General features: G+C 33.9%; 53 protein-coding genes, 2 tRNA genes and 1 other annotated feature (1 of these 56 running past the window's edge). Of the genes, 14 read left to right on the top strand and 41 right to left on the bottom strand.

Annotation, left to right across the window (positions count from 1 at the left end):
• The 26 genes from B5D12_RS01400 to B5D12_RS01275 all read right to left on the bottom strand — a co-directional run.
• Positions 1 to 2,435: the 5' portion of an ATP-dependent Clp protease ATP-binding subunit gene (locus B5D12_RS01400; RefSeq protein ID WP_078755146.1), read on the bottom strand. The gene continues 67 nt to the left of window position 1, outside the view; 2,435 of the gene's 2,502 nt are visible here — the first part of the coding sequence; its start codon is at positions 2,433 to 2,435; the stop codon falls past the left edge of the window.
• Between the two features lie 13 nt (positions 2,436 to 2,448).
• Complete coding sequence (locus B5D12_RS01395) at positions 2,449 to 2,916, bottom strand: CtsR family transcriptional regulator (RefSeq protein WP_078755145.1); 468 nt, start codon at positions 2,914 to 2,916, stop codon at positions 2,449 to 2,451.
• 104 nt (positions 2,917 to 3,020) lie between these two features.
• The gene (locus B5D12_RS01390) at positions 3,021 to 3,569 is read right to left on the bottom strand and encodes an ECF transporter S component (protein ID WP_234982887.1); all 549 of its coding nucleotides are present in this window, start codon (positions 3,567 to 3,569) and stop codon (positions 3,021 to 3,023) included.
• A 524-nt stretch (positions 3,570 to 4,093) separates the two neighbouring features.
• A tRNA-Leu gene (locus B5D12_RS01385) sits at positions 4,094 to 4,179 on the bottom strand.
• 37 nt (positions 4,180 to 4,216) lie between these two features.
• Positions 4,217 to 4,289: transfer RNA gene (locus B5D12_RS01380), tRNA-Thr, on the bottom strand.
• Positions 4,290 to 4,370: 81 nt separating this feature from the next.
• On the bottom strand, positions 4,371 to 4,892 hold the full coding sequence (gene msrA / locus B5D12_RS01375; RefSeq protein WP_078755143.1) for a peptide-methionine (S)-S-oxide reductase MsrA: 522 nt from the start codon (positions 4,890 to 4,892) through the stop codon (positions 4,371 to 4,373).
• 11 nt (positions 4,893 to 4,903) lie between these two features.
• Entirely contained in the window at positions 4,904 to 6,217 is a 1,314-nt protein-coding gene (locus tag B5D12_RS01370) for a D-alanyl-D-alanine carboxypeptidase family protein (RefSeq protein ID WP_078755142.1), read from the bottom strand.
• Positions 6,218 to 7,195 (bottom strand): sensor histidine kinase, encoded by a 978-nt coding sequence (locus B5D12_RS01365; protein ID WP_159443820.1) that lies wholly within the window; start codon positions 7,193 to 7,195, stop codon positions 6,218 to 6,220.
• A gap of 163 nt (positions 7,196 to 7,358) precedes the next feature.
• Positions 7,359 to 8,054: a response regulator transcription factor gene (locus B5D12_RS01360; RefSeq protein WP_078755140.1), complete on the bottom strand. Its 696-nt coding sequence runs from the start codon at positions 8,052 to 8,054 to the stop codon at positions 7,359 to 7,361.
• 175 nt (positions 8,055 to 8,229) lie between these two features.
• A complete protein-coding gene (gene rplL / locus B5D12_RS01355) occupies positions 8,230 to 8,595 on the bottom strand; it encodes a 50S ribosomal protein L7/L12 (RefSeq protein WP_078755139.1) in 366 nt (121 codons plus the stop codon).
• A 40-nt stretch (positions 8,596 to 8,635) separates the two neighbouring features.
• Positions 8,636 to 9,142: a 50S ribosomal protein L10 gene (gene rplJ / locus B5D12_RS01350; RefSeq protein WP_078755138.1), complete on the bottom strand. Its 507-nt coding sequence runs from the start codon at positions 9,140 to 9,142 to the stop codon at positions 8,636 to 8,638.
• A gap of 30 nt (positions 9,143 to 9,172) precedes the next feature.
• Positions 9,173 to 9,297 (bottom strand) — a sequence feature (ribosomal protein L10 leader region).
• Positions 9,298 to 9,354: 57 nt separating this feature from the next.
• On the bottom strand, positions 9,355 to 10,044 hold the full coding sequence (gene rplA, locus B5D12_RS01345) for a 50S ribosomal protein L1 (protein ID WP_078755137.1): 690 nt from the start codon (positions 10,042 to 10,044) through the stop codon (positions 9,355 to 9,357).
• 84 nt (positions 10,045 to 10,128) lie between these two features.
• Positions 10,129 to 10,554 carry a 50S ribosomal protein L11 gene (rplK, locus tag B5D12_RS01340; RefSeq protein ID WP_066125045.1) on the bottom strand — a complete coding sequence of 142 codons (426 nt, stop codon included), beginning with the start codon at positions 10,552 to 10,554 and terminating at the stop codon, positions 10,129 to 10,131.
• A gap of 127 nt (positions 10,555 to 10,681) precedes the next feature.
• On the bottom strand, positions 10,682 to 11,386 hold the full coding sequence (locus B5D12_RS01335; RefSeq protein WP_143412014.1) for a hypothetical protein: 705 nt from the start codon (positions 11,384 to 11,386) through the stop codon (positions 10,682 to 10,684).
• Between the two features lie 111 nt (positions 11,387 to 11,497).
• Positions 11,498 to 12,043: a transcription termination/antitermination protein NusG gene (gene nusG, locus B5D12_RS01330; RefSeq protein ID WP_078755135.1), complete on the bottom strand. Its 546-nt coding sequence runs from the start codon at positions 12,041 to 12,043 to the stop codon at positions 11,498 to 11,500.
• A gap of 100 nt (positions 12,044 to 12,143) precedes the next feature.
• On the bottom strand, positions 12,144 to 12,317 hold the full coding sequence (gene secE / locus B5D12_RS01325; RefSeq protein WP_078755134.1) for a preprotein translocase subunit SecE: 174 nt from the start codon (positions 12,315 to 12,317) through the stop codon (positions 12,144 to 12,146).
• A 19-nt stretch (positions 12,318 to 12,336) separates the two neighbouring features.
• Positions 12,337 to 12,492 carry a 50S ribosomal protein L33 gene (gene rpmG / locus B5D12_RS01320; RefSeq protein ID WP_071407821.1) on the bottom strand — a complete coding sequence of 52 codons (156 nt, stop codon included), beginning with the start codon at positions 12,490 to 12,492 and terminating at the stop codon, positions 12,337 to 12,339.
• A gap of 135 nt (positions 12,493 to 12,627) precedes the next feature.
• Complete coding sequence (locus B5D12_RS01315; RefSeq protein ID WP_078755133.1) at positions 12,628 to 13,233, bottom strand: sigma-70 family RNA polymerase sigma factor; 606 nt, start codon at positions 13,231 to 13,233, stop codon at positions 12,628 to 12,630.
• A gap of 37 nt (positions 13,234 to 13,270) precedes the next feature.
• Positions 13,271 to 13,813 (bottom strand): NYN domain-containing protein, encoded by a 543-nt coding sequence (locus B5D12_RS01310; RefSeq protein WP_078755132.1) that lies wholly within the window; start codon positions 13,811 to 13,813, stop codon positions 13,271 to 13,273.
• 19 nt (positions 13,814 to 13,832) lie between these two features.
• Positions 13,833 to 14,621, bottom strand: a complete 789-nt coding sequence (gene rlmB, locus B5D12_RS01305) for a 23S rRNA (guanosine(2251)-2'-O)-methyltransferase RlmB (protein WP_078755131.1) — start codon at positions 14,619 to 14,621, stop codon at positions 13,833 to 13,835.
• Positions 14,618 to 15,028, bottom strand: coding sequence for a Mini-ribonuclease 3 (locus B5D12_RS01300; RefSeq protein ID WP_078755130.1), 411 nt, complete (start codon positions 15,026 to 15,028; stop codon positions 14,618 to 14,620). Before B5D12_RS01300 ends, rlmB begins: the two co-directional genes overlap by 4 nt.
• Positions 15,028 to 16,455: a cysteine--tRNA ligase gene (gene cysS, locus B5D12_RS01295; protein ID WP_078755129.1), complete on the bottom strand. Its 1,428-nt coding sequence runs from the start codon at positions 16,453 to 16,455 to the stop codon at positions 15,028 to 15,030. Before cysS ends, B5D12_RS01300 begins: the two co-directional genes overlap by 1 nt.
• Before the next feature lie 60 nt (positions 16,456 to 16,515).
• A complete protein-coding gene (gene gltX / locus B5D12_RS01290; protein ID WP_078755128.1) occupies positions 16,516 to 17,991 on the bottom strand; it encodes a glutamate--tRNA ligase in 1,476 nt (491 codons plus the stop codon).
• Between the two features lies 1 nt (position 17,992).
• Positions 17,993 to 19,126: a PIN/TRAM domain-containing protein gene (locus B5D12_RS01285; protein WP_078755127.1), complete on the bottom strand. Its 1,134-nt coding sequence runs from the start codon at positions 19,124 to 19,126 to the stop codon at positions 17,993 to 17,995.
• Between the two features lie 14 nt (positions 19,127 to 19,140).
• Positions 19,141 to 20,517, bottom strand: a complete 1,377-nt coding sequence (gene radA / locus B5D12_RS01280; protein WP_078755126.1) for a DNA repair protein RadA — start codon at positions 20,515 to 20,517, stop codon at positions 19,141 to 19,143.
• 9 nt (positions 20,518 to 20,526) lie between these two features.
• Positions 20,527 to 21,105 carry a dCTP deaminase/dUTPase family protein gene (locus B5D12_RS01275; protein ID WP_078755125.1) on the bottom strand — a complete coding sequence of 193 codons (579 nt, stop codon included), beginning with the start codon at positions 21,103 to 21,105 and terminating at the stop codon, positions 20,527 to 20,529.
• Between the two features lie 224 nt (positions 21,106 to 21,329).
• Between B5D12_RS01275 and B5D12_RS01270 the strand changes: the two genes are divergently transcribed.
• Positions 21,330 to 22,436, top strand: coding sequence for an ABC transporter ATP-binding protein (locus B5D12_RS01270; protein WP_078755124.1), 1,107 nt, complete (start codon positions 21,330 to 21,332; stop codon positions 22,434 to 22,436).
• 266 nt (positions 22,437 to 22,702) lie between these two features.
• Here the strand turns inward: B5D12_RS01270 and B5D12_RS01265 are convergent, their stop codons facing one another.
• The 3 genes from B5D12_RS01265 to B5D12_RS01255 form a co-directional block, all read right to left on the bottom strand.
• A complete protein-coding gene (locus tag B5D12_RS01265; protein WP_078755123.1) occupies positions 22,703 to 24,157 on the bottom strand; it encodes an alpha-amylase in 1,455 nt (484 codons plus the stop codon).
• Between the two features lie 239 nt (positions 24,158 to 24,396).
• Positions 24,397 to 25,734, bottom strand: coding sequence for a type I glutamate--ammonia ligase (gene glnA / locus B5D12_RS01260; RefSeq protein ID WP_066126428.1), 1,338 nt, complete (start codon positions 25,732 to 25,734; stop codon positions 24,397 to 24,399).
• Positions 25,735 to 25,754: 20 nt separating this feature from the next.
• Positions 25,755 to 26,096 carry a MerR family transcriptional regulator gene (locus B5D12_RS01255; protein ID WP_143412013.1) on the bottom strand — a complete coding sequence of 114 codons (342 nt, stop codon included), beginning with the start codon at positions 26,094 to 26,096 and terminating at the stop codon, positions 25,755 to 25,757.
• 189 nt (positions 26,097 to 26,285) lie between these two features.
• On the opposite strand from B5D12_RS01255, the gene B5D12_RS01250 reads away from it, so the two are divergent.
• On the top strand, positions 26,286 to 27,194 hold the full coding sequence (locus tag B5D12_RS01250; RefSeq protein WP_078755122.1) for a C39 family peptidase: 909 nt from the start codon (positions 26,286 to 26,288) through the stop codon (positions 27,192 to 27,194).
• A gap of 11 nt (positions 27,195 to 27,205) precedes the next feature.
• A complete protein-coding gene (locus B5D12_RS01245; RefSeq protein WP_078755121.1) occupies positions 27,206 to 28,090 on the top strand; it encodes a cation diffusion facilitator family transporter in 885 nt (294 codons plus the stop codon).
• Positions 28,091 to 28,173: 83 nt separating this feature from the next.
• Here the strand turns inward: B5D12_RS01245 and dnaB are convergent, their stop codons facing one another.
• From dnaB to yaaA, 10 genes are all read right to left on the bottom strand, one after another.
• The gene (gene dnaB / locus B5D12_RS01240; RefSeq protein WP_078755120.1) at positions 28,174 to 29,550 is read right to left on the bottom strand and encodes a replicative DNA helicase; all 1,377 of its coding nucleotides are present in this window, start codon (positions 29,548 to 29,550) and stop codon (positions 28,174 to 28,176) included.
• A gap of 192 nt (positions 29,551 to 29,742) precedes the next feature.
• Positions 29,743 to 30,192: a 50S ribosomal protein L9 gene (gene rplI, locus B5D12_RS01235; RefSeq protein WP_078755119.1), complete on the bottom strand. Its 450-nt coding sequence runs from the start codon at positions 30,190 to 30,192 to the stop codon at positions 29,743 to 29,745.
• A gap of 13 nt (positions 30,193 to 30,205) precedes the next feature.
• A complete protein-coding gene (locus B5D12_RS01230) occupies positions 30,206 to 32,209 on the bottom strand; it encodes a DHH family phosphoesterase (protein WP_159443819.1) in 2,004 nt (667 codons plus the stop codon).
• A gap of 1,629 nt (positions 32,210 to 33,838) precedes the next feature.
• The gene (gene rpsR, locus B5D12_RS01225; RefSeq protein WP_066126588.1) at positions 33,839 to 34,072 is read right to left on the bottom strand and encodes a 30S ribosomal protein S18; all 234 of its coding nucleotides are present in this window, start codon (positions 34,070 to 34,072) and stop codon (positions 33,839 to 33,841) included.
• 23 nt (positions 34,073 to 34,095) lie between these two features.
• Complete coding sequence (ssb, locus tag B5D12_RS01220) at positions 34,096 to 34,587, bottom strand: single-stranded DNA-binding protein (RefSeq protein ID WP_078755117.1); 492 nt, start codon at positions 34,585 to 34,587, stop codon at positions 34,096 to 34,098.
• A gap of 38 nt (positions 34,588 to 34,625) precedes the next feature.
• The gene (rpsF, locus tag B5D12_RS01215) at positions 34,626 to 34,925 is read right to left on the bottom strand and encodes a 30S ribosomal protein S6 (RefSeq protein ID WP_066126585.1); all 300 of its coding nucleotides are present in this window, start codon (positions 34,923 to 34,925) and stop codon (positions 34,626 to 34,628) included.
• A gap of 145 nt (positions 34,926 to 35,070) precedes the next feature.
• Positions 35,071 to 37,620, bottom strand: coding sequence for a DNA gyrase subunit A (gene gyrA / locus B5D12_RS01210; RefSeq protein WP_078755116.1), 2,550 nt, complete (start codon positions 37,618 to 37,620; stop codon positions 35,071 to 35,073).
• Positions 37,621 to 37,647: 27 nt separating this feature from the next.
• Entirely contained in the window at positions 37,648 to 39,558 is a 1,911-nt protein-coding gene (gene gyrB, locus B5D12_RS01205; RefSeq protein WP_078755115.1) for a DNA topoisomerase (ATP-hydrolyzing) subunit B, read from the bottom strand.
• A 4-nt stretch (positions 39,559 to 39,562) separates the two neighbouring features.
• Positions 39,563 to 40,705: a DNA replication/repair protein RecF gene (recF, locus tag B5D12_RS01200; RefSeq protein ID WP_078755114.1), complete on the bottom strand. Its 1,143-nt coding sequence runs from the start codon at positions 40,703 to 40,705 to the stop codon at positions 39,563 to 39,565.
• A complete protein-coding gene (yaaA, locus tag B5D12_RS01195) occupies positions 40,695 to 40,937 on the bottom strand; it encodes a S4 domain-containing protein YaaA (protein ID WP_078755113.1) in 243 nt (80 codons plus the stop codon). Before yaaA ends, recF begins: the two co-directional genes overlap by 11 nt.
• Before the next feature lie 315 nt (positions 40,938 to 41,252).
• On the opposite strand from yaaA, the gene B5D12_RS01190 reads away from it, so the two are divergent.
• Positions 41,253 to 42,029: a M15 family metallopeptidase gene (locus B5D12_RS01190; protein ID WP_078755112.1), complete on the top strand. Its 777-nt coding sequence runs from the start codon at positions 41,253 to 41,255 to the stop codon at positions 42,027 to 42,029.
• 309 nt (positions 42,030 to 42,338) lie between these two features.
• Here B5D12_RS01190 and dnaN read toward each other — a convergent pair whose 3' ends face one another.
• Positions 42,339 to 43,487, bottom strand: coding sequence for a DNA polymerase III subunit beta (dnaN, locus tag B5D12_RS01185; protein WP_078755111.1), 1,149 nt, complete (start codon positions 43,485 to 43,487; stop codon positions 42,339 to 42,341).
• A 164-nt stretch (positions 43,488 to 43,651) separates the two neighbouring features.
• The gene (gene dnaA / locus B5D12_RS01180; protein ID WP_078755110.1) at positions 43,652 to 44,989 is read right to left on the bottom strand and encodes a chromosomal replication initiator protein DnaA; all 1,338 of its coding nucleotides are present in this window, start codon (positions 44,987 to 44,989) and stop codon (positions 43,652 to 43,654) included.
• Positions 44,990 to 45,461: 472 nt separating this feature from the next.
• Here dnaA and rpmH point away from each other — a divergent pair, with 472 nt between their 5' ends.
• The 10 genes from rpmH (at position 45,462) to mnmG (ending at position 57,100) form a co-directional block, all read left to right on the top strand.
• On the top strand, positions 45,462 to 45,596 hold the full coding sequence (gene rpmH, locus B5D12_RS01175; RefSeq protein WP_066126812.1) for a 50S ribosomal protein L34: 135 nt from the start codon (positions 45,462 to 45,464) through the stop codon (positions 45,594 to 45,596).
• Positions 45,597 to 45,718: 122 nt separating this feature from the next.
• Positions 45,719 to 46,081: a ribonuclease P protein component gene (rnpA, locus tag B5D12_RS01170; protein WP_066126814.1), complete on the top strand. Its 363-nt coding sequence runs from the start codon at positions 45,719 to 45,721 to the stop codon at positions 46,079 to 46,081.
• Between the two features lie 6 nt (positions 46,082 to 46,087).
• The gene (gene yidC, locus B5D12_RS01165) at positions 46,088 to 46,918 is read left to right on the top strand and encodes a membrane protein insertase YidC (RefSeq protein WP_078755109.1); all 831 of its coding nucleotides are present in this window, start codon (positions 46,088 to 46,090) and stop codon (positions 46,916 to 46,918) included.
• A 16-nt stretch (positions 46,919 to 46,934) separates the two neighbouring features.
• Positions 46,935 to 47,810 (top strand): RNA-binding cell elongation regulator Jag/EloR, encoded by an 876-nt coding sequence (jag, locus tag B5D12_RS01160; protein ID WP_078755108.1) that lies wholly within the window; start codon positions 46,935 to 46,937, stop codon positions 47,808 to 47,810.
• Between the two features lie 124 nt (positions 47,811 to 47,934).
• On the top strand, positions 47,935 to 49,425 hold the full coding sequence (gene treP, locus B5D12_RS01155) for a PTS system trehalose-specific EIIBC component (protein ID WP_078755107.1): 1,491 nt from the start codon (positions 47,935 to 47,937) through the stop codon (positions 49,423 to 49,425).
• A gap of 24 nt (positions 49,426 to 49,449) precedes the next feature.
• Entirely contained in the window at positions 49,450 to 51,111 is a 1,662-nt protein-coding gene (gene treC, locus B5D12_RS01150) for an alpha,alpha-phosphotrehalase (RefSeq protein WP_078755106.1), read from the top strand.
• A gap of 720 nt (positions 51,112 to 51,831) precedes the next feature.
• Positions 51,832 to 52,959, top strand: a complete 1,128-nt coding sequence (locus B5D12_RS01145) for a hypothetical protein (protein ID WP_078755105.1) — start codon at positions 51,832 to 51,834, stop codon at positions 52,957 to 52,959.
• A gap of 361 nt (positions 52,960 to 53,320) precedes the next feature.
• On the top strand, positions 53,321 to 54,700 hold the full coding sequence (mnmE, locus tag B5D12_RS01140; RefSeq protein WP_066126857.1) for a tRNA uridine-5-carboxymethylaminomethyl(34) synthesis GTPase MnmE: 1,380 nt from the start codon (positions 53,321 to 53,323) through the stop codon (positions 54,698 to 54,700).
• A gap of 8 nt (positions 54,701 to 54,708) precedes the next feature.
• A complete protein-coding gene (locus B5D12_RS01135; protein WP_078755104.1) occupies positions 54,709 to 55,176 on the top strand; it encodes an NUDIX hydrolase in 468 nt (155 codons plus the stop codon).
• Positions 55,177 to 55,189: 13 nt separating this feature from the next.
• On the top strand, positions 55,190 to 57,100 hold the full coding sequence (mnmG, locus tag B5D12_RS01130; protein WP_078755103.1) for a tRNA uridine-5-carboxymethylaminomethyl(34) synthesis enzyme MnmG: 1,911 nt from the start codon (positions 55,190 to 55,192) through the stop codon (positions 57,098 to 57,100).
• Positions 57,101 to 57,671 lie beyond the last annotated feature (571 nt).

The following is a 57,671-nucleotide window of genomic DNA, read 5'->3' as shown; positions in this document are numbered from 1 at the left end:
TTGTCACCTAAGGCAATTGTACCACTTAATAGTAGTTCACTTAATTCATCTTCAATTTGTTTTTGAATAGCGCGGCGAATTGGTCTTGCACCGTAATCTGGATCAAACCCTGCTTCAGCAATAATATCGACTGCTGTATCTGTTACGCGGGCTTCAATTTCTAATTCTTCTAAACGTTTCACAATTTCAGCAGTATGTAATTTTACAATCTCACGAATGTTTTCCTTACTTAATGAGTGGAAAACAACTGTCTCATCAATACGATTTAAGAATTCTGGACGGAATGCACGTTTTAATTCTTCACGTATTCTAGATTCCATCGCTTCATGGTTTTGTGTTACTGATACTGCACCAAACCCAACTGATTTTTCATCTCTTAAGGCTGTTGCTCCTAAATTGGACGTCATGATAATAATAGTGTTTCTAAAGTCTACTTTTCGACCTTTACCATCTGTTAAATGGCCATCATCAAATACTTGTAATAAAATATTAAAGACATCTGGATGAGCTTTTTCAACCTCATCTAATAAAATTACACTATACGGTTTTTGACGTATTTTTTCAGTCAATTGCCCTGCTTCTTCATACCCCACATATCCTGGAGGAGATCCTACTAAACGAGAGACACTATGTTTTTCCATGTATTCCGACATATCAACTCGAATCATACTATCTTCGCTACCAAAAATTGCTGTTGCTAAAGTTTTGGCTAATTCTGTTTTTCCAACACCGGTAGGTCCTAAAAATAGGAATGATCCAATTGGACGTTTCGGTGATTTCAAACCACTACGAGCTCTACGAATCGCTCTGGCAACTGCTTTGACGGCTTCATCTTGCCCAATTACACGTTCATGTAATTCAGCTTCTAGATTAATCAATCGTTTGCTTTCGCTTGATTCCATTTGTTGCACGGGCACTCCTGTCGCTAAAGCAACTACTTGCGCCACATCTTGTGCTGTTACTTTCAATTGCGATACTGTTGAATCATCATTTGCTTTTTCCTTAGCTTTATCAAGTTCCGCTAATTGCTCCTCTAGAGCAACTTCTTTTTCTCTTAAATTAGCGGCTTCTTCAAAATCACGATTGAGAATTGCTGCTTCTTTTTTATTGCCAATTTCAGCTAACTGATGTTCAATTGTTTCAGTCGTGACTTTATTTGGCATAATCGCAGAATCAATACGAACACGTGCAGAAGCTTCATCAATTAAATCTACCGCTTTATCTGGCAATCGTCTTGCTGTCATGTAGCGAGAACTTAATTTTACAGCGGCATCGACTGCTTCGTCAGTAATTTCGACTTTATGGTGATCTTCATATTTTTCTTTTAGCCCGTTAATAATTAAGATGGATTCTTCTTGACTAGGCTCATCAATTTGTACTTTAGAGAAACGTCTTTCTAATGCTGCATCTTTTTCAATATACTTTTGGTATTCATCTAAAGTAGTGGCACCTACTACTTGTATTTCTCCACGAGCTAAAGCAGGTTTTAATATATTGGAAGCATCAATCGCTCCTTCAGCTCCCCCAGCACCAATTAATGTATGTAATTCATCAATAAACAGAATAATATTACCGTCTTCAGAAATTTCTTCGATAATTTTTTTCATGCGCTCTTCAAATTCACCGCGATATTTCGTTCCCGCTACTAATGCTCCCATATCTAACATAATTAAACTTTTCTTAGCGATATCTTGAGGAACATCTCCTTGAATCATTCTTTGAGCTAATCCTTCTGCTATAGCTGTTTTACCGACACCTGGTTCCCCAACTAAGACCGGATTGTTTTTGGTTCTACGACTGATAATTTGCACAATTCGGTGAACTTCTTTTTCACGTCCAATCACCGGATCCAATTCATTTTGTCTAGCTAGCTCAGTTAGATCTCTAGAAACTGAATCAAGTGTTGGTGTTTTAGACGTCTTTTGTGCCTCTTTATTGTTACGAGGATTTCTTCTACGTCGATTGTTACCACCACTGGTTGGGTCTTGACTAGCTAAGCCAATTAATTCATAAATTGTTTTGCGTAATTCATCAAAATCAACACCAACGTTTCTTAGTAAAACTGTTGCTAAAATTTCTTCTTTTAAAATACCTAATAATAAATGCTCGGTTCCAACTTTTGGAGCGCCTAAGCGTTTCGCATCATTGGAAGCATTCATAATAACTTTTTTGGCACGTGGAGAATAAGGTATGACTCTTTCGGCATTGAGTCGTGGTTGGCTAAATTTTCCATGAATGGCTTCTAATTCTAAAATTAATTCATTGAAAGTAGCGCCATGTTCTCTTAATGCTTTTCCAGCAATTCCAGTTTCTTCACGAGATAAACCTAATAATATATGTTCTGTGCCGACTGCTTGATGTTGCATATAATAGGATTGTTCTGCAGCATAAATCATCGCTTGTCGTGCACTTTCTGTAAATAGTTCTTCAAACATTTTTATTCACCTCTTATTCGTATGTATAACGGAGTTGGTATAGAAAAGTTTTAAGTAATTGAGCTCTCGCAATTTGTTCTTCCTCCGTTATTGTTTGTAAAACAGCTTTTTCAATTACAGATAAAATCAAAGCAGCTTCCCTTTGAGTTATAATCTTTCTTTCTGTTAAAGTTTCGATGATATTGATCCCGTTTCGTTGACTTATCTGATTGCCAATTAAATCAATCATTTGATCGATTTCGTCTACTTCATCCACCAGATGGACTTTCAGTATTCGGATATAGCCTCCTCCACCTCTTTTACTTTCCACTAGGTATCCATGTTCTTGTGTAAAACGAGTATTAATAACATAGTTTATTTGCGAAGGCACACAATCAAATCGATTGGCAATGTCACTTCGCTTGATTTCAAGATGTTCTTGATTTTCCAAATACGCTTTTAAATACGCTTCAATAATATCCGTCATATTTCGTTGAGTCACAGTCTCGCCTCCTTTAACATTGACTTTCTTTGACCATTATACAATAATAATTCCTCTTTGAAAAGAGGAAAGACTTAAAATCTTATATTTCGGTCCTTATTTGGCTAATTTTGATTTATTTCTTGATAATTGACAGCATATCGTTGGAATAATTTATTCAATAATGGGAATAATAAGATAAAAAATACCACATTACCAGCTGAATGAGCCAAATCAAAAGGTAAACCATTTAAATAATAAACCCAAAAGTTTTCTACTTGTATTAAAAAAGTCCACAACCACGAAATACTAAAACCAAACAATATACCTGCGATACCGGTAACTACTGCTCGACTACCAAATAATATATAATCACTTTTTACCATTTTCTCTAATAATCTATTGCTGAAGTAAACAAAAATAACCACGATAAGATAGCTTATGATTTGTAACACGACCCATGGCCCCATTCCCAAAATGAGATTTGAAACTAGCATCGTCAAAGATGATACGATAGCGCCATCTTTAAAACCTAATAAAATGGTCACAATTGCGATAATAGCTGTAACGGGTTGTACATTCGGTATGAATGCAAAGAAAATTCTCCCCACCACACATAATGTTGTTAATAGTGCAACTTGCGTAATCCATAATGTAAAACCTTTTTGTCTCACCAATTTATTCCCACTCCCTACGAAATTCGAAAATGCTTTTATCTATTTATATTCACTCACTATTATACCTGGAAATAAAGTCATTGTGTTCAAAATATTAAATAGATACACAATTTTTTGGTGATTATAACGGGAGTGGAGCAGAAGTAGAAAATCAAATGATTTTCGCTTCGTCTGTCAACCCCCGCACAGTTGGGAGGAGACCAGAAGTAGAAAATCGAATGATTTTCGCTTCGTCGGCCTACCCCCGCACAGTTGAGTAGGCCTCAAACAAGTCGAAAGACGCAGTTTGAGGCCACTCAACCACTGCGCTTTTAATTACCGAACAATAATCTTGACTAAAATTTATTAAGTTTAAGCCCAGCCTCTTGAGCAGTCACATAAGAACTACTTTACATAATGACTACTAATAATTGACAAACTGACCAGAGAAAGAGTTGTTTTATTAGTACCTAACCAAAAAAGACCCCAGTTGCTACTACAACTGAAGTCTAAGAAACACTGACAGATCAATGTTTAAATTATGCCGAGGACCGGAATCGAACCGGTACGGGTATCACTACCCGCAGGATTTTAAGTCCTGTGCGTCTGCCAGTTCCGCCACCCCGGCAAAGGATATTTTGGAACCTTTGATTATTATTAATCAATGCCGGCTAAAGGACTTGAACCCTCGACCCTCTGATTACAAATCAGATGCTCTACCAACTGAGCTAAGCCGGCCTGTGAATGTGATTCACAACATGATTAATAATACCTTATTTACATCTATATTGTCAATACAAATTATGACATTCTTACGAATTATTGCTGAAATCTTTCAATAAATTGGTCTCTTCCGGAACCTTGTCGATACCGTTGATAATGAGTCGGATTTTTCTTATAAAAATCCTGATGATAATCTTCAGCAACAAAAAATTCGGTTGCCTCAGTAATCGGTACTACAATTGGTTTTGAAAATCGTTGACTCAAATCTAAATGTTCTTTGGATTGTTCAGCTAATTTTTTTTGTTCAGGAGTAGTATAAAATATTTCTGGTCGATACGAAGATCCGCGATCCACAAATTGTCCTGCTAAATCCGTAGGATCAATGACAGACCAGTATACTTCTAATAGCTTTTGATAAGAAATTATCGCTGGATCATAGGTAATTTTTACCGCTTCAGTATGGCCAGTCATTCCTGTTTTTACTTGTTCATAACTTGGATTCATAACATGACCACCTGTATAACCTGATTCAACTGAAATAACCCCTGGCCACTGATCAAATGGATGGACCATGCACCAGAAACAACCTCCTGCAAAAATAGCAACTTCTTGACTCATCTATATCACCTCTAATTAAATATGTTAGTAAAAAATTTTCGAATTGCTTCGATTATCGTTATAATAAATCTCATTATTGATTGTAAAAATTTTCCAAAAATAGATTTTTCAGGTATCGATTCATTCGCCACTACCTGTACTTCACTGTTTTGAGCCGTTGGTAGGTACTCAATGGCATAATGTTGAAAATCCATTTTTAATGTTCCTAAAAAATCTCCTTTATCTATTGGAGCGGTTATATAATTTTGGTATCCAGTTTTCTCTTCATTGGGTATAAATTGATAATCAATGTTTAATTGATTATCGCCTTTTGGTACACTGAGTACGAAATCATCTGTATAAACAGAATGTATGACATCTCTTGTACCTCCATCTACATTTATAACAGGGATTTCATCGGTCAAACTCTCTTTTTTTACAATAATCTTCGTATCAAAACTGCTCTTAGCATATTGAATCAATTGTTCAACAGGATAATAGGGGTCTTCTTGATTCTCTAACACACCGATTACTACCGCTAAATAGGTCGTCTCTTGATCACTGCTACTTATCACTTGATTATAGCCATTTTGGGGAGCATAGCCAATAAACATTCCATTGACTGACAGTTTGGTGTCTTTTAATAATGGATTATTGCTTGTTGTTTGAAAAGCATCATCTGTATCTGCTTTAAAATTTAATTCCTTAGTCGAGGCATATTCTAAATATTGTGGATAATCTTTGTATAATCTGAAAGCCACTGTTGTAATAGCCTCCGCACTCATTTTATTAGTTTGACCTTGATACTCTTCTACACCTGTCTCATAATCATTAGGTAACCCCAAACTATCGACAAATTGATAATTTGAAAGTTGCCATTCACTTAACTTTTGCTCCATTAATTTTATAAAATCTGCTTCATTGGATGCAATTTTTTCAACTAGAGCCAACGCTGCACCATTCGCATTTTTTACTGCGATGGCCGTTATTAACTCTTCTACCGTATATGAAAAATCCTGTCTTAAAGGAACGTTCGGTATATCATAATCTTGACTGAGCTCATAAGCAGAATTAGAAATAGGGACTATATCCTCTAAATTAATTTTTTCTGTTTCAATTTGTTCAAAAACTATATATAGCAGTAATACTTTTGACAAGGATCCAATTTCTAAAAGATCTTCAGAATTTTTATTAAAGAGAACCTGCCCATTATCACCATTGATTAACATCATAGACTGAGCAGGTAAATTTTCAATATTTAATTCTTGAGCACTGACTAAACTATGCTTTGGTAGCACCAGTAATACAGATAATAATAAAATCAATATTTTATTAATCATCTTCATTTATAATCTACTCATCTCGATTCTAAATATCATTTCGTTATTCTCAATCATAGCATAAATGATACCATTATGTAACTCTACAATATTTCTAGCGATTCCTAAACCAAGACCCGTTCCAGGAATAGCAGAATTTCTTGAGGTATCTGCCCGATAACTTCTTCGGAAAACTTTTTCCAATTCTTCTAATTTTAGAAGCTCACCATCATTGATTACATCCATAATGATCTGGTCATCATCTTTTATTAGGTTAGCATTCATTTTTATTTTAGTGGCACCATGTCCATATTTTAGCGCATTTGATAATAAGTTATTAAATACTCGTGCCATTTTTTCTGGGTCAAAATAAACAATTAAGTTTTTAGGCATCACATTGATTTCAATTTCAATATTTTTTTCAGCTGCTTCTAATTCAAATTCTGCTGCCAGTTGTTCAAAGAAAAAATCTAGATGAACTTCTTCAGGGGTAACTTCATATGAAACTAATCTCGAAGCGGCGTAATCAAACAAATCATTGACCATCACTTGCATACTCATTGCTTTTTGATAAGCAATATGAGTATATTCTAGTAATTGTTCTTCTGAATGATACCGTTTGTTTTCAATTAAACCTAGGTAGCCGATGATAGAGGTTAAAGGGGTTCTTAAATCATGCCCCACATTGGCGATTAACTCATCTTTAGTCTTTTCTATTCGACGTTCTTCCTCCATCGCATGAACCGTACTATCAACCAAAGAATTAACACTCCGTACAATTTCTGATAATTCATCAACCTGCATATCTGGAATTCTTAATTGATAATTCCCTCTCGCAATATAAGTTAAGTATTCCAAAAGATGATTCAAGTGGATAGTAGAAATTTTACGCTTCATCTGCCAATATGCCAGTCCTATTCCTAAAAAAATCATCACAACAGCAAAAGATTGTTTTGCTAATTCTAACTTTGCAGGAGTCCACTTAAAATATTCATAAGCAGTCATTTCTTCTTCGCCATACATACCTATAGGCAGGCTTAAGAACTCGATAAACTGGAGTGTGACACTCAAGTATAAAAAGTAAAATACCCCCATGGTAAGTAAAATTTCTAACACTAATTCAACTATTTCGTGTCGTCGAAATTTTACTGTAGGTAGTTTGTCTTGACTAAGCTTCAATTTTATACCCAACACCCCATACTGTACGGATTACTTTTTCACCACCAGTCGCTTCCTCAATCTTATCTCTTAAGTGACTAACGTGAACCATAACCGTTTTGGCACTGACAACACTTTCTTGATTCCAAACAGCTTCAAAAATTTCATTCGCACTAAATACGCGATTAGGATGACTCGCTAATAAAAATAAAATTCCAAATTCTATTGCGGTAAGTTGAATTTGAACACCAGAAAGAGTTATAACTTCATGAGATTCCTTCTTAATTTCCAGTGGACCGACCATGAGGGTGTCCGGTACTTCTGGTTGCATATAATTTTGTTGGCGTCTTAAAATAGATTTAATTCTAGCAACCACTTCTAATGGATTAAATGGTTTGGTGATATAATCATCGGCACCACTAATTAATCCTTGTATTTTATCTGTATCTGATGATTTAGCACTTACCAGAATAACAGGTAAGCTTTTTTGGTTTTTTCGAATATATGATAAAACTTTCAAGCCATCCACTTGTGGAATCATAATATCCAATAATACCATATTTAGATTTGTTTCTTCCTCTAAAATATTTAACGCTTGTTGACCATTATAGGCTTTTAAAACCTCGTAACCTTCGTTTTGTAAATAAATATTGAGCAACTCCACAATTTCACGATCATCATCTACCATTAAAATTTTTGTATTCATCACTTCACTTCCCTTTTCAATACTCTATTCTATTATACCTATTTTTTTCATAATAGTGTTAAAAAATCATTTAAAATATGGAATTCTTAGGAAAATTTTATTTCATAGCAAAAAAAAAGAATGATGATTTCCATCATTCCTTTCTTATTTGTATGAAATAATAATCTATCGAAGATTATTTTACTTCTACAGAAGCTCCAACTTCTTCTAATGAAGCTTTTAATGCTTCAGCGTCTTCTTTAGATACGCCTTCTTTAATCGCTTTAGGAGCGTTGTCAACTAATTCTTTAGCTTCTTTTAATCCTAAACCAGTAGCTTCACGAACTGCTTTAATAACTTTGATTTTTGAGTCTCCAACAGATGCTAAGATAACATCAAATTCAGTTTTTTCTTCAGCAGCAGCACCACCAGCAGCAGCTACAGCTACAGGAGCAGCAGCAGTTACGCCAAATTCTTCTTCGATTGCTTTTACTAAGTCATTTAATTCGATAATTGTTGCTTCTTTAATTTCAGCAATAATGTTTTCAATATTTAAAGCCATTTATATTTCCTCCGTTTATGTTTTTATAAGTAATAATTGATTATGCTGCGTCGTCTTCTTTAGATTCAGCCACAGCTTTGATAGCCAATGCAGTATTGCGAACTGGCGCTTGTAATACAGAAAGTAACATTGATAATAATCCATCGCGGTCTGGTAATTTCGCTAAAGCGTTAATATCTTCAGCTGAAGAAACTTCACCTTCAATTAAACCACCTTTGATTGATAAATGTTCTACTTTATCAGCAAATTCTGCAACAATTTTAGCAGGTGCCACTACTTCAGATTCAGAATAAACGATAGCTGATGGTCCTACGAAAACTGAGTCCATACCTTCGATACCTGCTTCTGCTGCTGCACGACGTAAAATAGTGTTTTTAACAACTTTCATGTAAACATCGTTTTCACGTAATTCTTTACGTAAATTAGTAACTTCTTCTACAGTTAAACCTAATGAGTCTACAACGACTACTGATGCAGCTGCTTTTAATTTCTCTGCAACTTCTGTTACTTCTTCTTGTTTTTTCATGATTACTGTTTCTTTTGTCATAAGTTTCACCTCCGTCTTATTGAGCTAGAGATTTTCAAAAAAAAATCTCTATGTCACCTTAGACACAGAGAGATAGATCCATAAATTCGGAACTTCCTCGGCAAGAAATTAAGGCGTTCGCCACTTGCTGTCTACGGTAGTTTAACACTTTATATATAATACAAAAAAGAATGTTATAAGTCAACCCCTAAATGAGGTTGACTTTCATTTTTTTAAATTGTTGTTGGATCGATTTTAATTCCAGGGCCAAATGTAGTACTTAAAGCTAAGTTAGTGATATAAGTACCTTTAGCAGTAGCTGGTTTTAAGCGAACGATTTGATCGTGTAATGCTTTAAAGTTATCTGCTAATTTAGCATCTTCAAATGATACTTTACCAATTGGCACGTTTACGATACCTGCTTTGTCGGCACGGTAAGTAACTTGTCCTGCTTTAATGTCTTCAACAGCTTTAGTAACATCCATTGTTACAGTACCTGTTTTAGGGTTAGGCATTAATCCTTTAGGCCCTAATACACGTCCTAAACGACCCACTTGACCCATCATATCAGGTGTTGCTACCATTACATCAAAGTCTAACCATCCATCGTTTATTTTATCGATTAAGTCAGCTTCACCAACAAAATCAGCACCTGCTGCTTCTGCTTCTTTAGCTTTTTCGCCACGAGCGATAACGACAACACGAGAAGTTTTTCCTGTACCGTGTGGTAATACCATAGCCCCACGAATTTGTTGATCAGCTTTTTTTACGTCAATGCTTAAATTGTATGAAACTTCAACAGTCGCGTCAAATTTTGCGAAGTCGATTTCTTTTGCTAAAGCGATAGCTTCAGTCATGTCATATTTTTTAGTGCGGTCAACTTTTTCTAAAGCTGCACTAAAGTTTTTGCTTTTTTTAGCCATTTTTTATTTTCCTCCTATACTTGTGGTTATAACGGTTTGACCTCCCACACCCGATAGAAAACGGGGCGAGAAACTACACTGCGCTTAATCTTGGACAGTGATACCCATAGAACGAGCAGTACCTTCAACGATGCGCATTGCTGCTTCTACGCTAGCTGCGTTTAAATCTTCCATTTTAGTTTCAGCAACTTCTTGAACTTGTGCTTTGGTAATAGTTGCTACTTTTGTTTTGTTTGGTACACCAGAACCTTTTTGGATACCAGCTGCTTTTTTCAATAATACTGGTACTGGTGGTTTTTTAGTGATAAATGTAAATGAACGGTCTTCATATACATCAATTACTACAGGAATAATGAATCCTGCTTGGTCTTGTGTACGAGCGTTAAACTCTTTACAGAACCCCATAATGTTGACTTGCGCTTGACCTAAAGCTGGACCTACTGGTGGAGCTGGGCTTGCTGCGCCGGCTGGAATTTGTAATTTAACTTGTTTTACTACTTTTTTAGCCACGAAAATTCCTCCTATATCTTTTTATTCGTGATGTGGTTTATGGAAAACCATTTCCTCCCACTCATTGTGCGTACTTGCGCACCCAAGTATACTAACACATAACGTGTTAGAAAGCAAGAAGAAAGTATTACTTTTCAATATCTGTTTTTGATTTTTGATTTTGTTGATTATTTAAGTGTGTTAGATAGATAAATAATGCTACCATCATCACGCCTATTGCCAATGTACAGATAAAAATCATATTGTTAGCGTAAGGAAATTGCTTATTATGATGTTGTATGGCTAATCCGAATACACCCAATATTATCGCAATCATCATCATACCATTACCGTATTTTGCATAATAATAACTTGAAAATAAAGCTAATAACAATACCGTCATAATGGCTACAATCACCCATAACATGCCACTAAATGTGATGCCAACTGACTTCATATAAGCGAATAAAGTCACAACGGTTTCAAATATTAACCAACCAACAAAAAATCCAGACGGAAATTTAATTAACCAACTATTTTGTCGTAATTGACTATTTTGGCTAATGATTCGAATCCCTTTTAATAGATAATTAGTCGCAACCGCAATAAATATTAACGACAATAATAAGGAATGATTCAACCAGCTCACTATCCAAAAAATAGTCATTAAGCAACCAATACTGACTATTTCTTTCAGTTGGTGATCAAAGATTTGTTTAAAGCGTTGATTCTTTTCGAAATATTCGATATAAAGTAAATTCGTAATCAGCCAAAAGATACTGATTGCGCCAATATACAAATAATTTTTATGAGGCATCAATAATGATGGGTATATCTTTTGAAGGCTTTCCAAAGATGGTAGTATCATATTTGGAAAAATTACCAAACTTATTATTGTTAGCGTGAAACCTAATAATAATGAATAAAGAATCGGAATTCTTTTAAATATGTCATTCATAGTGGATTAAATCTCTTGTTTCTTAACTTGATGGAATTCGATTTCTGCTTCAGTCTCACGACCAAACATTTCAAGTAAAACTTTTAATTTTTGATGTTCTTGATCAATTTCAACAATTGAACCATTTAAACCGGAGAAAGCACCCTCCACAATTTCTACATAATCACCAACTTTTACATTCAATTCTACACGTTGTACTGGTGTTTCGACATCGCCTAAGATTTGATTCATTTCTTCTTCTAATAAAGGCGATGGTTTACTTCCCGCACCGTGAGATCCGACAAAACCTGTCACTCCTGGTGTATTACGTACAATAAACCAAGCCTCATCAGACATCACCATTTCAATTAATACATATCCTGGAAACGTCTTTGCTACTTTTTTCTTTTCCTCGCCGTCGACTACTTCAATTATTTCTTCTTCAGGTACCACAATTCTGAAAATATTTTCTTCCATATTCATACTCTCTTTACGTAATTCAATATTTTCTCGAACTTTATTTTCATAACCTGAATAAGTATGAAGTACATACCACTCTTTTTTTGCTTCCATCTTAATTCCCCTCACTTTTTTTCCATAATAAAAAACCTACGGCTTGTAGGTTTTTGCTTTAACTCTATTATACAGATAAAATATTAATTTGAAAACTATTTTATAATGATACTAACCAATTAATTAAATTAGCAAATACAGTATCAACACCTGCAAAATATAAACCAAACAAAATAATCATGACAATAACTGTCCATGTATATTTGTTAATTTCGCCTACAGACGGCCAATTTACTCTTTTTAATTCTTCGAAAACACCTTTAATATATCCCATCGTTATCTTCCCATCCTAACTATTTCGTTTCTTTATGCACTGTATGTTTATTGCAATATCTACAAAACTTTTTAATTTCTAATCTGACATTTTTTCCAGATTGTGTTGGAGTCATGTGGTAATTGCGTTGGCCACACTCCGTACACGCTAAAGCCGTTTTCTTTTGTTGTGCCATAGCAATTCCTCCCCATCGATTTACTTACCACTATATGATATAAATCAATTACTTTTTTGTCAAGATAGAATAAAAGGTGTTAAGTTTAATGTTTGCTTATTTTGTTTTTGTGTTAGGCTCGCTTTATCCCCTTTGTCATCCAAAATGCTGTCGACATTTTTTTCGACAACGTGCTAGCGCATTTTCAATCACTCTTCTATCTTCGTTCATTTTTTTAGCAATATTAGGCACACTATTATCTTCTTCAGTCATACGATAGATGAAAACCATTTTTTCTAATTCCGATAAATCTTCAATTAATTGTTCAAGAGTATCTTTTGCGATTACCCATTCGAGGGTATCAGGACCCTCTTCAAATAATAAATCTCCATAAGTATACACTTCATTTTTGCCAGCAACTAAACTCACTGGTTCATTTAATGATAGGAGATTTAGTTGTTGTTCACGCTTTTTTGCCATTAATTTCCTTAAATAATTAATTAAGCGATTTTCGTATACTCTCGCAAAATAACTGGCAACATAGTATTTTCCCTTGATATCATAGTGTTCAATCACTAACATTAACGCAATGCGTCCTTCTTGAAAGTAATCATCCAATTCAAACCCCATAATAGGGTATTGTCTGAAACATTTTCGATATAAAGGTGTAAAACGATAAAATAATTCATTAAATGCTTCGTCATCAAACTCGGCCTGTAACATTACCACTAATTCTTCATTACTTAAGTAGTCCAAACGCATGATTATCCTCCATTCAATTGGAGAAATGCATCCTCATTTATTCTTTATTTTTCGTTTCTAGCTCACGTCTCAAACGGTCTAAATCTGCTAACTGTTCAATTTGCCATGGGCTTCTTCTTCTTAGCATTCCATTGTAATACGTTGAAATTTCAGTTTTTAGTTGCTGTTTTGTATAAGAAATTTCCACTGCTAATTCATTTGCCGATTGTCTTAACGCGCCTCGTTGAAAAATTAGCCATTGCTCGGCATAGTCACTCGTTGCAACGACTACCCTATTTAGAGGTGTGATATATTGATTAACTTCTCTTTCGATATATGAGTCCGCCGTTTCCCCTTCTTTAGTGAACACAACTTGAAGATCGTACTCATCGTATCTTTGTGTAATCCCGGGAACTAAATAGGCATCAAAAATCACAAAAATTTCATCATAGCCTCTTACTTTTTTAAAATTAGATAGTTCCTGTAATAAGGTATCTCGAGCTAGCGCTAATTCATCTTTTTTCATCAAGCTCGCTAGATGTGGCCATGCCCCTATCATATTATAACCGTCGACAAATAGGATATCTTTTTTCTTAAGCATGTGACCACCTCCATATATTCTACTTACCTAGTCGATTGCGCGCCACTTCGTACATTAAAACGCCTGCTGCTACACTAGCATTTAAACTTTGAGTGGTTCCAGTCATCGGAATGGTGACTGTCCCATCACAAGCTGCTATCACATTTTGTGAAACTCCTTGGCCTTCATTACCAATAACGAGTGCAATGGCTCCTTCGCTATTCCAAGTACGCATATCTTCACCTGACATGGCTGTCGCAAAAACCCAGACACCTTTTTGTTTTAATAATTCGACTGTTTGAGCAATGTTGGTCACACGCACTACTGGTACTTTTTCAATTGAACCCGCTGAAGTCTTCGCCACGATACCGGTTAATCCAACAGCACGTCTTTTTGGTATAATGACACCATGAACACCAGTGGCTTCAGCTGTTCTTAGAATTGAACCTAAATTATGCGGATCCTCTATGCCATCCAAAATTAATAAAAAAGGAGTTTCTTCACGTTCTTGTGCCAATTGAAAGCAGTCTTCAAGTGTTTTATATTCAAATGGCGGCAAGGTAATTGCCACACCTTGATGATTCCCATTGTCAGTTAATTCATCTAATTTAGTTTTTGAGACTTCGATAAAAACGACTCCTTGTTGTTTCGCTGCTCTCAGTATATCTTTAACCCCGCTTCCCGTCAGTCCTTTTTGAATAAATAATTTATTTATTTGTTTTTTCTCTTTGAAAACTTTCATTACGACATGACGTCCGAATAAAACTTCAGAATATTCTTCCTTTTCGATTGATTTCGATCGTTTTTCAGAGTGTTGATGTTGTTTCATTTATTCTCCTCATTTTCAATATATTTAATTGCTAAAGTCATTAACTCAGTACATCGCTCTACTTGATTAGTTAAGGATAGCCAACCAATTAGTGCTTCAAAGCCTGTCGCTTGACGATAATCGCCAATCGAGGCATTTTTTGCCTTGGTATTCGCTTTATTATTACGACCTCTTTTATAAATTTCAATCTCTTTTGTTGATAATCGTTCTTCTGAATCAATCCAACTTTTCATAACTTTTGCTTGGCCTTCAGCTGATACATATTTTATCGCAGCACGATGCAACTTATTAGGGGATGTTTGTCCTGATTGAATCACATGTTTGCGCACAAACTGTTCATATACAGCGTCCCCCACATAAGCTAAGGCCGCACCGTTTAATAAGTCAAATGGATTAATCTCGGTCATTATGTTGTCACTCTTTTCCAAGTTGTTCCTTGAGGCGTGTCATCTAATAAGATTCCTTGTGCTTTTAATTGTTCACGAATCTCATCCGCTTTTGCAAAATTTCGTTCTTTACGTGCTTGATTGCGTTCTTCGATTAATTGTTCAATTTCTTCTTCTAAAGTCTCTGTTTCTTTAAAAATAATACCAAAGATACTCATTAATTGCTCAAACTTAGATTGCATCCATTCAATCACTTCTCGATTAACCACTGATGCTTCAAGGTACTTATTCATTACTTTGGTTAAATCGAAGATAACAGTTAAGGCATTCCCAGCTTGAAAATCATTGTCCATTTCAGCTTCGAATTGTTCAATTTTCTCTCTAATCGCTTGTTTAAATTTTTGGTCTTGTTCTGTTAAATCCTGTTCTACTGCATCTTCTAAGCGATGTTTTAGACGACGATTTACTTCTTTTAAGCGTTCTAAATTAGTGGTCGCATCATGAATTGATTTCTCATCAAAACGCAATGGACGACGATAATGGACCGTAGCCAATAAAAATCTTACCACTAATGGATCGACTTCATTGATTAAATCACGTAATAGTACAAAATTCCCTAACGATTTGCTCATCTTCTCATCATCTTGACCAATCGTCACAAATCCATTATGCATCCAATAGTTACTAAATGTATGCCCTGTAGCACATTCAGATTGAGCAATTTCATTTTCATGATGTGGAAATTGTAAATCTTGGCCCCCTCCATGAATATCAATCGTCTCCCCTAAATATTTCGTTGCCATTACGGAACATTCAATATGCCATCCTGGGCGTCCTTCTCCCCAAGGCGAATGCCAATGAATTTCTCCAGGTTTTGCTTGTTTCCATAGAGCAAAATCAAGCGGATCATTCTTTCTTTCCGCAATTAAATCTTGAACTCGCTCACTCGCACCCACTAATAATTCATCAATACTTTGATCGGATAATTGACCATATTTATCAAATGAAGATGTTTTAAAATAGACGTCGCCTGATGATTCATACGCATAACCTTTTTCGATTAACACTTGGATGAATTCAATAATATCGCTAATATTTTCCATTACACGTGGATGAAGGGTAGCCGGCATGACATTAATTGCGGCAGTGTCTTCTTTAAAAGCTTGAATGTATTTGTCGGCAATCGCTTCAGGAGTTATTCCTTCTTCACTAGCCGCTTTAATAATTTTATCATCAACATCAGTAAAATTGCTGACGTAATTCACTTCATAACCACGATAGATTAAATATCGACGGATAGTATCAAATGAGACGGCACTTCTTGCATTGCCAATATGAATATAATTATAAACAGTGGGACCACAAACATAAAAATTTACCTTTCCTTCTACTATCGGTTTAAAAATTTCTTTGGTTCTGGTTAAAGTATTATAAATTTGAATGGCCATAATATTCTCCGTTTCTATCAAGAAAGCCTGTCAAAAATGTGACAGGCTTCACTCTATTGATTATATTAAATTTAAAACTTGATCGATATGATTAATTGCTTTTTCTTTTCCTAGAACTTCAATCACACTTGGTAATTCCGGTCCGTGCATTTGACCTGAGACCGCGATACGAATTGGCATAAATAGCTGGCGTCCTTTAACACCTGTTGCTTTTTGTACTGCTTTAGTTAAAGGTTTAATATTTTCAGCAGTAAAATCTGCTTCATCTAAATTCTCTAATTGTTCTCGCATCGCTTTGATTACAACGGGTGCGGTCTCATTCGCTAATTCTGCTTTTGCTGCTTCATCAATATGAAGCTCATCTCTGAAGAAAAGCTCAGATACTTCAACGACTTCAGCACCGAATGATACTTGTTCATGATATAAACTGACTAACTTAGTCACCCATTCCATTTCTGCTGCAGATGGATTTTCACTTACTCTGCCTGCTGCTTTCAAATGTGGTAAGGCCAATTCCACTACTTTTTCTAGTGGCGCCTGTTTCACATAAGTATTGTTAATCCATTCTAATTTTTTAGCATCGAATGCAGCCGGTGAAGTTGATAAACGATTTTCATCAAATAAGTCGATTAATTGATCATGTGAGAATATTTCTTCTTCGCCAACTGGTGACCAACCTAATAATGTAATAAAGTTAAACATTGCTTCTGGTAAGTAACCTAAATTACGATATTGTTCGATAAATTGTAAAATAGCACCATCGCGTTTACTTAATTTTTTATTGGTCTCACTATTCACGATTAATGTCATATGCCCAAATCTTGGTACTTCCCATCCAAATGCATCATAGATCATCATTTGTTTAGGAGTGTTGGCAATATGATCATCCCCACGTAATACATGAGTGATTTTCATGAAATGATCATCGACTGCTACCGCAAAATTATAGGTTGGCATTCCGTCTCGTTTTTGAATGACCCAGTCACCAGAAATATTTTTGGATTCAAAAGTAATGGGTCCTTTAACGATATCATCGAACTCATAAACAACATTTTCTGGCACACGGAAACGAATAACCGGAACTCGTCCTTCAGCTTCAAATGCTGCTTCTTGTTCCTTAGTTAAGTGAGCATGTTGACCACCATAATGAGGCATTTCTCCTCTAGCTTTTTGCGCTTCACGCTCTTGTTCTAATTCTTCTTCTGTCATATAACATTTATAAGCCTTATCTTCAGCTAATAATTGTTCAATAAGTGGTTGATAAATGTGCAGACGTTCTGATTGACGATAAGGTCCGTATTCACCTGGTTTTTCTGGGGATTCATCCCAATCAATTCCTAACCAAGAAAGATTATCCATTTGACTTTGTTCACCGTGTTCTAAATTACGTTTTAAATCTGTATCTTCGATACGAATGATAAATTCTCCACCGTGATGACGAGCAAATAAATAATTAAATAAGGCTGTACGAGCATTCCCTATATGTAAATCTCCTGTTGGACTTGGTGCATAACGAACACGAATCTTTTGACTCATATTATAAAACTCCCTTTTTATCATTAGTTTCTATTCTACCATGTGAGTGGGCCGGTTTAGCAAAAATCATGCGCCCTGCTGCTGTTTGCAAAGCACTTGTTACAATAACATGGATCCACTCGTTCATATAATACTGACCATCTTCTACCACAATCATCGTTCCATCGTCTAGATAAGCGACGCCTTGTTTGCGCTCAGTACCATCTTTTATTACTTGAACATACATTTGTTCTCCTGGAATAACCACTGGTTTAATGGCGTTGGCTAAAGCATTAATATTAAATACTTTCACATTCTGAAATTCACAAACTTTATTTAAATTATAATCATTTGTGACAATCGCAGCATCCATTAATTTGGCTAATCGAATTAATTTACTATCGACTTCTGATATTTCTTCAAAATCACCTTCATAAAACTCAATCGGAATAAGTGCTTCTTTTTGTAACATATTTAAAGTATCAAGACCTTTACGACCTTTTGATCTTTTTAAGGAATCGGCAGAATCTGCAATGAATTGTAATTCCTCTAATACAAAATTGGGGATTACTAAGATCCCTTCAATAAAATTGGTCCTTACAATATCTACAATACGTCCATCAATAATAACACTTGTATCGAGTAACTTGTACTTATACATATTATCACTCGCTTTACGCTCTAGCAACTGTGAATCTTGATTAAGGGCAGTTTCTTTAACATTTTGTCTACTGTTGATTAATTTCCCCCATTCCTCTTTACGACTCATCGCCGTTTGATATCCTACTAAAGCAGAAGTAACAGAAAAAATAAGTGGTAATGTTGAATTTAGAAAAGGTATATTTAGACTATTAAACGGTAATGAAAATAAATAACCTATTAATAATCCTACAAAAATACCAATCGTTCCTAATATTAAATTTGATGTAGCTAAGTTATTAACCCATTCGATTAATCGTTTAATTCCTTTTTCGATGTATGGAGAAAGTGTCATCCCTAATAACATAAAAACAATAATAAAAATAATAGCATTCACATAGAGATTACTCATCCAATTCGGTGCATTAGGTATTCCTTTCCACAATGATGGCGCAATGGTTAAACCAAAACTTAAACCGATTAACATCGAAAGAGCTGTAATAATTTTTTTAAACATCTTTAACCTCCTTTCTATTTTGGAAAAACTTTCATTAAAGCTTGTTTAATTGTTGATACCGGTATAATTTCAATTGCCAATTGAGTATCTGTTGGTGGCTGATTATTTTTGGGTATAAAAATACGTTTGAAACCTAATTTATTTGCTTCGCTAATCCGTTCTTTAATTTGGGTTACTCGACGAATTTCTCCCGTTAAGCCAATTTCACCAACGAAACAATCGTCGATATTGGTCGGTTTATTCCAGTAACTTGAGGCAATACTCACCGCAATAGCTAAGTCGATAGCAGGTTCATCTAATTTAACCCCACCAGTTGTTTTAAAAAATGCATCTTGATTTTGGACCATCAAACCACAATGTTTCTCCATTACAGCTAATAATAAGGAAACCCTTTGGTAATCAATGCCACTCGCTGTTCTTTTAGCATTACCAAAAACAGTTGGTGTCATTAAGGATTGTACTTCGGCTAATATCGTGCGTGTTCCTTCTAATGAAGGGACAACTGTTGATCCGGTAGCTCCAATCAGTCGTTCTTCTAGAAATAACTCTGATGGATTATTCACTTCGGTCAACCCTACATCCAACATTTCAAAAACGCCAATTTCATTGGTGGAACCAAAACGATTCTTTACTGCTCGTAAAATTCTAAAGCGATTATACTTTTCACCTTCAAAATACAATACCGTATCGACCATATGTTCTAACATACGAGGTCCAGCGATATTGCCCTCCTTAGTCACATGGCCTACAATAAAAATAGCAATTTGATTATCTTTGGCAATGCGCATCAATATATTGGTTGTTTCTCTAAGTTGTGATACACTGCCGGCTACGCCATTATGATCAGGTAAAGTCATCGTTTGAATCGAATCAATGATGACCATATCAGGTGATAAACGACTAATCTCATTCGCAATCACAGTTAAATCTGTTTCAGAATACAAGTAGAAATTATCACTATCCATCGAAAGGCGTTCCGCGCGCATTTTTATTTGTGATAATGATTCTTCACCAGAAACATATAATATTTTTTGGTTTTTATTCGCTAATTGTAATGAAACTTGCAATAACAGTGTGGACTTACCAATTCCGGGATCTCCTCCGATTAAAACCAATGAACCCGTTACGACCCCACCACCTAAGACACGGTCAAACTCTGAAAAATCGGTATTGACCCTTGCTTCATTAATATATTCGATTTCATTTAGTTTTTTGGCATAATAATCGTCACCTGTTCTGTTGGACGCAATACTCGCTCGTTGAACCACTGTTGGCTGAACAATTTGCTCTTCCATTTGATTCCATGCGCCACATTCTGGACATTTTCCTAACCATTTAGGTGATTCATAACCACACGCCATACATTCATACATGATTCGTTTTTTTGCCATGTTGTTATTTTATCCTCCACTTAATTCACTATTAGATGAACCAAATCCTCCCGTTCTTTGCTTTTCACCACCGGTATCTTGATCTGTCTTTAAAAATTTAGTAAAAATGCCTTGTGCAATTCGTTCACCTTTTTGAATGGTTTGATCGTTCAAACCAAAATTAATCATTTGCACATAAATATGACCTTCATTTGCTTCATTATTATAGTAATCTTGATCAATAATCCCGACACTATTAGGAATTGATAAAAAACGTTTTAGTGGATTACTTGAACGGTTAATAATCTGTAAGTATTCATCTTCTTGCATATAGGCTTTTAATCCGGTTGGAATTAGGGTTGGTTTCATCAATGTTTCTACTTTTATCGCTTCTTTTGACTTAGATTCCATGGGATGTTGAAAAATCCATTGTTTCATATCTTTCAAAAAATACGTAATCAGTAAACGCCAATAACTTGGTAATACCACCGTTTCTGCCGCTTCAATATCATATCCTGCGGCGTGATGAGTGGCTCTTTTTGGCAAATTGATTGCTTCATTTTGATACTTTGTAATAACTTCAAACCCTCTAATTGCTTGCTGAGTCATCGTTATCCTCCTTGATTTTATTAATCATTTCTATTTTATCACTAAACCACTATTTCTCAAAACGTAATTTCTTGTTTTTTTAAATATTTATTGAAGCTTCTCATAGGTTGAAAGCCTTTTCTACAGTTTGTTGAATTTATTTTGTGCACTGGGACGATAGATTATTAACCGTTTCCACTTTATAATTAAATCATACAAATAAAACAAAAGGAGTTATTATTGTTATGGTAGATATTAAATTAAAAAATATTCACAAAAAATATGAAGGTTCTGATTTTTATTCAGTAACTGACTTCAACTTAGATATTGAAGATCGCGAATTTATCGTTTTCGTAGGTCCTTCAGGATGTGGTAAATCAACTACATTACGTATGATTGCTGGTTTAGAAGATATTACAGAAGGTGAATTATGGATTGGTGACACCTTAATGAACGATGTTGCTCCTAAAGACCGTGACATCGCGATGGTATTCCAAAACTACGCTTTATATCCACATATGACGGTATTCGACAATATGGCATTCGGATTAAAATTACGTAAATATCCAAAAGATGAAATTAAACAACGTGTTGATAATGCAGCTGAAATCTTAGGATTAAAAGAATATTTAGACCGTAAACCAGCAGCTTTATCCGGTGGTCAACGTCAACGTGTGGCTTTAGGTCGTGCAATTGTTCGTGATGCTAAAGTATTCTTAATGGACGAACCTTTATCAAACTTAGATGCGAAATTACGTGTGCAAATGCGTGCTGAAATTGCGAAATTACATCAACGTTTAAATACCACTACAATTTACGTTACCCATGACCAAACAGAAGCGATGACGATGGCGAGCCGTATCGTTATTATGAAGGACGGAATTATCCAACAAATTGGTACTCCTCAAGAAGTATATAATACACCTAACAATGTATTCGTTGCTGGGTTCATTGGCTCACCTGCTATGAACTTCTTCAAAGTAACCTATAAAGATGGTGTCATTTCTAATAACGAAGGATTACAATTAAATGTAACGGAACCACAACGTCAATTATTAGAATCTCGTGGATATAATGGTAAACAATTAACATTTGGTATTCGTCCTGAAGATATTCAATCAGAACAAGTCTTCTTAGATGCAAATCCTAACTCTATTGTTCACTCTACTGTCGTAGTTTCTGAGTTATTAGGTGCAGAAACAATGTTATATTCTAAAGTTGGGGGTACTGAGTTTATCGCACGTGTAGACGCTCGTGACTTCCACAATCCAGGTGAAAATATTGATTTAGGTTTCAACATGAACAAAGCTCACTTCTTTGATAATGAAACAGAAGAAGTTATCCGCGCTTAATTTAACAATGTTTAAATTTTAGGATTGGACAACAATTGAGAATATTCTTATTTTCACACCTTGTACAATGCTTATAATGAATACTATGAGATTTAAAAAGAAATGTACTAATTTCTTTTTAAATCTCTTTTTTTCTCATTTATCATGTTGTTGCTGATGAATTTGAAAAATTATTAAAATAATGAATATAATTCCATTATCAAAATAAGCTCTGGAGACTTGTTCTATAAAGAACCTATCTCGAGAGCTTTTTTCGTCATAATTGTTTATTTTTCAACCCAACAAGACACACTGCCTGCTCTTACTGGAAAATCCGCATTGCCATTCTCATCAATCGTAATTTGTGCATCATGATGGCCTAAATAATCAATAAATACTTTACCTGCATTTAAAGCACCAACATTCATATTTTTCCAACCTTCATCCCCATTACTAATAACAACTGCCAAAGCATTTGGATGGTCTTCGGTTCCCAATCGTGTCCACCCAATACAATTTGGATGATCAAAATAACGATTTTCTTCACCGTAAGCATAGTCTTTCCGTAAATATAATAATTTATCTAAAATCCATTGAAGTTTAGGTTGACCAAATTGCTCATGATTTACTCCATAATAATCACCATAAAATACACAAGGTTGGCCATTTTGCATTAATAGAATAATCGCATAAGCAGAAGGTTTAAACCAATCTTCTACATAAGACTGTAGGGCTTGACCTTTTTGAGTATCATGATTTTCAACAAAAGTAACGGCTTCAAAAGGATTCTTTTCCATTAAAGTATCATTTAAGATAGTCGATAAATCATAATGATTGCCATTTTTACTTGCTAAATGAAAATTCATATGTAGTCCGACATCCACTAAATCAATTTCATAGTCTGTTTGAGCTAAATAAACCTCTTTAGCATTGACATCAGGATTCCAATATTCACCGAAAATAAAGAAATCTTCATCCGTATTATCATGGATGTATTCGATAAAATTTTTCATAAAATTAGCATCGATATGTTTAATTGCATCTAATCTTAATCCTTGAATACCTGTTTCTTGAATAAACCAATGAGCCCATTGATATAAATGATTTTTTACCTCAGGATGTCGAAAATCAATATCAGTAAACATTAAATAATCAAAGTTACCATTCTCAGTATCAACTAAGTCCCCATTGGCCCATCCTTTATTATCCCCAAGAATCATATAAATCCCTGTTTCATCATGACGCGCATCATAATCGGTACCGGTAAAATGATACCAATGCCACTCAAAATCACTATAAGTTTTATTTCTTCCTGGAAAATAAAAATGAGTCCAAGCTTCTATTTCATAAGGTTCAGATAATGGCTTTTGACGATTTTTAGGATCCATTTTTAACACCATAAAGGCCTCTTTTTCATCGCCATTCGCTTTGTGATTCAAAACAATATCGGCAATCGGTTTAATCCCTTGCTCCTTAAGTGCTTTAATAGCTGCTAGGTATTCCTCTTTAGTGCCATATTTAGTTCGAACTGATCCATTTTGATCGAACTGACCAAGGTCATATAAATCATAAACACCGTATCCTACATCATTAGTACCAGTTGCTTTAAAAGCGGGTGGCATCCAAACTTGATTAATCCCTAACTCCTTTAAGTGTTGAGCATCTTCTTTTAATCGATTCCAATGCTGTCCATCATCAGGTAAATACCATTCAAAATATTGCATAATTACTGGATTTGTCATGGCTCCATCCTTTCATAATTCCAAATAATAAATAAGTTTAAGCAAGAATAGAAAATCGATAATGTTCACTTTTTTATCTATTCCGCATAATTAATGAGACATCATCATCGTCTCATTGGACACTATGATATCCCACTTACCTCTTAAGCGTTAATATAACAATATGAGACTGGGCAAAAAATTAATAAAATTTCTGCTCAGTCTCATCATACCTTATTTTGTTCTGATTGGCTATTTTCTTAATATTGAGTAAGATATTTATCTAATTCCCATTGAGTGACTTGTTTTTGATATGAGAAGTATTCAATTGTTTTTTCTGCAATAAAGTTTTGTGCAATATGATCGCCTAACGCATCCAATATTACCGGTTCTTTTTTTAATTCTTTTAATGCTTCACGTAATGATCCGGGTAAATCATTCACACCCTCAGCTAAGCGTTCTTCACGCGTCATTGAATAAATATTACGGTCGACAGCCATTGGGGGTTCAATTTTATCTTCAATTCCTTTTAATCCCGCTGCTAATAAGACAGATAATGCAAGATATGGATTAGCAGAAGGATCAACACTTCTTACTTCTACACGAGTGGAATTACCACGGGCTGCAGGAATACGAATTAATGGTGAACGGTTTTGACCACTCCACGCAATATAAACCGGTGCTTCATAGCCTGGAACTAATCGTTTATATGAGTTAACCAATGGATTACAAATAGCGGTGTATGCACGGGCATATTTTAATAACCCACCAATAAAGTACTTAGCTGTTTGCGATAAGCCATCAGGAGCAGACTCATCGTAAAATACGTTTCCTTCATCGTTAAATAAAGATAAGTTAAAGTGCATACCTGAACCAGCAATTTCAAAAATTGGCTTTGGCATAAAAGTAGCATGAAGATTGTGACGACGAGCAACAGACTTCACAATTAATTTAAATGTCTGAATATTATCACAGGCAGTTAAGGCATCACTATATTTCCAATCGATTTCATGTTGGCCTGGTCCTACTTCATGATGGCTCGCTTCAATATCAAATCCTAAATCTTCTAACTCTAAAACAATATCACGACGACAGTTTTCAGCTAAATCATTGGGAGCTAAATCAAAATAACCACCTTCGTCATTTAAATCCATCGTCGGTTTACCAAATTCATCTAATTTGAATAAATAAAATTCTGGTTCAGGTCCTAAATTAAAACTCTTAAAACCCATCTCTCTCATTTTAACTAAACTGCGTTTTAAATTACTGCGTGGGTCCCCTTTAAATGGTTCTCTTTTTGGAGTATGTACATCACATATTAAGCGTGCAATGCGACCCGTGTCTTGATGTTCAGCCCAATTAAAAGTTAACCATGTATCATAATCGGGTATCAAATACATATCACTTTCTTCAATACGCACAAATCCTTCAATCGAAGAACCATCGAACATCATTTGCATATTTAAAGCTTTTTCTAATTGAGCAATCGGTACTTCAACATTTTTTAATGTCCCAGTAATATCCGTGAACATTAAACGTACATATCTAACATTTTTTTCGGCTGCATCGCGTAATATTGATTCTTTTGTCCATGTCATAAATTTTTTCCTCCAAATAATTAAAACCTACTCCGAATATCTAATTCATCACGCAAAATTCGTCTCACGTCTTGGTCGGTCAACTGTTTTGACTCAACGCGATTCATTGATTTTTCATTTTGATTTTCGTAAAATTTCTTAATTCCTTTCAAAGTCATTCCATCATCCATCATATCCATGATTTCTAAAAGCCGATCAATATCATTGAGTGAATATAATCTACGATTGCTCTCACTTCGTTTTGGGAAAATTAGTTGATAATCTTCATAATATCGAATCTGTCTAGCTGTTAACCCCGTTAAGCTCATAATGGTGCCTATTGGAAAAATTGCTAAAGTTCGTTTAATTTCTTTATTAGCCACCTAATTCCCCCTTTGAATTTTAATCATATTATAATAATCAATAAACGGCACGTCAATATTTTATTTACTTATCATGTTACATTTCCTTACATGATAAATGTTTTTCATTTATATTACATTAGGCAAGTTCAATTCACTCATGAGTATTTTTATGATACAATAGCTCTATGAAAAAATCGGAGGGCTTCAATGAAACGAAGTATACATCAAGTTGCAATTATCTTTACATTAATTGTGATATTAATAGGATCATTGCTAATCAATCAATTAAAAGAAGAAACAGAACTAAAAAATAATATTGCTTTAAATGAACAAATTCAACAACAAAAAGAAGAGACCTTGACCGAAACAACAATCGAGGAAACAACCGTTGTTGAAAAAATAGATTTCAATAGCTTATTAGCTGAAACGACCTCTCCTACCTTAGCACAAGATATTACTCAACTCATCAAAGAACAATACAATGATTCATACTTAAAAGCGCAAGACGATATCGTCAATACGCTTAAAGAACAAAAATTAGATATTGAAAATACAGGCTACCTTTTTTTACCTGAACATCCTTCTAATTACACAGACTCAAAAGTTGAACAAATCGATATTCCGTTAATTTTACAAAAAAATAAAAAATGGCGGTCCCTTTCTTATGGAACGAATACCACCAAAGAATTAGGTGAAAATGGCTGTGCGATAGTCTCGTTATCGATGATTGAAAGTTATTATCAAAATCGTATTGTTGAACCCAATGAAATCCTAAATTGGAGTCAAAATGATTATTATGTTCATAATGAAGGAACTTCTTGGCAAATATTTTATGATTTTGCCATCGAGCATGGTTACCAGTTTGAAAATTTTGGATCTAATTTTTATGATGCCATGGAGGCACTCAATCAAAATCATATTGTCATTGTTTCAGTCCAACCTGGTCACTTCACTGAAGTAGGTCACATTTTATTAATTCGTGGCTATGATAGTGAAAATCGCAAAGTCTACGTTAATGACCCAAATGATAATGCTGAAAAAATGTTCAGTATCCAAGGAATTGACGAAGATATTCTTTTAGAAGATGCTTTAAACTTCTGGACTTTATATAAATAAGGAGTTTTTAAATGAATAACCACCAACAAAAAATACTGATGGCTGCTAGAGGTGCGGCTATCAGTGTTTCTGTCTATTTAATCCTTTCCATTTTAAAATTAGTATTTGCGCAAATCTTTCATTCGAGCTCATTGCAAGCAGATGGATTAAATAACCTCTCTGATATTATCGCCTCTCTTTCAGTATTTATTGGGATCAATATTGCGAAAAAACCGGCGGACAGCAATCATCATTTTGGTCATTCTAAATTTGAAACAATCGCGAGTTTTATTACTTCTGTCTTAATGTTTTATATCGGAATTGATGTTTTTTCGACCAGCTTTCAGCGATTAATCAATCAAGATTTTCCCGTTACGGATAAAAAGGCAATGTATGTTTCTATTTTTTCAATGTTCGTCTTATGGTTTACTAGCCAGTATATTGCCACACTCTCTAAAAAGACGAATAGCCTCGGTTTAAAGGCTACTGCAACAGATATGAAGAATGACTTTCTAATAAGTTTTGGAACCTTATTAGGAACCATTTTTGCTCAATTTGGACTTCCAATAATGGATACGATTCTCTCTTTAATTGTGGCAGTCATTATTATTATTTCTGGTTATGAAATTTTAAAAGAATCAACTTTTGTTCTATCCGATGGTTTCGATTTGGAAGAAATTGAAAAATATCGTGCAACTATTTTAAAACATCCAAAAGTACATGAGGTTTCAAATCTAAGAGCTCGCCTTAATGGTAATAAAATTTATGTTGATGTCACCATTAAAATTGATGGTAATTTATCAGTAATTGAATCTCATCATATTACGGAAGAAATTGAAACAATACTCTCGTATAATTTTCAAGTTGAAGATTGTGATGTCCATGTTGAACCTTATTTTGAACCTAAAAAAGCCTAATAGCGATCACTCTATGTTAGAGAGAGTAGCTATTAGGCTCTTCTTTTATTGATAGATAACGAATTTAGACTGAACACTGGGCATTATAATGTAGGCGGAATTTCAGCAAATGTTAAACTCGAGAATTTATTATATTCTTTAGTAAAAAGGAGTCTAACCGTATCCCGGGCACCACTACGGTTTTTAGCAACAATAATTTCCACACTATTATCAGGTAAATCATCATTATGTTCGACCTCTTCATCGCCTTCTTGTTGGTGATAATCTTCACGGTATAAAAATGCAACAATATCCGCATCCTGTTCAATCGATCCCGACTCACGAATATCACTTAACATTGGACGTTTATTTTGGCGATGTTCTAATCCACGCGATAATTGTGAAAGCGCTATGACAGGTACTCCTAATTCTTTGGCTAATTTCTTCAATTGTCGTGAAATTTCAGAAACTTCTTGTTGTCTGTTTTCTTGTCCACTTCCTTCAATTAATTGTAAATAGTCTATTACAATTAACCCAAGTTCAGGATGTTCTTGTTTTAATCGACGGCATTTTGCTCTAATTTCAGAGACACGAATTCCTGCTGTATCATCAATAAAGATTGGCGCTTCTCGTAAGGTATCCGCAGCAACTGTTAAACTATTCCACTCATCCTCTGTCAATTGACCGGTTTTCAAATTACCTGCGTGAATGTTACCTTCAGCACAAATCATCCGGTTAACCATATCAATTGCACCCATCTCTAAGGAAAATATAATTACCGGTACTTTTGACTTGGTAGCAACATTTTGAGCAATATTTAAAGCGAAAGCGGTTTTACCAACGGATGGCCGCGCTGCCAGAATAATCAACTGATCTGGTTGGAAACCACTTGTCAATTTATCTAAATCAGCGTAGCCTGAAGGTAATCCAACGACATCAGTTTGAGTTTCAGATAGTTCAATTATTCTTTCAAATGCTTCTTGAACTAACTTTTGCATTTCTTTAGGACGATTGCTATGATTATTTTCACCAATCGATAGAATCAGCTTTTCACTCTTATCCAAAACATCTTGTACATCTTCGCCAGCCGCATAAGCATCATTCATAATTTGAGTCGATGACACAATCAATTTTCTTAAAATTGAATTACTTTTTACAGTATTGGCATAATTCTCCACATAAACAGTTGATGGTGCTTTGGAAATCACTTCAACCAGATATTCTGCACCACCAATATTTTCTAATGCATCATTCGCATCTAAATATATTTGAATATTCCCGATATCAAATGAACCATCGCGATCAAAAACCTTCTCAATGGCTTCAAATATTAATTTGTGTGATTGACGATAGAAGTCGTCTTTTTCTAAAACCGCCTGTACAGTTCCCATTTTAGAGGGATCAACAAGTAATGCCCCAAGGACTGATTGTTCGGCTAATGTATCGTGTGGCATTACACGCTCATTCGATACTAATTCCATAATTAGGACCCTCCTTAATAGTATTTCTTCTCTAGTTTACTAAATGAAAAGGGGAGTTGCAAGGTCAAATATCTGAACTTGAACGTCGCAATTACTCCCATCATATTATAATCTTTAAAAACAAAAACTAGACCTTTTTCAGTAAGGTCTAGCATTTTATATAAAATAATTGATTATTAACTTATTTATATTTTAAATTTCAACAACATGAACCTTTATTTTAGCAAATACATCTTGGAATAATTTGACTTCAACATTATGATACCCCAATGATGATAAATTTTGTTCCATTTGAATTTTTCTTCTATCAATTTCAATTTTATATTGTTTTTTCAATTCTTCTGCTATCTGTTTTGATGGGATGGTACCAAATAAACGACCATCTCCTGCTTTAGCTTTAATTTCAACAACCGTGTCTTCTTTTTCAATAAAAGCTTTAATCTCTTTTGCTTCAGCTAATTCTTCTGCTTCTTGTCTTTGCTGTGCAGCCTTTTGCGCTTTTAATTGGTTCATTGAAGGCGCATCAGCTAATTTAGCTAAACCATTCTTTATTAAATAGTTACGTCCATAACCATCTGAAACTTCAATTACTTGACCTTTTTTACCTTGTTTTTTGACATCTTGTAATAATATAACTTTCATTAAAAAACCTCCATTACTTATTCTGATTAATCGCTTGCAATAACAAATCCTTTGCTTCGTCAACCGTTATATTTTCTAATTGTGCTGCTGCATTTGATAAATGTCCACCGCCACCTAATGATTCCATAATTTTTTGCACATTGATCTTACCTAAACTTCGTGCGCTAATACCAATAGATGTCATCGTTCTTTGGAAAATAACAAAAGCAGCTTCCACATGTGTTAAAGATAACATACCATCTGCAGCTTGAGCTGCTGTCACATTATCAATTGGAAGACCTGATTCACTTTGAGTAATCGCATAAACTGAATCATAAAATTCTGTACGTTCGATTAATTGATTACGCTTTTTAACTTCCAATAAATCTTCTTGTAACATTCTTTGAATTTGCTCTGTATCGGCTCCACGTGATTTTAAATAACTCGCAGCATCAAATGTTCTGGAACCTGTCCTCATACTAAAATTATTGGTATCTACAATAATTCCAGCCAATAAAGCCGTTGCTTCGAAACGATTAACCGGTTCACTATCATTGCGTACATTCATAAAGAACTCAGTAATCAATTCACTCGTTGAAGAAGCTGTCGTTTCAATATAGGTTAATACCGTTTGTTTAGGAAATTCTTCACTTCGACGGTGATGATCAATCACAACAATATTTAGACCATATACAAATAATTGTTCTGCTTCTGATAAAGAAGGGCGATGATGGTCAACTAATATTAATAATGTTTTTGGATTTAAATATGTCTTAGCTGTTTCTGAATCAATGAATATATTTTTTAAATTATAACTAATTTGTGGACTATTCAATAGATTTTTAATATCAGTATTAAAAGTGGATTCATTAATAATGATTTTTGCTAATTTCCGTCGTTCAGTTGCAATTTTATAAATTCCTAATGCAGAACTTAATGAGTCCATATCCGGGTACTTATGGCCACTGATAATAACATTACTAGCTTGATCAATTTGATTAATTAAAGCCTGATAAACTAATTTCGATCGGGTATTGGTACGTTTTTCAGTAGGATTTGTATCGCCACCATAAAATCTTGCGGGTTCTTCATCCATTTTGACAACCACTTGGTCGCCACCACGCCCTAAAGCCAAATCTAAATTCATTTGAGCCTCTTTTGCTAACCGATTAATTTTCACTTTATCATCTTTTGAATAGGCTATCCCAATACTCATCGATATTGGAATATTTCTAGCATAATATTTTTCACGAATTTCACTAAAATATTTAAATTTTTGATTTTCTAACTTTTCTAAGGTTTTAACATTTAATAGAAGTATGAACTTATCATCTTCTATCCTTTTAATATAAATATCTTGTTGTTGTGCCCAATTATTAAGTTCATTGATAAGATCTGCATCAAAATTAGATGCTTCTTGATCATCTAAAGACTGTACTACTTCATCGAAATCATCTAATAGTAAATATCCATAAACAATACGATTATTTTTATATTGTTGCTGAATATTATATTCATTTTCAAATTCAATCCAATAGATAGCACGACTGTTGACATCATGTGAAACTCGATAATGTTTTTCATTATATGTTATCACTTGCCATTCCTTATCAATGATTTCAATAATAGTCATTAAATCAGGATTAATATCTTCCAATTTTTGGCCTACAGCATTTTTATAATTTATGATTGAATTTGCCAGTGAATTTCCCCAAGATAATCGATGATCTTGATCATATAATAAAATCCCAATGACTGAGTTATCATATACCTTTTCATTTACAACTATAATATCTTTCGCTAATTGATTAGCAATCATTTTTATTCTAGATACAAAACGATTCGTATAATAATAGATAAAAATGAAGATTGCTATTAACAAAAGTAGAAGTAAAATACCAATTTCAATTTTTAAAACAAAAGCAGTTAGCATTATAATAATGTAAATTAAAAGTATGGAATATATTTGCCAACTTAGTTCAAGTTGGTGAAAAAAATTTAGAAAGTTTTTTACACGGTCTATTTTAATTAAAACCACCTCATTTCTCATTAATCTATTATAACATATCCGGTAATTGATATCTATTTACCCATTAATGTTTCACGTGAAACATATTTAAGTAAAAGAAACTATATAAAGAATACAAAAGAAGTATAAATAATATAATTTAGTTAGTTATACTTGATGCACTTTAGTATCATAATCATAACATTGCAAATACTTCTTACACAATATGTCTTATAAATAGGTATAGAAAGTAATTGGTAAAAGATTATCTTTTAATAAGTGCACTGTTACATCAATTTAGTGTTGAGTGGAAAAAGATATAATAAATAATAACCTTTAACAATGAACGTCATCGATATGTATTGGTTAAAGCTAGGAGTTCTTCGCAACCAGACTTAAGAGACTTATCAAAAAAACGTCTATCAAAAATATAAAATTTACAAAAATATCTCAAAAAATAGTCAGCAACAGTCATAATTTAAATTTTTAATTATTATAATGTTTCTAATCCAAATCGATTATTCCCTAAAGAATCACTGTATCAATAAAGGAAGATTTACTCAGCTGGAGTTATGAGAACAAACTTAATTGGATAAAGAAAAATCTTTTTCACAAAGTTTCATTTTTCATAACCAGGTAAAATATTTTCATCTGAAAACTAATTGAACAATGTAAGCATTCCAATTGCAGCACAAATATTAAAAACGATAAAAATAAGCCTCTTTTTGTTTTCATTAATTTTCAAGATGTCTCATTTTGAGACACAAAAACGGCCTTTTTTGGATGTAGTTTTCATTTTCATAAAAATCAAAAAAATAAATCGCTAAACTTTATCTATTCTTAATAATTAAGCAAAATATGTCTCAAAATGATACACGAGCTTGTGAATGAAAATATTCCATGATATAAATTACTTTTTAATATATTTTTAAGAGCAAAATCACAAGCAACTCATATAGTATTCCTAAATATACTATGTACTTCGAACATCCAAGTAAAAAATAATACTATCTTATTTAATCATTTATTATACAAATTATTATTCTCCTTACACGACTAGATGTAAATATCTATTAAATAAACCAAAAGTTCGAATAGTCGTATTACAACTCTTAACCATACACTCAAAAGGGTTCTAAGTAAATTAATCAATCGCATTGAGTTTTTCGCCATACTCAAACCTATAGTGACTAATTAAACCATTCGTTGTTGCGTATGATTCGATCTAAACGATTATAATTCTATCTGGTAGTTAGGAGATATTACTTTTATAAGAGTGAGATAGTATTCAAAGTTTTCTCTAATGATATTATGACTATTCATTCTTTTTGGAAATAGGGTACCATCAGTGAATGTGAAATAAAGTTTAGACAATAGTTAAAATATCCCAGTTGATGCTTTTCATCAGTTGAATTTTTTTATAAGAAACTATTGGCTTTTTAAAATAGACTTAGGATAATTTAAACAAAGTTCCAAAAATCGTTTAATACAGTTGTTAATATCATTAATAAAAAAAGCGAAGTCCGTATAAAAAGCAAAGTAATAGTATATATACTTTGTCCTAATTCAAAGTCATATGAAAAGCCGAGAAGCATCTCATTTTGAAATGTTTCTCGGCTTTTCTCTGGAATTTTCATTCCAGTTTATAAATATTATTTTTTAGTCTTGTACAGAGAATGGTAATAATCCCATAATTCTTGCACGTTTAATTGCTAATGTTAACGCACGTTGATGTTTTGCACATGTACCAGTTACACGACGAGGTAAAATTTTACCTTTTTCTGATACAAAACGTTTTAATAATTCAACATCTTTGTAATCTGGGTGATCAATATGGTTTGCACAGAAAAAACATACTTTTCTTCTGCGTCTTCCTCCACGACGTTGTGCCATGTTTTATTCCTCCTTAAATTCTATTAAAATGGTAAATCGTCCTCAGAAATATCAACCGACGATCCATTGAAATCATCAAATGGAGAAGATGATTGATTAAAATCATTATTGAACGAAAAGTTATTTTGTTGACTTGATTGATTATTATAGGTTGAATTTTCAAAGTTGGATGATGCTGGTCCTTGATCATTTCTTTGTGATCTTGATTCTACAAAATAGAAATTATTAACATAAACTTCTGTTGTATAAACTCTTTGGCCTTGTTGATTTTCATAACTACCGGTACGGATATTGCCATCTACAGCAATTTTAGTCCCTTTTTGTGCATAACGAGCTAAAATATCTGCGGCACCGCGCCAAATAGTACAATTAATAAAATCGGCATCATATTCACCTTGTTTATTTTTATAGTTACGATCGACAGCAAGTGTAAAACGGCCTACTGAATCACCTTGCGGTGTTTTTCTTAAGTCTATATCACGAGTTAGACGTCCAATCAATTGTACATTATTCATAACAAGGTCCTCCTTTGAAATGTTTCACGTGAAACAAATTAGTCTTCAATTTTAACAATCATGTGACGTAAAATGTCACGGTTGATTAAAGCTAAACGAGCGAATTCATCGATACCTTTTGCATCAGAAGCTTCAACGTTTACTAAGTGGTAAATACCTTCTTTATAATCGTTAATTTCGTATGCGAAGCGTCTTTTCGCCCAGTCTTTAGATTCAACAACTGTCGTACCATTGTCTGTTAGAATTTTATCGAAACGCTCAACTAATTCTTTTTTAGCGTCATCGTTTAAGTCAGGACGAATGATATATAAAATTTCATATTTTGTTGTTTGACTCATTACTGTATACCTCCTTTTGGTCTTTTGGCTCTATTCTAGATAGAGCAAGGAGCGATAGCAAATTAATGCTAATTACTCACATTTATTAATTATACCGTGAAATATTTTCTATTTCAATACCTTTTTATCAAATATTGAAAAATGGTTATTCTTCTAATTCTGAATCATTTTCAGCAATTATGTCGTCGTTTTCTTCCATACCCTCATCATCAACAGATTCTACTGTTTCAACCTCTTCTATGTCATCATCTATTTTGATAATTTTTGTAATAGAACTAACTATCGCATTATCATCGACTCTTATCATTTTTACCCCTAAAGTAGCTCTTGAGGTTTGAGAAATACTGTCAACATTAAAGCGAATAATAACTCCTTGGTCGGTCATTAGCATTAAATCTTCAGCTTCTGGATTATCGATTGTGACAATACCAGCAAGTTTACCACTTTTTTCGCTGATGTTAGAAGTTTTAACTCCTAATCCACCACGATTCTTAATGCTATATTCAGCAGCTGCGGTACGTTTACCATATCCTTTTTCAGTAACGACTAAGACCTCACTGTCTGGTTTTAATAGAGCAGCCCCTACAACATAATCGCCTTCACGTAATTTCACACCACGAACACCTGTTGCTGTTCGTCCCATTACACGTACATCCTCTTCATTGAAAGCCATCGCATTAGCGTTATGGGTACCAATAATAATATTTTCACCACCATTGGTTACCAGAACTTTGATTAACTCATCTTCTTCACGCATATTAATCGCGCGTAACCCATTATTGCGGATACTTGTAAATTCATTGGCATCGGAACGTTTCACGACCCCTTGTTTAGTGACAAAGAATAAGTATTTATCGGTTTCTTTTCCTTGTGAACGAACTTTAATCATTTCTTTAACATATTCATCTTTTTCAATATTAATTAAATTGACAATCGGTAATCCTTTAGCTGTTCGTCCATATTCCGGAATATCATAGCCTTTGGTGCGGTATACTTTTCCTAAATTCGTAAAGAAAAGGAGAGTATCATGTGTTGAACATGAAATTAATGATTGAATTTCATCATCATCGGTTAGTCCCATCCCTTTTACGCCTCGACCACCACGATTTTGTACTTGGAATTCATCTTGGGTCATCCGTTTAATATAACCATTGGTTGTCAATGCAATTAAAACATTTTCTTCTTCAATTAAATCTTCATCTTCAATATTTGTTAATTCTCCGACACGTAATTCCGTACGACGTTCATCGTCAAATCTTAATTTAATATCCGCTAATTCATCTTCTATAATATCAAGAACGCGCGTTTCATTTGCTAAAATATCTGTTAAATCTTGAATTAACGCAATTAAATCATCATATTCTTTGTCGATTTTTTCACGTTCTAAACCTGTTAAACGAACCAAACGCATATCTAAAATCGCTTGCGCTTGAATAGGCGTTAAATTAAAACGTTCAATTAAAGTATTTTTGGCAATTTCAGCTTCTCTTGAACCGCGAATAATGGCAATTACTTCATCGATTACATCTAAAGCGATACGCAAACCTTCTAAGATATGCGCGCGATCTTCTGCTTTACGTTTTTCAAAAGCCGTACGACGACGAATAACTTCAACTTGATGGTCTAAATATTTTTCTAAGATTTCTATTAAAGAAAGTACTTTTGGAACACCTTTATCAATGGCTAACATATTAAATCCGAAAGATACTTGTAAAGCTGTATATTTATATAAATTATTTAAAACGACATTGGCACTGGTATCGCGTCTAACATCAATAACAATGCGCATACCTTCACGGCCTGATTCATCAGCAACATAAGTAATGCCTTCGATACGCTTTTCTCGAGCTAATTCAGCAATTCTTTCAACAACTTTTGCTTTATTAACACCATAAGGAATTTCAGTTACAACAATCCGTTCACGATCATTTGAAAGTTGTTCAATTTCTACTCGTGATCGAATAATTATTTTTCCTTTACCGGTTTCATAAGCTTTACGAATGCCAGATTTCCCCATAACGATTGCGCCTGTAGGAAAATCGGGTCCAGGTAATACTTCCATTAATTCATTGACTGTTACATCAGGGTTTTTCATTAATAAATTTAAAGCGTCAATTACTTCACCAAGGTTATGTGGAGGAATATTGGTTGCCATCCCTACGGCAATTCCGCTTGTGCCATTCACTAATAAATTAGGGAAACGCGCAGGTAATACAACGGGTTCTTTCTCTTCTTGAGAGTAATTTTCTTGGAAATCAATCGTATCCTTATTGATGTCTTTCAACATTTCTAAGGCAATTTTACTCATTCTCGCTTCTGTATAACGCATCGCAGCGGCACCATCTCCATCGACAGAACCAAAGTTTCCATGGCCATCCACTAGCATTTGTCGATAACTAAAAGGTTGGGCCATCCGAACCATCGCTTCGTAGATAGCAGAGTCACCATGAGGGTGATATTTCCCCATAACATCCCCAACAATCCGCGCTGATTTTTTATAAGGTTTATCGGGTGTTACGCCTAATTCATTCATTCCATAAAGAATACGACGATGAACTGGTTTTAATCCGTCACGAACATCGGGAACCGCACGAGCTACAATAACACTCATCGCATAATCTAAGAATGAATTACGCATTTCGTCTGGTAAATTTATCGTTTCGAAATCTCTTTTTTGATCAAACAATTCACTCATTCATTATATTTCCTTTCTATTCGTTTTCTAGATATCTAAGTTCTTAACAAAAACAGCATTTTCTTCTATGAAATTACGACGTGGTCCTACTTCATCTCCCATTAACATATCCATAACTTGATCTGCTTCACGAGCGTCTTCAACTGACACTCTTAACATACGGCGATTTTCTGGATTCATTGTCGTTTCCCATAATTGTTCATAATTCATTTCCCCAAGACCTTTATAACGTTGTAAAGAATAACGTGCATCAGGGTTTTCTTTTTGCCATTCGCGCAATTCTTCTTCCGTTTCGATATAGGTTTCTTTTTTCCCTTGTTTAATTTGATACAAAGGCGGTTGAGCAATATACACATAACCTGCATCTAATAATGGACGCATGTAGCGGAAAACAAGCGTTAACAAGAGAGTACGAATGTGAGCCCCATCGACATCGGCATCGGTCATAATAATTAATTTATGATAACGTGCTTTGGCAACATCAAATTCACCACCAAAACCAGTTCCCATTGCTGTAAATAATGACCGTATCTCTTCATTATTTAAAATTTTATCCATTGAAGCTTTTTCAACATTTAAAATTTTACCTCGTATTGGTAGAATGGCTTGGAACATTCTCGAACGTCCTTGTTTAGCTGATCCACCCGCAGAGTCACCCTCGACAATAAATAATTCTGATTGTTCTGGGTCTTTGCTTGAACAGTCTGCCAATTTACCTGGTAAATTAGCAATCTCTAGAACATTCTTTTTACGGGTCATTTCTCGTGCACGTTTAGCTGCCATTCTTGCTTTAGCAGCTAAAATACCTTTATCCACAATAACTCGAGCAATTTTAGGATTTTCCATTAAAAATTGTTCAAAAGCAGCTGAGAAAATCCGGTCTGTAATGGTTCTCACTTCTGAATTACCTAATTTGGTTTTGGTCTGCCCTTCAAATTGTGGATCTGGATGCTTAACTGACAAAATTATAGTGAGACCTTCTCGCACGTCCTCACCACTTAAATTTTCATCATTATCTTTCAGCAAATTAGACTTTCTTGCATAATCATTGATGACACGAGTTAAAGCTGTTTTAAAGCCTGCTTCGTGCGTTCCACCTTCGTGTGTATGAATGTTATTGGCAAATGATAAAATATTAGTATGATATGAATCCGTATACTGCATCGCAATTTCGACTTGAATACCTTCAGCTTCATCTTCTAAATAAATGGGTTCTTCTATAATTGCCTGTTTATTTTCATTTAAATATTCAACATAGCTTTTAATCCCACCTTCATAATGGAAGCTATCCTCTTGTTCACGTTCATCACGAACGTCTGTAAGGGTCAGTCTTAATCCTTTATTTAAGAAGGCTAACTCACGCACTCTTTGCATTAATTTAGCATAATTAAAATCAGTTGTTTCTCTAAAAATAGTAGAATCTGGTAAAAAGTTTACCCGCGTTCCCGTTTCGGTTGATTCACCTATTTCGGTTAAATCATCTAATATTTTTCCACGTTCAAATTTTTGTTGGTAAATCTTGCCATTTCTGGACACTTCAACGGTCAAATAAGAAGAAAGGGCATTAACAACAGAAGCACCTACCCCATGAAGTCCTCCGGAAACCTTATAACCGCCACCACCAAATTTACCACCCGCATGTAAGACAGTAAAGACTGTTTCAACAGCTGGTCTACCAGTTTTCACTTGAATATCAATTGGAATTCCACGCCCATTATCGATGACAGTAATACTATTATCCTTTTCAATAATGATTTCAATATGAGTACAATATCCTGCCAAAGCCTCATCAATTGAGTTATCGACAATTTCCCATACGAGATGATGTAATCCTTCACCACTTGTTGAACCAATATACATCCCTGGTCTTTTTCTAACGGCTTCAAGTCCTTCTAGAACTTGTATCTGATCAGCATTATATTGTTGTTGTTCTGTCATTTTATTACTCCTTATCTGGTTGAATTATTTCATTATTGATTGAAACAGAGCCCTTTTTTATATAAAAAATTTGCGGGTCCTCTAATTGATGTATTTTTAGCCCATGTATCGTTGCTGTAGTTAAAAAAGTTTGCACTTTCCCTTCAATTTGTTGCATAAGTAACAATTGTCTTTGATCGTCTAATTCCGATAAAACGTCATCTAGCAGTAAGATAGGATATTCCCCTCGAATTTGATTAAACAACTCAATTTCGGCTAATTTAATACTTAACACGATCGTCCGTTGTTGTCCTTGAGAACCAAAAAATTGAGCAGGCTGATTATTAATATAAAATATTAAATCATCTCGATGGGGGCCATAAGCTGTCACACCGGTTTCTTTTTCTCTTTTAAGAGATTGTTTGAAGAGGGTTGTCAATTGTTGCGATAACGTTGAAAGGGAATCATAATCTAATTTTGAACTACTTGCCTGATATTTAAGTGATAATTGATCACGCTCGTTTGATAATTGATAATGAATAGGAAACGCTAATTTTTCTAATTGTTGAATAAATTGCGCACGATAGTGAATAATTTTTGTTGCTTTTTCAATTAATTGCGTTGTGAGGACATCAAAAAATAGTTCATCGAATTGTTTAGAATAACCAAATTGTTTTAAATACTGATTACGTTGTTTTAAGATTCGATTATACTGCTGTAGTTCATTTAAATAGACCGGTTGTGATTGTCCAATTTCGACATCTAAGAAACGTCTACGAAGTGAAGGAGATCCTTTTATTAATTGCATATCTTCTGGAGCAAATAAAATTACATTCAATTGACCCACAAATTGACTTAATCTAGCTTGCTCAATGTGGTTAATTTTAGCAATTTTCCCTTTTTTATTTAAAATAATTTCTAATGGAAATTCATAAGATTTATTTTCTACGATGGCTTTAACAATGGCATGTTCTTCATCCCAAAAAACCATTTCTTGGTCACGATTAGTACGATGACTTTTTGCTAAAGACAATAAAAAAATTGCCTCAAGGAGGTTGGTTTTACCTTGGGCATTCTCTCCTGTTAAGATAATTAATCCATCATTAAATTCTAGTTTTGCATGGCGATAGTTACGATAATTAATTAATTCAATTTCTTTAATTTTCATTTTTTTGTATTGGAGATGAAATCGTTACTTCAAGTTTTTCATTTAAAAATGAAATCACATCTCCATTATATAATTTTTTACCTCTCCGATTTTCAGGTTCGCCATTTAAGGTTACCGGAAATTCACTTAGATACCATTTAGCCATACCACCGCTTGAAATAATGGATTCAAACTTTAATAATTGACCTAAAGTTATAAATTCCTCTTCAATTTTAATTATCTTTTTCTCCATGAACTCACCTATTCATTTTATTATTTCTTGTCAATCTTATAATTAGCTATATCTTAAATTATACATCTTTTATCGTAAAATCACAAATAATTCTAAAAAAAAAGGCGCTATTACAAAAGGAAGTAAATTTAGTATGTTTTGTTTATTTAACCTTATTATTAAAAATAAGTATCTTTTTTTAAATAATAAAGCATCGAAGAATAATTTTCCCTAAAAGAAAACGTTTTTATTTAGAAAAAAGTAAAAATCCTGCCCATTCTCTAATTAAAAAGTTTATGATATACTAAAAACAATTCATTATTAAAGGAGAATATTGTGAAAAATAAAATTTTTACTTTGTTTTTACTTATGTTAAGTATCTTATGCGTTTCGAACATTCACGCACAAACTGAGACTACTTATCAATTGCCAGATGTTGAGGCTATACGCCCAAGTGACGATTCGATAACCATTGATCAATTGATTAAAGAGTTGCCAGAATCAGCGAGTATAGATAATCCTTTATTATTTTTAGTTAACCGCGATAATTTATTAGAATACGATCCTTACATTCCTTTTGTTTATTCTGAAAATGGCCAACCTTATCACGAAGCAATGGCTGCCCCTTTAGCCGAAATGCGTGCAGCAGCTGCTGAGGTAGGTTATTATTATAATTTTATTTCAGGATATCGCAGTATTGCTGAACAAGCTTTTAACTATGAAAGTCGTTTTAATAGTTATTTATACGAAGGTTATAGCGAAGCCGATGCGCAATACATGACGGATCAGTATGTTGCACCAAGTAATGGTAGTGAACATACTACTGGATTAGCGGTAGATTTATTAGGAGCTGAATTTGGTTATGAATTATATGTGAGTTACCAATATGAACCCTCAGCTCAATGGCTAGCTGAAAATGCTCATCATTATGGTTTTATATTAAGATATTTAGAAGGAAAAACAGATATAACTAAAATAAATTTTGAACCGTGGCATTTTAGATATGTTGGTGTTGAACATGCCGAATTCATCCATAAGTATGGTTTAGTTTTAGAAGAATATATTGCTCTGATTCAAGAGCGTGATAATCGTCAAAAGCTAAATCAGAATTAAAATTATATAAAATCAAATTAACGGTATTAAGAGAATGAAGGTAAACTTCAATAAAACCACTCTTAATACCGTTTTTTATTTGTAAAATAACAGAGCATAAACTTAAATTGTACATTTAAAAAAGGGAGTGGACCAGAAGTAGAAAATCGAATGATTTTCGCTTCGTTTGTCCACCCCCACACAGTTGAGTAGGCCTCAAACAAGTCGAAAGACGCAGGTTGAGGCCACTCAACCACTGCGCTCTTAATTAACGAAAAATAATCTTAACTAAAATTATCAAGTTTATGCCCATTCTCATTATTTATTATTTTAATGTGTACGAATCGGAGTTAATAACTGTAATAGACGATTATTCTCAATTTCACTTGGTGTATCTAATTGTAATAATAAGGGTCTTACAGCTGATTGCATCTGAAGAGAAATATCAGAACCATCAAATGATTTTAATGCATCTTTCATATATTCTGGGTTAAAGGAAATCTTAATATCTTTTCCTTCGATTTTTTTAGTTTCAATTACTTCCGCTACTTTTCCTAATTCATTTCCACGAACGGATAATACTACTTCCCCATTTTCAATCGTCATTTGTACGACATTACTGCTCCCCTCACGTGACATTAATGAAGCACGATCAATCGCATTTAAAAACTCAGTTGAATTTACGACAATCTCACTTTGATATTCTGTCGGAATTAAACGTTCGGCATCAGGATACATTCCTTCTAATAATCTAGAGTAAATAGTAACATCATTTAATAAGAAAATAACTTGTTGATGAGAAATAATCATCGTCAAATCTTGTTCATCTTCTGCAATACGCATTAATTCTAACATCGTTTTTTTAGGTATAGTAATCGATTCGAATTCAGTTTCGCTAACTTCATTAGTGAAGGGCATTTCTCGTTTACTTAATCGATGGCTATCGGTTGCGATAGCTGAAACAAATGAGCCCTTATTAATGAGATGAAGTCCTGTTAAGATAGGTCTACTCTCTTGATTTGAAGCAGAAAAGATTGTTTGATTAATTAATTGTTTAAAAGTAGTAGAAGGCAGACTAATACCGTTTGTAGTTTCTACTGTTGGTAACTTAGGATAAGCGTCTCCTGCAACACCAATCACATTAAATGTTGCTTGGCCAGATGTGATGGTAGCTGTATATTGATCGTTTACTTCAATCGTTAATTTATTAGTTGGTAATTTTCGGATAATTTCATTAAATAAGCGTGCAGGTAATACGACACTACCAGTTTTTTCAATTTCTAATTCATTTAAATCATCGTTTACTGAAATAATACTTTCAATAGAAATTTCAGAATCACTACCAATTAATGTTAACTGATCATTAGTTAATTCTAATTTAACGCCAGTTAAAATAGGTATCGTAGCTTTACCAGGTATCGCTCGAGTTACATTTGATAATTGATTTAAAAAGATAGATCGTTTAATAGAAAATTTCATTTGGAACTCCTTTAATAATATATAGTTTATTATATATATAATAGTATTAGTAATAAGTGCTGTTGATTATGTTGATAAATCATGGTAGAGCTTATTATGAACGCATTCTACCTGTCTAAAACTTTGTGGATTGTCTCTTGATATCTTTAAAAGTTATCCACAGGTCAATTTTTTATTCTTTGTTTTAATTCTTTTACTTCTTGTCGTACTTGTGGATCTGATTCAATTAATTCGGCTATTTTTTCGTATCCGTGCATCACAGTAGTATGATTTTTATTCCCAAAATCTTCTCCGATTTTTGGATAAGATAAATCAGTGAGTTCACGGGATAAATACATCGCAACTTGACGTGGAAACACAATATTTTTCACCCGTTTTGAACCCTTGATATCATCAGCAGTAATGGAATAAAACTTAGCGACAGTTGTAATAATATCATTGATATTCGTTTCCTTTTCAGTTGTGGAACCAATTAAGGCATTTAGGGCTTTTGCTGCTAAATTAGTGGTAATTTCTTCCCCACTTATAGCTGCATAGGCAATAACTCTTAATAAAGCCCCCTCTAACTCACGAATATTAGAATCAACATTATTAGCAATATAAGTTAATGCTTCTGAGTTAATGTCTAAATTATCATTTAAAGCTTTTTTTCTTAAAATCGCAATTCGAGTTTCTAGATCAGGAGGGGTAATATCCGTAGATAAGCCCCACTTAAATCGAGAAATTAAACGTTCCTCTAAGCTATCAATATTGTTAGGAAGACGATCACATGTTAAAACGATTTGTTTTCCAGCATTGAATAAATCATTAAAGGTGTGGAAAAATTCTTCTTGTGTTTTATCCTTTTTGGATAAAAACTGAATATCATCCATTAAAAGAACGTCAATGTCATCACGATACATTTTTTTAAATTGTTCGGTCTTATTATGGGTAATACTATTAATGAAATCATTGGTAAAGGTTTCAGTCGTTGCATATTTGATCCGCGCATTAGGATTTTTTCTTTTAATTTCATTACCAATCGCATGCATCAAATGCGTTTTACCTAAACCAACACCGCCATAAATAAGGAATGGATTATAAGTTTTCCCAGGACTATCACATACAGCTAACGCTGCACCGTTGGCCATTTTATTATCTTCACCAACAACAAATGTATCAAAGGTATAATTTGGATTTAAACCAGAAGCATAGTTATTCCCTTTAACAGGGTTCATACTGGGGGGGTCGACTGGAAAATCAATATTTGCGACCTCACCTACTACGATGAAAATAGGCGAAATTTCTCTACCATAATATTCCAAACTGTATTGAAGGATATAGCCAGCTAAATGCTTTTCCCATCGCGTTTTGATTAAATTATTGGGAACTGTTAGAGAAATTGTGTCTTCTGTAATTCTAGATGGTTTAACTGGTTTAACCCAATTAGAAAAAGAAGAATCTGATAAAATTTCTTTTAAATATTTCGTGACACCTTGCCAAAATTCTTCTTTATCAATCATTTCTTCACCTCACTTAATAATTTACTTTGTAAGTAAAATTATAACATAAATTGTGGATAACAATGATAATAGAATCATCCACATTTAAACAAAAGAGTTATCAACATGTTAATAAAAATTGTGGATAACTGTTTATAAGTCCATAATTTCCACAAGGTTCTGTGGATAATATGGAACTAACGAGCTTATTATAACACATATTGTTAGAGTTATGCACAGAAATTGTGGATAAATAATTAAAAAAGATTTGACCTGTTTATATGTGCATAATTGTGTAAAATGATGTGCAAAGCTCGTAATAAAAAATAAGTTGTGCACAACGCAATAATCATCTGTTGATAACTTTATTGAAATATTAAAAAATGTCGCTTTTATTCCTAAAAATCAACAATAGCATCTTGACTTTTAGCCAATACTTCATTAAAATGTTTTAGGTATTGACATAAAGGTTTAGATTTTAGGAGGTGCCATAATGAAAAGAACTTACCAACCAAAAAAGAGAACGCGTAAAAAAGTCCACGGATTCCGTAAACGTATGAGTACTAAAAACGGTCGTCGTGTATTAAGAAAACGTCGTCAAAAAGGACGCGCAAAATTATCAGCATAATGCAAAAAAGTTACTACGTTTCGTGGTAACTTTTTTTATTTGTCTATTTGTATTTTTTTTTACGATAAAATTCGTTATAATGAAAAGTGAATAATTGAGTCAAGTATAAGATGAGGTAGAAAATGAAGAAAGAATATCGTGTAAAAAGTGAAAAGGATTTTCAAGATGCTTTTCAAAATGGAACTTCCTATGCTAACCGCCAGTTAGTACTTTATGTGTACCCTAAAATTGGACAAGTACATTTTCGTGTAGGGTTATCGGTTGGTAAAAAAATGGGAAATGCGGTACAGAGAAATAAAATAAAACGATTACTACGACATGCGATTCATGAATTATCCCCCGCCATCAATAATGAATATGATTATTTAATAATAGCTCGCAAAGATATAGTCAATCGTAATTTTTATGAAATAAAAAAATCATTGGTTCATGTTATGAAAATTGCCTCAATTATTGATATCAAAAAGTTAGAGGAGTTGCAGTAGACCTATATGAAGAAAAATTATAAAAAATGGTTACAAATTATCCTATTGTTATCGATAGTTTTAGTGTTAACCGCCTGTGGTAATGTTAACGAACCAATTAGTGCTGAAAGTACTAATTTATGGGATCGTTATATTATTTATAACCTGTCACAATTTATTATTTGGTTATCAAATTTATTTGGCGGTAGTTATGCCCTTGGGATTATTATTTTTACGATATTAATTCGTGCTTTATTAATTCCATTGACCAAAATGCAATTAAAATCACAACGTGAAATGCAAGCATTACAACCAGAATTAGATAAAATCAAAGAAAAATATCCAAATCGTGACCGTGAATCGATGCAATTAGCGCAAGAAGAACAACAACAATTATTAGAATCACATGGTGTTAATCAGTTTGCTGGTTGCTTACCTTTATTAATTCAATTACCAGTGATGATGTCCCTTTATCAATCAATTAGTCGTACCCCTGAATTAAAACAAGGACATTTTTTATGGACTAACTTAGGACAAATGGACCCATTATTTATTTTACCGATATTGGCAGCAGTATTAACATTTGCGAATTCATACTTCACAATGAAAAGTAATAAAAATCCAAATAGCCAAGTTAAAACGATGATGTATATCATGCCAGCCTTTATTTTATTAATTTCTCTTGGATTACCAAGTGCTGTTACTTTATATTGGGTTGTTTCAAATGCGATTACACTAATTCAAACATTTGTTTATAATAATCCTTATAAAATTATTGCAGAACGTGAAGCAAAACTACAAGCTGAAAAAGAAAAACAACGTGCTTTGCGCAAAGCATTGAAACGCGTAAAAAAATAGTAAGGAGCGAATCAGAATGGAACATAGTACTACAATTAGAGCTGAATCAGTTGAAAAAGCGATTAAAATCGGTTTGACTAAATTAAATATTTCTGAATCTGAAGCTAATATCAACATTATTAGTGAGGGGAAAAAAGGATTATTCGGTTTTGGAAAACAAGATGCCATCGTTGAAATTTCTAAAAATGCCTCCATTTCAGAATTAACAGCTGAAATTGAAAAGCAAGTAGAAGAAAAAAAAGATGAGCTAATCGATCGTACGAAAACACCCGAACCAACTATTAAAAAAGAAGTAAAAAAATCAAAAGCAAAACCACAACAGCAAGAACAAAAAGTTGAGCCGGCAAAGGTTGAAAAACCAAAAGCAGCTAAAACTCCATTGAAAGATTCAGAGTCAATTGCTGACAAGGCAGAAACTGAGATCAATAATCACGATGATTTAATGGCTGAACATCAAAAAGTAGCCGAATATTTAGAAAACATTATTAATGATTACGGAGCAAAAGCGGATATAACGGTTGAACGTCAAAAAAATCAACTTATTTTTAATATCGAAACAGATAAATCAGGTTTAATTATTGGGAAACACGGTAAGATTATTAACTCATTACAAGTATTGGCTCAAATTATGGTCCACCAATATGATAAACGTCGTCAATCAGTTATTCTTAATATTGGGGATTATCGTAATCGTCGTGCCAATGTTTTAGAACAAATTGCTGAACGTACAGCAAAAGAAGTTTTAAAAACAAAACACTCAGTTGTATTAGATCCACTGCCAAGTTATGAACGTAAGCAAATTCATGCTTATTTAAGTAAAGTTGAACATATTGAGACGCATTCTGAAGGTCGTGACCCTAATCGTTATTTAGTGGTTGAATATAAGCCATAAACCTTATTATTATAATAACTATTTATAGTAAATAAGATTGTTTCACCTACTAAAATGTTATATACTTATTATAATAACGCTTACATTGTTCGTAAGAGGTTAAAATAAAAAAGGGGGACATATTATGTCTAAGTTTGAACAAGATGCAAAAGCATTACTTGACTTAGTTGGTGGTAAAGATAATATTGCAGCTGTGACACACTGTGCAACACGGATGCGATTTGCTTTAGTTGATCCAGCAAAAGCTAAGGTAGCAGATATTGAAAAATTAGCTTCTGTTAAGGGGACGTTTACTCAAGCAGGACAATTCCAAGTTATTATTGGAAATGCTGTTTCAGAGTTTTATAAAGATTTTGCCCGTTTATCAGGTGTTTCAGAGGCTTCTAAAGAAGATGTTAAACGTGCTTCTGAGAAGAATCAAAACAAATTGCAAAAAGCGATGGCTTTCTTAGCTGAAATCTTCGCACCTATTATTCCAGCCATTATTGTTGGGGGGCTTATTTTAGGCTTCCGTAATGTTTTAGAAGGTGTCGGTTTTGAAGCCTTAGGACAAAAAGTTGTAGATGGCGTCGCTCTGACCAATGCTGCGGGTGAACCTGTATGGAATACTATTACGGATGTTAGTCAATTTTGGAGTGGTGTCAATCATTTCTTATGGTTGCCTGGGGAGGCTATTTTCCACTTCCTTCCAGTTGGGATTGTTTGGGCTGTTACTCGTAAAATGGGAACGACTCAAATTTTAGGGATTGTATTAGGTTTAACCTTAGTATCACCCCAATTATTAAATGCTTATGGAGCCGCAGATGCATTAGCTGAAGGGACAGTGCCTCAATGGGATTTTGGTTTCTTCAAATTAAATATGATTGGTTATCAAGCACAAGTGATTCCAGCAATGTTAGCTGGTTTAGCATTAGGTTATTTAGAAAAATTCTGGCGTAAACATGTTCCAGAAATGTTATCGATGATTTTAGTACCATTCTTATCATTATTACCAGCTGTTATTTTAGCTCATACTGTATTGGGGCCAATTGGTTGGTGGTTAGGAAATATTATTTCTACAGTGGTATTAGCAGGATTAACTGGACCGTTAAAATGGTTGTTTGGTGCAATCTTTGGTGCTTTGTATTCGCCATTAGTTATTACTGGTTTACACCATATGACCAATGCAATCGATTCACAATTAATTGCCGATACTGCTTCAAAAACAACTGGTTTATGGCCAATGATTGCTTTATCTAATATCGCCCAAGGTTCAGCAGTAGTTGGCTATTGGTGGTTAACGCGTCATGATGAAGAGGAATCTCAAGTAACGATTCCTTCCTTTGTGTCAGCATATTTAGGTGTTACTGAGCCTGCAATGTTTGGGGTTACTTTAAAATATGTTTATCCATTTGTGGCTGCTATGATCGGTTCTGGTATTGCAGGTTTATTATGTACAACCTTTGACGTTCAAGCAACTTCAATTGGGGTAGGTGGTTTACCAGGATTCTTAGTAATTACACCGGAAACGATGATTTCATTTATTATTTGTATGGCTGTCGCATTCATTTTACCATTAGTATTGACAATTACCTTTAAAAAAGCCAACTTATTTACAGGTTCAAAAAAAGCATAGTCAACTAATATAGGAGGAAATTCTGTGTCTATTAAAGAAAAAGTAATTTACCAATTATATCCAAAATCATTTAAAGATACTGATGGTAATGGAATTGGAGATTTGAAAGGGATTATAGAGAAAATTGATTACTTAGCTGAGTTAGGAATCGATATGATTTGGATGAATCCTTTTTATCCATCACCACAAAATGATAATGGTTATGATGTTAGTAATTACATTGAAATTGATCCGTTATTTGGTACCATGGAAGACTTTGAGAAATTGGTAGCAGTGGCTAAAAATCACAATATTGATTTAATGTTAGATATGGTTTTTAATCATACCTCAACAGAACATGAATGGTTTCAAAAAGCTTTAGCAGGAGATCCTTATTATCAAGATTTTTACTACTTACGTCCATTGAAAGCAGATGGGTCTTTGCCTACCAATTGGGAATCTAAATTCGGTGGACCCGCTTGGGAAAAATTTGGTGACACAGATTTGTACTATTTACATTTATATGATGTAACACAAGCTGATTTAAACTGGCATAATCCAAATGTGAGACAAGAATTATACAAGGTAGTTCGTTTCTGGTTAGACAAAGGGGTAAAAGGGTTCCGTTTTGATGTTTTAAATGTGATAGGAAAAGACCCTGAGCTGATTGATAGTGAACAACCTGGTTCATCACAAGAAAAGTCACTTTATACGGATACGCCAATCGTACATAAATGGATTAATGAAATGAATCAAGCGACTTTCGGTCAAAGAGAGGATGTTGTGACAGTTGGAGAAATGTCTTCAACTACCGTTGAAAACGGAATTCGTTATACTAATCCACAAGAAAATGAATTATCAATGATTTTCAGTTTCCATCATTTAAAAGTAGATTATGAAGAGGGTGAAAAGTGGAGTAATCCATCTTTTGATTTCATTGAATTAAAAGCTATTTTAGATGAATGGCAACAAGGGATGTCAGATGGTGAGGGTTGGAATGCACTATTCTTAAATAACCATGATCAACCACGTTCAAATAGTCGCTTTGGCGATGTAGAAAAATATCCTTATGAGACGCAAACAATGTTAGGAACGACGATTCAATTTTTAAGAGGAACGCCCTACATTTATCAAGGTGAAGAAATTGGGATGACTAATCCTAATTATCAAACAATTTCAGAGTATAATGATATTGAAACCCATAATAACTATCAGATTATGTTAGAAAAAGGGTATGATGATGCCAAAGTGATGGCTATTATTCAAGCGAAATCACGTGATAATAGTCGGACACCTATGCAATGGGATCAGTCGAAAAATGCTGGTTTCACTACCGGTCAACCTTGGTTAGATGTAGCAAGTAATTATCCAACAGTAAACGTTGAAGCAGAACTCAATAATCCGAATGGAATATTTGCATATTATAAACAATTAATCCATTTAAGAAAAACCGAAGATGCTTTAATTAATGGAACTTACCAAGGGATTTTACTCGATGATCCAAAAGTGATGGCGTATTTGAGAACCACTGAGACGGAAGAAATTTTAGTTTTAAGTCATTTTTATGCTGGTGAAGTTGAAGTTGAATTACCCGACGGTTTTAATCAAACAGCAGAAAAAATGATTGGAAATGGCTCTGCAGAAGTGGTTAATCAATCAGTTAAATTATCTCCTTACGAGACAATTGTTTTAAAACGATTAAAATAATTAGTTATCAATATAAGCACTGAATGGTACTGAACTAAGTACTTTCAGTGCTTTTTAAGTAAAAATAGTATCTTTGGGGATTATAAATTTTGCCGGTATGGCTTGTTAGTGGTTCTTTGCAAAAACGAGGTTGAGCATAAACTTTATAAATACAATCAAATTATTTTGCGATAATTAAAAGCGCAGTGGTTGAGTGGCCTCAAACAAGTCGAAAGACGCAGGTTGAGGCCTACTCAACTATGCGGGGGTGGGTTGACGAAGCGAAAATCATTCGCTTTTCTACTTCTAGTCCACTCCCAACTGTGCGGGGGTGGGTTGACGAAGCGAAAATTGTTCAATTTTCTACTTCTGGCCCATTCCCAAAACAACATTAAAAGATGGATGTAGTAAATAAAATACCAAATAAACTCATCTTTTTATTGTGGAAGAACTTGCTCGTCACTAAATGTTGTTGAGACCTCAATTCCTTGGAGAAGTTTTTATGGTTATTTTATTCAGTTTCATTGCGCCTGGTAAATTCATTTTCAATAACATGAAAATATTTTTGTAGGCATACCATTTTTGATGTTTTTTTTCAATAAAATAATAAAGGTTTGATTCGTTAAGGTTCTTCCAACAGATTAAAGCTTGAAATTATAGCTTAATTTACGTAAAATTGATTTGTTATAAAGAATATTATAATTTAAATACGTCGTATTTTATCTAGAAAGGATTTATTGAATGAAACATCCAAATGTTATTATTCTTTTATCCATTATATTTTTAAGTGCTTGTAGTAAAGAGCCGATGATTCGATTAAGTGAAGAAAGACAAGCCTATATAACGGAAAAGCAAAATATTGAACAAGCGTCCCACAAAAATAAGGGAGAAGAAAAAACGGTAAATATTGAGATTACAAATGAAGTAGCTTATGATGAGCCGATGAATTTTGATGATATCGTTGATTTTATCCCGATACAACCTAATCAAATTAATCAATATATTGAGAATGATCAAGAATTTTTTCGATATATGGAGTTTGTTGATGGTAATTTAAAAATGATGCAAGTTAGGGAACAAAAACCAACATCCATTTCAAATCACTATTATGCTTGGGATGAACAACAAATCAGTGATTTAGGTGTTGGAGAAGGCACCAATATTCCAAGTAATCAATTATCTAATTTATCGACAGAAAGATCCAACATAATTTTAAAAGCACCAATCCAAAAAGGAAATTCTTGGGAAATGTCGTCTGAAGAAATAGCCAGTATCACTAATTTATATGAAACAGTAAATATAAACGGATCGACTTATCAAGATGTAGTAGAAGTTGCTTATCAAGATGGCCAACAAAAAAAATATTTTGCTAAAGGTTTGGGGATTGTAGCTGAAATTAATCCAGATGATAGCTTAGTCCTATCGAGCATTAGTCAGAATAGTTATTTTCAAGTACAAATTCCGATTAAAGCACCACAACAAGTAGATAATAAATTGGTATTAGTAGATGATGTGGCGCCCATAAAGTTTCAAACGAATGAAGAATCAGCTAATATTTACACAAAATTATTTCAAACATTAGGTTGGATAACACCAGATATTTCAGTTAATAAAATTAATAAAGAAACTTATTATATTAATGTCGATTTTACACCGGGAATTGTTGCGGCTATGAATCAAAATGAAGTGACAGAACGAGGTGTTATTCCAGCGATTGTCATGACCATGATAGAACATTATGGTGTGGAAGCTGTTCAATTAACAGTTAACGGTCTAGGCATGACCCCTAATACCATAAGTTATCCTGATGGTGGATTATGGTATCCTAATGACATGTGGAAAACGGATATTAACCAATCGTTTTCATAATTATGATAAAGGTGGCGAGGCAAAAATGATAACTTCAATCAATTTTTGCTTGATAATGACAATGCCAATGTTTGAGTGGCGTTAAGCTATGTTTTAAAGATCCGTTTGAGACCGACTCAACTTGAGGATTGAACAGATGAAGTAAAAATCATTTGATTTTCTACATCTTGGCCACTCCCATTGTATTTTAGGAAATAATAGTGTTTCCACAACAATTATCGATTTCGATAGTTGCATTCTGAAACTATTTTTTGTATAATTCAATCGAAATGAATACTAAGCAGTCAAAGTGCTAACTACTCCTATGATGAATAGGGGTAGTTTAGGCACTTTTTTATATTTTAAGAAGGAGCGTGATGATATGTACCAATTAGACACAATTGCTGCTATTTCCACAGCTTTAGGGGAAGGTGCTATCGGGATTGTACGTTTAAGTGGGTCTGAAGCAATTCAATATGCTAATCAAATTTTTAAAGGTAAAGATCTTCAAAAAGTCGCATCACATACCATTAATTACGGTCATATAATTGATCCTCATAATAACGAGATAATGGATGAAGTTATGGTGAGTGTCATGCGTGCACCACGATCATTTACGACAGAAGATATTATTGAAATAAATTGTCATGGTGGCATAATGGCCGTTCAAAGAATATTAGAGCTGGTCTTAAAACAAGGGGCACGATTAGCCGAACCAGGAGAATTCACCAAACGCGCATTTTTAAATGGAAGAATTGATTTATCGCAAGCAGAAGCGGTGATGGATTTAATTCAAGCTAAAACTAGTAAGGCCATGAGCGCATCTGTGAATCAATTAAGTGGAAGTTTATCGAAAAAAATCCGTAGTTTGAGACAAAATATGTTAGACACACTAGCACAAGTAGAAGTAACCATTGATTATCCTGAATATGATGATGTAGAAGAATTATCATTAAAGCAACTTGAAGAAACAGGATTGGCTGTTAAGAAACAAATCTTAAATATTTTATCTCAAGCTCAACAAGGGAAATTATTTAGAGATGGTATTAAAACCGCTATTGTAGGTCGTCCAAATGTTGGGAAATCGAGTCTTTTAAACCGATTAATAGGCGAAGATAAAGCGATTGTTACTGATATAGAAGGAACAACACGTGATATCATAGAGGAATATGTCAACGTAAGAGGTGTTCCATTACAATTAATTGATACTGCAGGCATTCGTGAAACGGATGAAGTAGTAGAGAAAATAGGTGTAGAAAAATCGCGTAAAATGATAGAACAGGCCGATTTGATTATCTTAATATTAAATCAATCTGAGACATTACAACCGGTTGACAAAGAATTACTTGAAGCAACGAATGGCATGAATCGCTTAATCTTATTAAACAAACAAGATTTAAAACCTGCATTGACGATGGAATCTTTGAGTCCTTATATTAAACAAGATGAATTAATTGCAACCTCTATGATAGAAGAACAAGGCATCGAAGTTTTAGAAGCTGCAATAGAAAAAAAGTTTTTTGCTGGTGAAATTCAATCAACAGATGTTAACTACTTACTCAATACACGTCATGTCGCATTGCTTAATCAAGCGGTTGATTCATTAAATGAAGTATTAAGTTCTGTTGAGATGGGAATGCCAGTTGATTTAATTCAAATCGATTTTACAAAAGCATGGGATCTTTTAGGCGAAATAACGGGTGAGAGCGTTCAAGATGAATTATTGAATAAACTGTTTAGTCAGTTCTGTCTAGGAAAGTAGAGGCTAAAATGAAATTATCAACAATATGTTATATCGATAATGGCTCACAATTATTATTGTTACATCGTAATAAAAAAGAAAATGATATCCATCAAGGTAAATGGGTCAGTGTCGGTGGTAAGTTTGAAATAGGTGAAACGCCAGAAGAATGTGCTAAACGAGAAATTTATGAAGAAACAGGATTAATTGCTGAAAAATTGGAATTATGTGGATTTATAACATTTCCAAATTTCACACAAGATGGCCAAGACTGGTATAGTTTTGTCTACCGTGTCACCGAGTTTTCAGGAAATTTAATTGAAAATTGTCCAGAGGGTACTTTGGAATGGGTCAATTATGAAGATGTTATGAACAAACCGACTTGGGAAGGCGACTATATTTTTCTACAATGGATTTTAGATCGAAGACCCTATTTTTCTGCAAAATTTACTTATGTCGCTAATCAACTGATAGAACAAAGTGTCGAATTTTATTAAAAGGGGAAATTAGATGAAACAATTTGAAGCAGGTTCCTATGACGTTATTGTCGTAGGTGCGGGACACGCTGGGTCGGAAGCAGCTCTAGCCAGTGCCCGGATGGGAAGTAAAACATTATTGTTAACATTAAGTTTAGAGATGGTCGCTTTTATGCCATGTAATCCATCTATCGGTGGACCAGCTAAAGGCGTCGTAGTGCGAGAAATCGATGCCTTAGGTGGAGAAATGGGTCGCAATATCGATAAAACGTATATTCAAATGCGTTTACTAAATACTGGAAAAGGTCCAGCAGTTCAAGCTTTAAGAGCACAAGCGGATAAACAGCTATATGCTCAATCAATGAAACAAGTGTTAGAAAACACCGAGAATCTAGATTTAAAACAAGGATTGGTAACGGAGTTAATTGTTGAAGATAATCAAGTAAAAGGTGTTGTGACCTCAACAGGTGCGCGTTATTTATCGAATGCAGTTATTTTAACTGCAGGAACATCCTCTAGAGGACGTATCATAATTGGTGAATTAGGATATTCATCAGGTCCCAACAATACTTTGCCATCTATTAAGTTATCAGAGAATTTATTAGAATTAGGTTTTGAACTTGCTCGTTTTAAAACAGGTACGCCACCTAGAATTAATAAAAACTCAATCGATTTTGATCAAACCGAAATACAACCAGGTGATGAGAAACCTAATCATTTTTCATTTTTAACACCTGATGAAAACTATAAAGAAGACAGTGTTCCTTGTTGGTTAACCCATACGAATGAAATGACACATGAGATTATTAGAGGAAACCTTCATCGAGCACCGATGTTTAGTGGAATAGTCGAAGGAGTAGGTGCACGCTATTGCCCTTCGATTGAAGATAAAATTGTTCGTTTTAGTGATAAACCACGTCATCAAATCTTTATCGAGCCAGAAGGATTAGGTACCGATGAGATGTATGTTCAAGGATTATCGACTTCCATGCCAGAAGATGTTCAAATGGAAATACTGCATTCTATAAAAGGATTAGAGAATGCACAATTGATGAGACCGGGATATGCAATTGAGTATGACGTTGTAATTCCTCATCAATTAACATTATCGTTAGAAACAAAACTTATTAATGGTTTATTTACAGCAGGACAAATGAATGGAACAAGTGGCTATGAAGAAGCTGCAGGACAAGGTTTAATTGCAGGGATTAATGCTTCACTAAAAGTTCAAGGAAAAGAACCTTTCATAATGAAACGTAGTGAAGGATATATCGGAGTAATGATTGATGATTTAGTTACCAAAGGCACAACCGAACCTTATCGACTGTTAACCTCTCGTGCTGAATATCGTTTATTATTACGTCATGATAATGCAGACTTAAGATTAACAGAAATGGGTTATCAATTAGGATTAGTTACTCAAGAACGATACAACGCTTTCATCAATAAGCAAAATCTAATCAAACTAGAATTAGAAAGATTAAGCAATATACGTTTAACTCCAAAAACACCAGGATTGGTTGATTATTTAGACAGTATTCAATCAACACAATTAAAAGATGGTATTTTAGCAGTGGATTTACTAAAAAGACCAGAGGTTCGATATCGAGATTTAATAAGAATCATACCTCGTGAGGAAGGTCCATTAGAACGTCAAATAGCAGAGCAAATTGAAATTCAAATAAAATACGCAGGTTATATTGTTAAGGCAAACCAAAGAGTCGATAAAATGAAATCAATGGAAGAAAAGTTCATTCCAGAAGATATTGATTATGATGCGGTGGACAGTTTAGCAACAGAAGCTAGAGACCGCTTGAAAAAAATCCAACCAAGTACACTAGGACAAGCAAGTCGAGTGAGTGGTGTTAATCCAGCGGATATAGCGATTTTAACTGTTTATATTCAACAAGGAAAAATCGCTCGCTTAGGCGATAAAAAAGAATAGCATGGAATCAAAACTTTAAAGAATGTAATTCAAATTTATATTAATCAAATAGCTAAAAAATAAGAGTCGAAACGAGAAAAATAGTTTCGGCTCTATTAATATTTATAGAGATAGATAAGTAATACCATATATCGTGATCATCATATCGCGATATAAACTATCATAATATTGTAATCATAATAATTTTTTAATAGTAGTATTATCAAATATCAAAATATGATGATAAATGTAAAAATAAAGTAAAAAAAGTGTTGACGAGTGTCGGATAACATGATACTATAAGGGAGTTCCAAGCGAACAAGACGAAAGATTGAAAAAGAAATAAAAAAAGTTGAAAAAACTTGTTGACAGTTTCAATCAAACGTGATATTATATAGGAGTTGCTTAAGTAAGCAACAACGAAGCTCATTGAAAACTGAACAAAGACAAACACCAAAAATGTGTAGGGGATAATTCATTTGAATTATCACAACATACCCGAATATAAATTCGAGACAGAGTGGTAACTCTATAAATATACAAGCTAGTAAATAGTAAGAGTCTGAAACGACTCATGAAACTTTCATGAGAG

Source organism: Globicatella sulfidifaciens DSM 15739, from assembly GCF_900167405.1.
GTDB lineage: Bacteria > Bacillota > Bacilli > Lactobacillales > Aerococcaceae > Globicatella > Globicatella sulfidifaciens.
The sequence above is the reverse complement of the archived record's forward strand: the minus strand, read 5'-3'. Positions and strand labels throughout refer to the sequence as shown.

Bases quoted from the DNA above. Each gene is read 5' to 3' on its own strand.
- B5D12_RS01285 (WP_078755127.1), bottom strand. From the start codon at position 19,126: ATGTTTAAAAAAATTATTACAGCTCTTTCGATGTTAATCGGTTTAAGT.
- cysS (WP_078755129.1), bottom strand. From the start codon at position 16,455: ATGGCCATTCAAATTTATAATACTTTAACCAGAACCAAAGAAATTTTT.
- rplL (WP_078755139.1), bottom strand. From the start codon at position 8,595: ATGGCTTTAAATATTGAAAACATTATTGCTGAAATTAAAGAAGCAACA.
- dnaN (WP_078755111.1), bottom strand. From the start codon at position 43,487: ATGAAATTTTCTATTAAACGATCTATCTTTTTAAATCAATTATCAAAT.
- B5D12_RS01145 (WP_078755105.1), top strand. From the start codon at position 51,832: ATGAAACATCCAAATGTTATTATTCTTTTATCCATTATATTTTTAAGT.
- jag (WP_078755108.1), top strand. From the start codon at position 46,935: ATGGAACATAGTACTACAATTAGAGCTGAATCAGTTGAAAAAGCGATT.
- msrA (WP_078755143.1), bottom strand. From the start codon at position 4,892: ATGAGTCAAGAAGTTGCTATTTTTGCAGGAGGTTGTTTCTGGTGCATG.
- B5D12_RS01300 (WP_078755130.1), bottom strand. From the start codon at position 15,028: ATGACCGAGATTAATCCATTTGACTTATTAAACGGTGCGGCCTTAGCT.
- dnaA (WP_078755110.1), bottom strand. From the start codon at position 44,989: ATGATTGATAAAGAAGAATTTTGGCAAGGTGTCACGAAATATTTAAAA.
- B5D12_RS01135 (WP_078755104.1), top strand. From the start codon at position 54,709: ATGAAATTATCAACAATATGTTATATCGATAATGGCTCACAATTATTA.
- nusG (WP_078755135.1), bottom strand. From the start codon at position 12,043: ATGGAAGCAAAAAAAGAGTGGTATGTACTTCATACTTATTCAGGTTAT.
- yidC (WP_078755109.1), top strand. From the start codon at position 46,088: ATGAAGAAAAATTATAAAAAATGGTTACAAATTATCCTATTGTTATCG.
- B5D12_RS01270 (WP_078755124.1), top strand. From the start codon at position 21,330: ATGGTAGATATTAAATTAAAAAATATTCACAAAAAATATGAAGGTTCT.
- gyrA (WP_078755116.1), bottom strand. From the start codon at position 37,620: ATGAGTGAATTGTTTGATCAAAAAAGAGATTTCGAAACGATAAATTTA.
- rlmB (WP_078755131.1), bottom strand. From the start codon at position 14,621: ATGAAACAACATCAACACTCTGAAAAACGATCGAAATCAATCGAAAAG.
- ssb (WP_078755117.1), bottom strand. From the start codon at position 34,587: ATGAATAATGTACAATTGATTGGACGTCTAACTCGTGATATAGACTTA.
- rpsR (WP_066126588.1), bottom strand. From the start codon at position 34,072: ATGGCACAACGTCGTGGAGGAAGACGCAGAAGAAAAGTATGTTTTTTC.
- rnpA (WP_066126814.1), top strand. From the start codon at position 45,719: ATGAAGAAAGAATATCGTGTAAAAAGTGAAAAGGATTTTCAAGATGCT.
- recF (WP_078755114.1), bottom strand. From the start codon at position 40,705: ATGAAAATTAAAGAAATTGAATTAATTAATTATCGTAACTATCGCCAT.
- mnmG (WP_078755103.1), top strand. From the start codon at position 55,190: ATGAAACAATTTGAAGCAGGTTCCTATGACGTTATTGTCGTAGGTGCG.
- B5D12_RS01250 (WP_078755122.1), top strand. From the start codon at position 26,286: ATGAAACGAAGTATACATCAAGTTGCAATTATCTTTACATTAATTGTG.
- rplA (WP_078755137.1), bottom strand. From the start codon at position 10,044: ATGGCTAAAAAAAGCAAAAACTTTAGTGCAGCTTTAGAAAAAGTTGAC.
- dnaB (WP_078755120.1), bottom strand. From the start codon at position 29,550: ATGGAATTAGTATCGAATGAGCGTGTAATGCCACACGATACATTAGCC.
- gyrB (WP_078755115.1), bottom strand. From the start codon at position 39,558: ATGACAGAACAACAACAATATAATGCTGATCAGATACAAGTTCTAGAA.
- B5D12_RS01245 (WP_078755121.1), top strand. From the start codon at position 27,206: ATGAATAACCACCAACAAAAAATACTGATGGCTGCTAGAGGTGCGGCT.
- radA (WP_078755126.1), bottom strand. From the start codon at position 20,517: ATGGCAAAAAAACGAATCATGTATGAATGTATGGCGTGTGGTTATGAA.
- treP (WP_078755107.1), top strand. From the start codon at position 47,935: ATGTCTAAGTTTGAACAAGATGCAAAAGCATTACTTGACTTAGTTGGT.
- B5D12_RS01360 (WP_078755140.1), bottom strand. From the start codon at position 8,054: ATGAATACAAAAATTTTAATGGTAGATGATGATCGTGAAATTGTGGAG.
- B5D12_RS01370 (WP_078755142.1), bottom strand. From the start codon at position 6,217: ATGAAGATGATTAATAAAATATTGATTTTATTATTATCTGTATTACTG.
- B5D12_RS01310 (WP_078755132.1), bottom strand. From the start codon at position 13,813: ATGCTTAAGAAAAAAGATATCCTATTTGTCGACGGTTATAATATGATA.
- rpmG (WP_071407821.1), bottom strand. From the start codon at position 12,492: ATGGCACAACAAAAGAAAACGGCTTTAGCGTGTACGGAGTGTGGCCAA.
- rplJ (WP_078755138.1), bottom strand. From the start codon at position 9,142: ATGACAAAAGAAACAGTAATCATGAAAAAACAAGAAGAAGTAACAGAA.
- B5D12_RS01315 (WP_078755133.1), bottom strand. From the start codon at position 13,233: ATGCGTTTGGACTACTTAAGTAATGAAGAATTAGTGGTAATGTTACAG.
- B5D12_RS01275 (WP_078755125.1), bottom strand. From the start codon at position 21,105: ATGACTCAGCAAGCAATTAGAGGGTTTGAAGTTATTACAAAGTATCAA.
- rplI (WP_078755119.1), bottom strand. From the start codon at position 30,192: ATGAAAGTTATATTATTACAAGATGTCAAAAAACAAGGTAAAAAAGGT.
- secE (WP_078755134.1), bottom strand. From the start codon at position 12,317: ATGGGATATATTAAAGGTGTTTTCGAAGAATTAAAAAGAGTAAATTGG.
- glnA (WP_066126428.1), bottom strand. From the start codon at position 25,734: ATGACATGGACAAAAGAATCAATATTACGCGATGCAGCCGAAAAAAAT.
- mnmE (WP_066126857.1), top strand. From the start codon at position 53,321: ATGTACCAATTAGACACAATTGCTGCTATTTCCACAGCTTTAGGGGAA.
- yaaA (WP_078755113.1), bottom strand. From the start codon at position 40,937: ATGGAGAAAAAGATAATTAAAATTGAAGAGGAATTTATAACTTTAGGT.
- rpmH (WP_066126812.1), top strand. From the start codon at position 45,462: ATGAAAAGAACTTACCAACCAAAAAAGAGAACGCGTAAAAAAGTCCAC.
- B5D12_RS01265 (WP_078755123.1), bottom strand. From the start codon at position 24,157: ATGACAAATCCAGTAATTATGCAATATTTTGAATGGTATTTACCTGAT.
- gltX (WP_078755128.1), bottom strand. From the start codon at position 17,991: ATGAGTCAAAAGATTCGTGTTCGTTATGCACCAAGTCCAACAGGAGAT.
- B5D12_RS01365 (WP_159443820.1), bottom strand. From the start codon at position 7,195: ATGACTGCTTATGAATATTTTAAGTGGACTCCTGCAAAGTTAGAATTA.
- rpsF (WP_066126585.1), bottom strand. From the start codon at position 34,925: ATGAGTCAAACAACAAAATATGAAATTTTATATATCATTCGTCCTGAC.